Annotated in this window: 51 protein-coding genes and 1 riboswitch (1 of these 52 only partly in view); of the genes, 31 read left to right on the top strand and 20 right to left on the bottom strand. The window is 69.2% G+C overall.

Going from position 1 to position 55,803, the window contains the following annotated elements:
* Positions 1-106 precede the first annotated feature (106 nt).
* A complete protein-coding gene (locus tag ACIBL3_RS35615; RefSeq protein ID WP_396358282.1) occupies positions 107-595 on the bottom strand; it encodes an Lrp/AsnC family transcriptional regulator in 489 nt (162 codons plus the stop codon).
* 116 nt (positions 596-711) lie between these two features.
* Here ACIBL3_RS35615 and ACIBL3_RS35620 point away from each other — a divergent pair, with 116 nt between their 5' ends.
* Genes ACIBL3_RS35620 through ACIBL3_RS35630 form a run of 3 tightly spaced genes read left to right on the top strand, consistent with a single transcriptional unit; the run spans position 712 to position 4,082 of the window.
* Positions 712-1,800: a thiamine pyrophosphate-dependent enzyme gene (locus ACIBL3_RS35620; protein ID WP_396358283.1), complete on the top strand. Its 1,089-nt coding sequence runs from the start codon at positions 712-714 to the stop codon at positions 1,798-1,800.
* Between the two features lie 3 nt (positions 1,801-1,803).
* Positions 1,804-2,790 (top strand): alpha-ketoacid dehydrogenase subunit beta, encoded by a 987-nt coding sequence (locus tag ACIBL3_RS35625; RefSeq protein ID WP_396358284.1) that lies wholly within the window; start codon positions 1,804-1,806, stop codon positions 2,788-2,790.
* The gene (locus tag ACIBL3_RS35630) at positions 2,787-4,082 is read left to right on the top strand and encodes a dihydrolipoamide acetyltransferase family protein (protein ID WP_396358285.1); all 1,296 of its coding nucleotides are present in this window, start codon (positions 2,787-2,789) and stop codon (positions 4,080-4,082) included. The genes ACIBL3_RS35625 and ACIBL3_RS35630 overlap by 4 nt, the downstream gene beginning before the upstream one ends.
* On the opposite strand, the gene ACIBL3_RS35635 is transcribed toward ACIBL3_RS35630, so the two are convergent.
* Positions 4,079-4,786 (bottom strand): TetR/AcrR family transcriptional regulator C-terminal domain-containing protein, encoded by a 708-nt coding sequence (locus ACIBL3_RS35635; protein WP_396358286.1) that lies wholly within the window; start codon positions 4,784-4,786, stop codon positions 4,079-4,081. The two genes, ACIBL3_RS35630 and ACIBL3_RS35635, sit on opposite strands and share 4 nt — an antisense overlap.
* Before the next feature lie 361 nt (positions 4,787-5,147).
* Here ACIBL3_RS35635 and ACIBL3_RS35640 point away from each other — a divergent pair, with 361 nt between their 5' ends.
* Complete coding sequence (locus tag ACIBL3_RS35640; protein ID WP_396358287.1) at positions 5,148-6,122, top strand: hypothetical protein; 975 nt, start codon at positions 5,148-5,150, stop codon at positions 6,120-6,122.
* A 1-nt stretch (position 6,123) separates the two neighbouring features.
* The gene (locus ACIBL3_RS35645) at positions 6,124-6,861 is read left to right on the top strand and encodes a class F sortase (RefSeq protein WP_396358288.1); all 738 of its coding nucleotides are present in this window, start codon (positions 6,124-6,126) and stop codon (positions 6,859-6,861) included.
* Between the two features lie 10 nt (positions 6,862-6,871).
* On the opposite strand, the gene ACIBL3_RS35650 is transcribed toward ACIBL3_RS35645, so the two are convergent.
* Both ACIBL3_RS35650 and ACIBL3_RS35655 read right to left on the bottom strand, forming a co-directional pair.
* Entirely contained in the window at positions 6,872-7,687 is an 816-nt protein-coding gene (locus ACIBL3_RS35650) for an aldo/keto reductase (RefSeq protein WP_396358289.1), read from the bottom strand.
* A gap of 13 nt (positions 7,688-7,700) precedes the next feature.
* Positions 7,701-8,885 (bottom strand): MFS transporter, encoded by a 1,185-nt coding sequence (locus tag ACIBL3_RS35655; RefSeq protein WP_396358290.1) that lies wholly within the window; start codon positions 8,883-8,885, stop codon positions 7,701-7,703.
* Positions 8,886-9,008: 123 nt separating this feature from the next.
* Between ACIBL3_RS35655 and ACIBL3_RS35660 the strand changes: the two genes are divergently transcribed.
* Together ACIBL3_RS35660 and ACIBL3_RS35665 are read left to right on the top strand one after the other, a co-directional pair.
* Positions 9,009-9,458 carry a MarR family transcriptional regulator gene (locus ACIBL3_RS35660; RefSeq protein ID WP_360517970.1) on the top strand — a complete coding sequence of 150 codons (450 nt, stop codon included), beginning with the start codon at positions 9,009-9,011 and terminating at the stop codon, positions 9,456-9,458.
* A gap of 1 nt (position 9,459) precedes the next feature.
* Positions 9,460-9,642, top strand: coding sequence for a DUF3099 domain-containing protein (locus ACIBL3_RS35665; RefSeq protein WP_132210089.1), 183 nt, complete (start codon positions 9,460-9,462; stop codon positions 9,640-9,642).
* Here ACIBL3_RS35665 and ACIBL3_RS35670 read toward each other — a convergent pair.
* A complete protein-coding gene (locus ACIBL3_RS35670) occupies positions 9,633-10,493 on the bottom strand; it encodes a LysR family transcriptional regulator (protein WP_396358291.1) in 861 nt (286 codons plus the stop codon). The genes ACIBL3_RS35665 and ACIBL3_RS35670 overlap by 10 nt on opposite strands.
* A gap of 71 nt (positions 10,494-10,564) precedes the next feature.
* Between ACIBL3_RS35670 and ACIBL3_RS35675 the strand changes: the two genes are divergently transcribed.
* The 7 genes from ACIBL3_RS35675 (at position 10,565) to ACIBL3_RS35705 (ending at position 17,559) form a co-directional block, all read left to right on the top strand.
* The gene (locus ACIBL3_RS35675) at positions 10,565-11,614 is read left to right on the top strand and encodes an SDR family oxidoreductase (RefSeq protein WP_396358292.1); all 1,050 of its coding nucleotides are present in this window, start codon (positions 10,565-10,567) and stop codon (positions 11,612-11,614) included.
* Between the two features lie 35 nt (positions 11,615-11,649).
* A complete protein-coding gene (locus ACIBL3_RS35680) occupies positions 11,650-12,234 on the top strand; it encodes a helix-turn-helix domain-containing protein (protein ID WP_396358449.1) in 585 nt (194 codons plus the stop codon).
* Between the two features lie 64 nt (positions 12,235-12,298).
* On the top strand, positions 12,299-13,459 hold the full coding sequence (locus ACIBL3_RS35685) for an NAD(P)/FAD-dependent oxidoreductase (protein ID WP_396358293.1): 1,161 nt from the start codon (positions 12,299-12,301) through the stop codon (positions 13,457-13,459).
* Entirely contained in the window at positions 13,456-15,267 is a 1,812-nt protein-coding gene (locus tag ACIBL3_RS35690; RefSeq protein ID WP_396358294.1) for an FAD-dependent oxidoreductase, read from the top strand. Before ACIBL3_RS35685 ends, ACIBL3_RS35690 begins: the two co-directional genes overlap by 4 nt.
* On the top strand, positions 15,264-16,166 hold the full coding sequence (locus ACIBL3_RS35695; protein WP_396358295.1) for a dihydrodipicolinate synthase family protein: 903 nt from the start codon (positions 15,264-15,266) through the stop codon (positions 16,164-16,166). The genes ACIBL3_RS35690 and ACIBL3_RS35695 overlap by 4 nt, the downstream gene beginning before the upstream one ends.
* Entirely contained in the window at positions 16,163-17,164 is a 1,002-nt protein-coding gene (locus ACIBL3_RS35700) for a proline racemase family protein (protein WP_396358296.1), read from the top strand. Before ACIBL3_RS35695 ends, ACIBL3_RS35700 begins: the two co-directional genes overlap by 4 nt.
* A gap of 50 nt (positions 17,165-17,214) precedes the next feature.
* Positions 17,215-17,559, top strand: coding sequence for a UBP-type zinc finger domain-containing protein (locus ACIBL3_RS35705; RefSeq protein ID WP_396358297.1), 345 nt, complete (start codon positions 17,215-17,217; stop codon positions 17,557-17,559).
* 14 nt (positions 17,560-17,573) lie between these two features.
* Here the strand turns inward: ACIBL3_RS35705 and ACIBL3_RS35710 are convergent, their stop codons facing one another.
* Complete coding sequence (locus ACIBL3_RS35710; protein WP_396358298.1) at positions 17,574-18,212, bottom strand: HD domain-containing protein; 639 nt, start codon at positions 18,210-18,212, stop codon at positions 17,574-17,576.
* A 56-nt stretch (positions 18,213-18,268) separates the two neighbouring features.
* Between ACIBL3_RS35710 and ACIBL3_RS35715 the strand changes: the two genes are divergently transcribed.
* Positions 18,269-19,246: a GlxA family transcriptional regulator gene (locus ACIBL3_RS35715; protein ID WP_396358299.1), complete on the top strand. Its 978-nt coding sequence runs from the start codon at positions 18,269-18,271 to the stop codon at positions 19,244-19,246.
* Position 19,247: 1 nt separating this feature from the next.
* Here the strand turns inward: ACIBL3_RS35715 and ACIBL3_RS35720 are convergent, their stop codons facing one another.
* From ACIBL3_RS35720 to ACIBL3_RS35730, 3 genes are read right to left on the bottom strand one after another with little or no spacing between them, the layout of a single operon-like run.
* On the bottom strand, positions 19,248-20,258 hold the full coding sequence (locus tag ACIBL3_RS35720; RefSeq protein WP_396358300.1) for a hypothetical protein: 1,011 nt from the start codon (positions 20,256-20,258) through the stop codon (positions 19,248-19,250).
* On the bottom strand, positions 20,255-21,289 hold the full coding sequence (locus tag ACIBL3_RS35725; protein WP_396358301.1) for a tetratricopeptide repeat protein: 1,035 nt from the start codon (positions 21,287-21,289) through the stop codon (positions 20,255-20,257). Before ACIBL3_RS35725 ends, ACIBL3_RS35720 begins: the two co-directional genes overlap by 4 nt.
* Before the next feature lie 16 nt (positions 21,290-21,305).
* Entirely contained in the window at positions 21,306-21,734 is a 429-nt protein-coding gene (locus ACIBL3_RS35730) for a hypothetical protein (protein ID WP_396358302.1), read from the bottom strand.
* Positions 21,735-21,904: 170 nt separating this feature from the next.
* On the opposite strand from ACIBL3_RS35730, the gene ACIBL3_RS35735 reads away from it, so the two are divergent.
* Positions 21,905-22,264 carry a hypothetical protein gene (locus ACIBL3_RS35735; protein WP_396358303.1) on the top strand — a complete coding sequence of 120 codons (360 nt, stop codon included), beginning with the start codon at positions 21,905-21,907 and terminating at the stop codon, positions 22,262-22,264.
* An 88-nt stretch (positions 22,265-22,352) separates the two neighbouring features.
* On the opposite strand, the gene ACIBL3_RS35740 is transcribed toward ACIBL3_RS35735, so the two are convergent.
* A complete protein-coding gene (locus ACIBL3_RS35740) occupies positions 22,353-22,757 on the bottom strand; it encodes a hypothetical protein (RefSeq protein WP_396358304.1) in 405 nt (134 codons plus the stop codon).
* Positions 22,758-22,949: 192 nt separating this feature from the next.
* Here ACIBL3_RS35740 and ACIBL3_RS35745 point away from each other — a divergent pair, with 192 nt between their 5' ends.
* Entirely contained in the window at positions 22,950-23,327 is a 378-nt protein-coding gene (locus tag ACIBL3_RS35745) for a VOC family protein (RefSeq protein ID WP_396358305.1), read from the top strand.
* Here ACIBL3_RS35745 and ACIBL3_RS35750 read toward each other — a convergent pair whose 3' ends face one another.
* The gene (locus ACIBL3_RS35750; protein ID WP_396358306.1) at positions 23,328-26,918 is read right to left on the bottom strand and encodes a hydantoinase B/oxoprolinase family protein; all 3,591 of its coding nucleotides are present in this window, start codon (positions 26,916-26,918) and stop codon (positions 23,328-23,330) included.
* Between the two features lie 127 nt (positions 26,919-27,045).
* On the opposite strand from ACIBL3_RS35750, the gene ACIBL3_RS35755 reads away from it, so the two are divergent.
* The 3 genes from ACIBL3_RS35755 (at position 27,046) to ACIBL3_RS35765 (ending at position 29,877) form a co-directional block, all read left to right on the top strand.
* Entirely contained in the window at positions 27,046-27,774 is a 729-nt protein-coding gene (locus tag ACIBL3_RS35755) for a GntR family transcriptional regulator (RefSeq protein WP_396358307.1), read from the top strand.
* An 87-nt stretch (positions 27,775-27,861) separates the two neighbouring features.
* Entirely contained in the window at positions 27,862-29,292 is a 1,431-nt protein-coding gene (locus ACIBL3_RS35760) for an aminopeptidase P family protein (protein WP_396358309.1), read from the top strand.
* Between the two features lie 357 nt (positions 29,293-29,649).
* Positions 29,650-29,877 carry a hypothetical protein gene (locus ACIBL3_RS35765; RefSeq protein ID WP_396358310.1) on the top strand — a complete coding sequence of 76 codons (228 nt, stop codon included), beginning with the start codon at positions 29,650-29,652 and terminating at the stop codon, positions 29,875-29,877.
* Between the two features lie 49 nt (positions 29,878-29,926).
* On the opposite strand, the gene ACIBL3_RS35770 is transcribed toward ACIBL3_RS35765, so the two are convergent.
* Positions 29,927-31,402 (bottom strand): alpha/beta hydrolase, encoded by a 1,476-nt coding sequence (locus ACIBL3_RS35770; RefSeq protein WP_396358311.1) that lies wholly within the window; start codon positions 31,400-31,402, stop codon positions 29,927-29,929.
* 124 nt (positions 31,403-31,526) lie between these two features.
* Between ACIBL3_RS35770 and ACIBL3_RS35775 the strand changes: the two genes are divergently transcribed.
* Both ACIBL3_RS35775 and ACIBL3_RS35780 read left to right on the top strand, forming a co-directional pair.
* The gene (locus ACIBL3_RS35775; RefSeq protein WP_396358312.1) at positions 31,527-31,880 is read left to right on the top strand and encodes a DUF3817 domain-containing protein; all 354 of its coding nucleotides are present in this window, start codon (positions 31,527-31,529) and stop codon (positions 31,878-31,880) included.
* Positions 31,878-31,970, top strand: a riboswitch (glycine riboswitch). It overlaps the preceding gene by 3 nt.
* A 78-nt stretch (positions 31,971-32,048) precedes the next feature.
* The gene (locus tag ACIBL3_RS35780) at positions 32,049-33,422 is read left to right on the top strand and encodes an L-serine ammonia-lyase (RefSeq protein WP_396358313.1); all 1,374 of its coding nucleotides are present in this window, start codon (positions 32,049-32,051) and stop codon (positions 33,420-33,422) included.
* Here ACIBL3_RS35780 and ACIBL3_RS35785 read toward each other — a convergent pair.
* A complete protein-coding gene (locus ACIBL3_RS35785; RefSeq protein WP_396358314.1) occupies positions 33,409-34,083 on the bottom strand; it encodes an alpha/beta fold hydrolase in 675 nt (224 codons plus the stop codon). The genes ACIBL3_RS35780 and ACIBL3_RS35785 overlap by 14 nt on opposite strands.
* A 178-nt stretch (positions 34,084-34,261) precedes the next feature.
* Between ACIBL3_RS35785 and ACIBL3_RS35790 the strand changes: the two genes are divergently transcribed.
* From ACIBL3_RS35790 to ACIBL3_RS35800, 3 genes are read left to right on the top strand one after another with little or no spacing between them, the layout of a single operon-like run.
* Positions 34,262-34,888, top strand: a complete 627-nt coding sequence (locus ACIBL3_RS35790) for a hypothetical protein (protein WP_396358315.1) — start codon at positions 34,262-34,264, stop codon at positions 34,886-34,888.
* A 30-nt stretch (positions 34,889-34,918) separates the two neighbouring features.
* A complete protein-coding gene (locus ACIBL3_RS35795; protein WP_396358316.1) occupies positions 34,919-35,155 on the top strand; it encodes a CopG family transcriptional regulator in 237 nt (78 codons plus the stop codon).
* Entirely contained in the window at positions 35,152-35,586 is a 435-nt protein-coding gene (locus tag ACIBL3_RS35800; RefSeq protein WP_396358317.1) for a PIN domain-containing protein, read from the top strand. Before ACIBL3_RS35795 ends, ACIBL3_RS35800 begins: the two co-directional genes overlap by 4 nt.
* A 3-nt stretch (positions 35,587-35,589) precedes the next feature.
* Here ACIBL3_RS35800 and ACIBL3_RS35805 read toward each other — a convergent pair whose 3' ends face one another.
* Entirely contained in the window at positions 35,590-36,504 is a 915-nt protein-coding gene (locus ACIBL3_RS35805) for a hypothetical protein (RefSeq protein WP_396358318.1), read from the bottom strand.
* A 96-nt stretch (positions 36,505-36,600) separates the two neighbouring features.
* Complete coding sequence (locus ACIBL3_RS35810; RefSeq protein WP_396358319.1) at positions 36,601-37,410, bottom strand: PaaX family transcriptional regulator C-terminal domain-containing protein; 810 nt, start codon at positions 37,408-37,410, stop codon at positions 36,601-36,603.
* Between the two features lie 147 nt (positions 37,411-37,557).
* Between ACIBL3_RS35810 and ACIBL3_RS35815 the strand changes: the two genes are divergently transcribed.
* From ACIBL3_RS35815 to ACIBL3_RS35830, 4 genes are read left to right on the top strand one after another with little or no spacing between them, the layout of a single operon-like run.
* Positions 37,558-38,883, top strand: coding sequence for an MFS transporter (locus ACIBL3_RS35815; protein WP_396358320.1), 1,326 nt, complete (start codon positions 37,558-37,560; stop codon positions 38,881-38,883).
* A 12-nt stretch (positions 38,884-38,895) separates the two neighbouring features.
* Positions 38,896-40,428: an FAD-dependent monooxygenase gene (locus ACIBL3_RS35820; RefSeq protein ID WP_396358321.1), complete on the top strand. Its 1,533-nt coding sequence runs from the start codon at positions 38,896-38,898 to the stop codon at positions 40,426-40,428.
* Positions 40,425-42,428, top strand: coding sequence for an acetate--CoA ligase family protein (locus ACIBL3_RS35825; RefSeq protein ID WP_396358322.1), 2,004 nt, complete (start codon positions 40,425-40,427; stop codon positions 42,426-42,428). Before ACIBL3_RS35820 ends, ACIBL3_RS35825 begins: the two co-directional genes overlap by 4 nt.
* Positions 42,428-44,080 (top strand): (2,3-dihydroxybenzoyl)adenylate synthase, encoded by a 1,653-nt coding sequence (locus tag ACIBL3_RS35830; RefSeq protein ID WP_396358323.1) that lies wholly within the window; start codon positions 42,428-42,430, stop codon positions 44,078-44,080. Before ACIBL3_RS35825 ends, ACIBL3_RS35830 begins: the two co-directional genes overlap by 1 nt.
* Here the strand turns inward: ACIBL3_RS35830 and lysX are convergent.
* Positions 44,077-47,436: a bifunctional lysylphosphatidylglycerol synthetase/lysine--tRNA ligase LysX gene (gene lysX / locus ACIBL3_RS35835; RefSeq protein ID WP_396358324.1), complete on the bottom strand. Its 3,360-nt coding sequence runs from the start codon at positions 47,434-47,436 to the stop codon at positions 44,077-44,079. The genes ACIBL3_RS35830 and lysX overlap by 4 nt on opposite strands.
* A 109-nt stretch (positions 47,437-47,545) precedes the next feature.
* On the opposite strand from lysX, the gene ACIBL3_RS35840 reads away from it, so the two are divergent.
* A complete protein-coding gene (locus ACIBL3_RS35840) occupies positions 47,546-48,220 on the top strand; it encodes a DUF998 domain-containing protein (RefSeq protein WP_396358325.1) in 675 nt (224 codons plus the stop codon).
* Positions 48,217-48,966 (top strand): alpha/beta fold hydrolase, encoded by a 750-nt coding sequence (locus ACIBL3_RS35845; RefSeq protein WP_396358326.1) that lies wholly within the window; start codon positions 48,217-48,219, stop codon positions 48,964-48,966. Before ACIBL3_RS35840 ends, ACIBL3_RS35845 begins: the two co-directional genes overlap by 4 nt.
* A gap of 3 nt (positions 48,967-48,969) precedes the next feature.
* On the opposite strand, the gene ACIBL3_RS35850 is transcribed toward ACIBL3_RS35845, so the two are convergent.
* The 4 genes from ACIBL3_RS35850 to ACIBL3_RS35865 all read right to left on the bottom strand — a co-directional run.
* Positions 48,970-50,199, bottom strand: coding sequence for an ROK family protein (locus ACIBL3_RS35850; RefSeq protein WP_396358327.1), 1,230 nt, complete (start codon positions 50,197-50,199; stop codon positions 48,970-48,972).
* A gap of 180 nt (positions 50,200-50,379) precedes the next feature.
* The gene (locus tag ACIBL3_RS35855; RefSeq protein ID WP_396358328.1) at positions 50,380-53,304 is read right to left on the bottom strand and encodes an AAA family ATPase; all 2,925 of its coding nucleotides are present in this window, start codon (positions 53,302-53,304) and stop codon (positions 50,380-50,382) included.
* A gap of 113 nt (positions 53,305-53,417) precedes the next feature.
* On the bottom strand, positions 53,418-53,633 hold the full coding sequence (locus ACIBL3_RS35860; RefSeq protein ID WP_396358329.1) for a hypothetical protein: 216 nt from the start codon (positions 53,631-53,633) through the stop codon (positions 53,418-53,420).
* A 23-nt stretch (positions 53,634-53,656) separates the two neighbouring features.
* Positions 53,657-55,803 carry the 3' portion of a type 2 lanthipeptide synthetase LanM family protein gene (locus ACIBL3_RS35865; RefSeq protein ID WP_396358330.1) on the bottom strand. It continues 799 nt past the right edge of the window, so the window shows 2,147 of its 2,946 coding nt (coding positions 800-2,946); its start codon lies off the right edge, out of view; the stop codon is at positions 53,657-53,659.

Consider the following 55,803-nt stretch of genomic DNA (forward strand, 5'->3'; position numbering starts at 1 on the left):
CGTGTCCCCCCGCGGGCGTCTGTGGGCGTTGGTGGGGGGGGGGGGCCCCGGGCGGCGCCCCCCCCCCCCCCCCCCCCCCCCCCCCCCCCCCCCCCCCCCCCGCCCCCTAGAGCGTGCCGACGTCCTCGAAGATGAGGGCGGTGCGGGTGGCGAGCACCTCGGGGATGGCTTGCAGCTTCTCGAGGACGACCCGGCGGAGGTGCTCGTTGTCGGCGGCGCGGACCAGCAGGATCGCGTCGAAGTCGCCGCCGACCAGGGCCATGTGCCTGACCTCGGGGATCGCCTGCAGTTGCTCGCGCAGCGTCCGCCAGGAGCTCTGCCGGAGACTGAGCGTGACGTACGCCGACGTCGCGAGACCGAGCTTGAGCGGGTCGACGGTGGCCGTGAAGCCGGTGATCACCCCGGTCGTGGTGAGCCGTTCGACCCGGGCGTAGGCGTTCGCGCGGGAGATGTGCACCTGGTCGGCCAGCGCCCGGATCGAGAGCCGGCCGTCCCGCCCGAGCGCCTCGACGATCTGCCGGTCGATCTCGTCGAGTGCCGGGGCGACGACCATCTGTCCAGGCGCCGGCGGGCTGATCATCAGGTCGTCAGACATTCTGCTCCTAAGGCTGCGTTGAGTCGGCCAAGTGTCTCGCGATTTTTCCAGGTCTGGATCAGATTGACCAGAAGTACGACGATGAGGCCACCGTCCGTCTCTGCGTTGGAGGGTCCATGACCACCGTCGAGGAGCGTTTGCTCCCCTCCGCGGAACCTGTCCGGTTGATCGACCAGGACGGGCTTTCGCACGACCATCCGTCGTATCGGCTGCCCACCAAGGAAGCCCTGGTCGACGGCTACGTTCAGTTGATCAAGGGCCGCCGGATCAACGACCAGGCCAGCGCGCTGGTCCGGCAGGGCCGGCTCGCCGTCTACCCGTCGTCGCACGGCCAGGAGGCCTGCCAGGTCGCGGCCTCGATGGTGCTGCGTGAGGGGGACTGGCTGTTCCCGACGTACCGCGACACGGTGTCGATCGTCAGCCGGGGCGTCGACCCGATCGAGACGCTCACCCTGCTCCGCGGTGACTGGCACTCGGGCTACGACCCGTACGCCCGCAACGTCGCGCCGCAGGCGACGCCGCTCGCGACCCAGCTCACGCACGCGGTCGGTGTCGCGCACGCGGCCCGGCTCAAGGGCGAGGACACCGTGGTGATGGCGCTCTGCGGTGACGGTGCGACCAGCGAGGGCGACTTCCACGAGGCGCTGAACTTCGCCGCCGTCTTCCATGCGCCGGTGGTCTTCTTCATCCAGAACAACGAGTACGCGATCTCCGTCCCGCTCGCCCGGCAGACCGTCGCGCCGTCCCTGGCGCACAAGGGCATCGGGTACGGCGTCCCCGGAGAACGGGCCGATGGCAACGATCTGGCCGGGCTGCTCGCCGTACTCGGACAGGCTGTGGACAAGACGCGCGCCGGTGAAGGCCCGCAACTCGTCGAGGCGCACACCTATCGCGTACAGGCGCACACCAACGCGGACGACGCCTCTCGCTACCGGCCGGACGACGAGGTCACACCCTGGCTGGATCGCGATCCGATCAAGCGGCTCGAGACCTACCTCTCTCAGCAGGGCTTGCTGGACGACGATGTACGGCGACGTGCCGAGACCGTCGCGGACGAGGTCGCGACGCAGTTGCGTGACGGCCTGATGCCGGAGCCCGAGGTGGATCCGGAGGACCTGTTCGTGCACCTGTACACGGCGCAGACCCGGCAGTTGCGGGAACAGGCCGCGTTCCTCCGTGACGAGCTGGCGCGAGAGGAGGCCTGAGCGATGACGCACGTGAAGATCACGATGGCGCAGGCGCTGAACCAGGCGCTGCGGGACGCGATGAAGGCTGATGACACCGTGCTGATGTTCGGCGAGGACGTCGGTGCTTTGGGCGGCGTTTTCCGGATCACCGACGGGCTGACCGCGGAGTTCGGCGAGGAGCGGTGCTTCGACACCCCGCTGGCCGAGTCCGGGATCGTCGGGATGGCGGTCGGGCTGGCGATGAACGGGATGCGGCCGGTGGTCGAGATGCAGTTCGACGCGTTCGGCTACCCCGCGTTCGAGCAGATCGTCTCGCACGTCGCCAAGATGCGGAACCGCACCCGCGGCCGGGTCACGCTGCCGATGGTGATCCGGATGCCGTACGCCGGCGGGATCGGCGGCGTCGAGCACCACTGCGACTCGTCCGAGAGCTACTACGCGCACACCCCTGGGCTCACCGTGGTCGCGCCGGCCACCGTCGCGGACGCGTACACCTTGTTGCGTAGGGCAATCGAGTTCCCGGACCCGGTGGTGTTCATGGAGCCGAAGAAGCTCTACTGGGCCAAGGAGGAAGTCGACCTCACCGAGGACCAGCCGGGGATCGGGACGGCCGTCGTACGGCGGGAAGGCGCCGACGCGACGTTGATCGCGTACGGCCCGACGGTGCCGATCGCGCTCGAGGCGGCTCAGGTTGCCGCGGCCGAGGGGCGGCAGCTGACGGTGGTGGATCTGCGGTCGATCGTGCCGTTCGACGACGAGACGGTGGCTGATGCGGTACGTCGTACCGGCCGGGCGGTCGTGGTCGCGGAGGCCAGTGGGTTTGCCAGTGTGTCGTCGGAGATCGTTGCCCGGATCACCGAGCAGTGCTTCCACTCGCTGGCCGCGCCGATCCGGCGGGTGACCGGGTTCGACATCCCGTACCCGCCGCCGAAGCTGGAGAAGTACCAGCTGCCCGGCGTGGACCGGATCCTGGACGCCGTCGACGACCTGCAGTGGGAGGACTCGTGAACACCTTCCTGCTTCCGGACCTCGGCGAAGGCCTTACCGAGGCCGAGATCGTCCGCTGGCTGGTCAAGGTCGGCGACATCATCACCGTCGACACCCCCGTCGCCGAGGTCGAAACCGCCAAGTCCGTAGTCGAACTCCCCGCTCCGTACGCCGGCACCGTCGAAGAACTCCACGGAGACCCAGGCACCGTCGTCCCGGTCGGCAAACCCCTCATCACCATCGCCGCAGCCGCCGCGGGCACGCCCCGCGAGGCGAAGGCGGGCTCGGCCGGCGATGCATACCGCCAGGAAGAACGCGCCGGCTCCGGCAACGTGCTGATCGGCTACGGGACCGGTGACGGTGCCGCGGTGGGACGGCGTCGCCGGCCGCGCGGGCCGGTGGTTTCCGGAAGTTCAGTGCCGCCCAGTGGCAACAACCCTCCGAAGAACCCGTTGGTGGTTTCGCCGTTGGTGCGGCGGATGGCTCGGGACGCGGGGGTGGATCTCAAGGGTCTGGTGGGCTCGGGCGAAGGCGGTCTGATCGTGCGGCGGGATGTGGAGGAGGTCATCGCGCGGCGGTTCGAAACCCAGCCGGCCGGGCAGGACTCTCGGACTGGGCTGGGGGAGTTGCGGCGGGAGCCCATGAGTGGGTTCCGGAAGGCAGTGGCGGCGACGTTGAGTCGGAGCCGGGCGGAGATTCCGGAGGCGACGACCTGGGTGGACGTGGATGCGACCGCGCTGGTCGAGTTGCGGGAGTCGTTGCGGTCGGCAAAGGATTCCGGGCCCGGCCTGCTGGCGTTGATGGCGCGGTTCGTGGTGGCCGGGCTGCAGAGGTACCCGGAGCTCAACGGTTTCGTCGACACCGAGCGCGAGGAACTGGTCCAGTACGACGGGATCAACCTCGGCCTGGCCGCGCAGACCGACCGCGGTCTCGTCGTACCCGCCGTCCAGAACGCGCACCGGCTGACCACCCGCGCCCTGGACGCCGAGATCAAGCGGCTGACGGAGTCGGCCCGGTCCGGCCGGCTGACGCCGTACGAACTCTCCTGTGGGACGTTCACGCTGAACAACTACGGCAGCTTCGGCGTGGACGGCAGCGCGGCGATCATCAACCACCCGCAGGTCGCGATCCTCGGCGTCGGCCGGATCATCGACCGCCCGTGGGTGGTGAACGGTGAGCTCGCGATCCGCAAGCTCACCCAGTTGTCGCTCGTCTTCGACCACCGCGTCTGCGACGGCGGCACCGCGGCCGCGTTTCTCCGCTTCGTCGCCGACGCCTTCGAGAACCCGGCGTCCGTCTTCGCCGACCTCTAGGACAGCTGCCGCGGTCGCAACCCGACCAGGACGGCCCGGAGCCCGCTGGTGAAGCGGGCCTCCGGGCCGGCCAGGTTCTCCCGGCTCAGGTACGCCGCCAGACTCGCAGCCCCCACCCCGAGCTGATCGCCCGCGGCCGATGCCCACTCGCGCTCGGTCAGGCCGCTTCGCCGTACGGTCGCCGTCCACGCCGCATCGGTCACAGCCGCGCCGATCAGGTAGTGGAAGATCGCCGACATCGCCGCGTCCAGGTGCACGCCTTTGAACCCGGCCGAGATCAGCACGTTCAGGACCCGCTCGGCCAGCGTCTGATAGTTCGGGCCTAGCCCGGCATGCGACGCCAGCAGCTGCGGCGCCCACGGATGCGCCCACAAGGCTTCGTACGCCGCCGTCGCGAGAGCGGTCACCTGGTCGCGCCAGTCACCACGCTCAGCAGGTACCAATGCCTCGCCCAGCACCTCGTCGACGGCGAGCTCGAGCAGGTCGTTCTTGTTCGCGACTCGCCAGTACAGCGCCGATGTCGCGGCCGTCCCGAGCTCGGCCGCCATCCGCCGCATCGAGAACGACTCCAGCCCGTCCCGGTCCAGCACCTTGACCGCCGTACGCACGATGTCGTCGCGGCTCAACGGCGCCCGCGTCGCCTCCGGATCGGCTCGCAACCACACCGATCCGAGCGCCGTCTTCCGGTCCGCCTCGCGTGCCATCCGGCAGAGCATAGCGAATACGACGTTTCACGAACTAAAACGGTGTATTAGTGGCGAAAGGCAACTACTCAGGGCAACCATTGGAAACGGTTTGGTTGCGGTTTCGGGGGGCGTACGGCGAGTCGGGCCCTGATTACTTGCGCGTCACCTCGCCGGGGCCCCAGAATGCCGTGGGTCGAAGTCCCGCGGGGGTGGGTCGGAGCACACGGAACACGTGCCTGCTCGGGGGAATCGGCGCACCGGTTTCAGACCGGTTCTCGACGGATGGGCAACAACCGCCTGGTCCGGCTGGGGGAATGCCTCAGTGGGCCACCCGACGACCGTGCCGGTCGGACGACCGGCCTCAGACATGGGGAAGATTGTGAACGAAACATCGGTGGACGCACAGGGGCGTTCGAAGCGGTCCCGCGCAGTCGCGTTGCTCGGCAGCGCCGGCGCGCTGGCACTCGTCCTCGGCGGCGTCACGCTCGCGATGGCTCCGTCCGCCTCGGCGAGCGGTGAGATCATCGACGGCAACCCGAAATGCGAGGACGTGATCCCGGGCTCGACCGAGATCAAGTTCGACCCGCCGAACCCGGGCTCGGCCAGCGCGGGCGGCGTGACCGTCACCTGGTCCACGACCACGCTGGCGGCCGACGACCCTGACCACCCCGGTGACCAGACCGGTGGCCAGCAGGTCAGCTTCACCGCCACCGGCGGCGTCGTGCTCGGCGCGCTGATGAAGGGTGGCCCGGCGGCCAACTTCTACAACTACCAGCCGGCCGGTACGACCGCGGGCTCCGGACTGCACACCCCGGTGAACTCGAACAACGGGAAGTACTACGGCATCAGCCACGTGACCTTCTGCGTCAAGCAGGTCACCACCACGCCGACGCCGACCCCGACGCCGACGGACTCGCCGACGGACTCGCCGACGCCGACCCCGACCGACACGCCGACGGACTCGCCGACGCCGACGCCGACGGACACGCCGTCCGACTCGCCGACGCCGACCCCGACGGACACGCCGAGCGACTCGCCGACGCCGACGCCGACCGACACGCCGAGCGACTCGCCGACGCCGACCCCGACCGACACGCCGAGCGACTCGCCGACGCCGACGACGAGCCCGACGGACACGGCGACGCCGACGACGAGCCCGACCGACACGACCAGCACTCCGACGGTCGCGATCCCGACCGAGGTCGACGCGGGTCAGTCCGGTGGGCTGCAGAGCGTGTCCGCGATCGCCGGCAGCCAGAGCGCGTGGGGTATCGCCCTGCTCATGCTCGGTGGCGTGCTGGTCTTCGCCGGCGTCCTGAAGTCCCGGCAGACGCGCGGTCAGCACTCTGCCTGACATGTCCGCAAAGCGTCGCCGCCCGGGCCGCGCTCGTTCGTCGTGGTGGACGATCGGGGCCCTGGCGGCCGGCGCTGCTCTACTCGCCACCGGCGGGTACATCCAGCTGAAGGGTGACAGCGACCGGCCGCAGACCGCGGCCGGTTCGCCGTCTCCGACGACCTCGGTCGCTGGTACGACGTCCGTCGTACCGCCGGCGCCGTCGTCGGTACGGCCGTCAGCGACGGGATCGTCGTCGAAGCGCACGAGCCCGAGCAAGTCGCCGCCGCCACCGGAGACCAGGAGTACGACGCCTGCCCGGCCGGGCAACCCGGTCAGGGTGTCGGTGCCGAGCCTGGGGATCTCCGCCCGGGTGCTGAGCATCCGGGCCAACGGCGGCACCCTCATCCCGCCGGCCAACCCACGCCTCGTCGGCTGGTGGTCCGACGGCGCCGCGCCCGGCGCGTCCAGGGGCTCGGCCATCATCACCGGGCACACCGTCCACGACGGTGGCGGCGCGTTCGACGATCTCGACGAGCTCGCCGCCGGTGACGCGGTCGCGGTGACCACCGGCCGCGGCACGCTCAACTACGTGGTCTCGTCGGTCACGACGTACCGCAAGAAGACGTTGGCAAAGCAGGCCGCCCAACTCTTCAGCCAAAGCGTCCCCGGCCGCCTCGTCCTGGTCACCTGCGAGGACTGGGACGGTACGGCCTACCTCAGCAACGCCGTCGTCATCGCCGTACCCAAGAAGAGCTGAGGATCGCCCGTCAGACGGCGTTGAAGTTGTCGGGGTTGGGGCCGGTGCGCTCGTTGCGGTCGAGAGTCGCCAGGGAGTCGAGGTCTTCAGGGGTGAGGCTGAAGTCGAAGACGTTCAGGTTTTCGGCGATGCGGGCGGGGGCGACGGACTTGGGGATGACGATGGTGCCGAGTTGGAGGTGCCAGCGGAGGACGATCTGCGCGGGGGTGCGGTCGTGCTCCTTGGCCAGCGCCTCGATCACCGGCTCGGCCAGCAGTGAACCGCCCTTCGCCAGCGGACTCCACGCCTCGGTCCGGATGCCGAAGTCGTCGTGGTACGCGCGTACGTCGGCCTGCTGCAGGTAGGGATGCAGTTCGACCTGGTTCACCGCCGGTGCGATGTCGGCGGACTTCGCCAGCCGGTCCAGGTGCTCCGGCTGGAAGTTGGAGACACCGATCGCGCGCACCCGGCCCTCGTCGTACAGCTTCTCCATCGCCCGCCAGGAGTCGACGTACAGGTCCCGCGCCGGGGTCGGCCAGTGGATCAGGTAGAGGTCGAGGTAGTCCAGCCCGAGCAGTGACAGGCTCCGGTCGAAGGCGCGCAGCGTGCGCTCGTAACCCTGGTCCGCGTTCCAGAGCTTGGTGGTGACGAAGAGCTCGCTCCGCTCGATGCCAGAAGCAACCAGTGCCTGGCCGACGCCGGCCTCGTTCTGGTACGCCGCGGCCGTGTCGATGCTGCGGTAGCCGGCTTGGAGTGCGGTGGTCACGGCGGTCGCCGTCTCGTCGTCGGGGATCTGGAAGACGCCGTACCCGAGCTGGGGCATCTCCACGCCGTTGTTGAGCTTCATGAGTCTTCTTCTTTCAGACGGTGGTGAGAACGGGCCGGTCGACGGCAGCGGTACGGCGGCGGCGGTCCAGCAGCCCGGAGACGAGCGCGACGGCCAGGCCGGAGGCGGCGAGTGCGGCGCCGACCCAGTTGGGCGCGGTGTAGCCGAGACCGTGCTCGATGGTCAGCCCACCGAGGTACGCACCGATCGCGTTCCCCAGGTTGAACGCGGCGATGTTGGCGGCCGACGCCAGCGCCGGCGCACCCGCGGCCTTGTCCATCACCCGCTTCTGCAGCGGCGCCACGGTGGCGAACCCGGCGGCCCCGAACACCGCGATCGTCACCGCTGAGGTCACGTGCCCATGCGCGGTGAACACAAACGCGACCAGTACGGCGGCCAGCAGCGCGAGGATCCCGTACAGACTGGGCATCAGCGACCGGTCGGCCGCCTTGCCGCCGAGCAGGTTGCCGACCACCAGGCCGCCGCCGAACAGCACCAGCAGCCAGGTCACCGCGCCGGACGAGAAGCCCGCGACCTCGGTCATCATCGGCGCGATGTAGGTGAACGACGCGAACACGCCGGCGAACCCGAGTGCGGTCATCGCCAGCGCCAGCCACACCTGCAGGTTCTTGAACACGGCCAACTCACTGCGCAGGCCAGGTCCTTCGGAGGTGCTCTGCCGCGGGACGAGGAAGACGATGCCGAGCAGCCCGATCACGCCGAGCGCAGTGACAGCCCAGAAGGTCGATCGCCAGCCGAGCTGCTGGCCGAGCGCCGTACCTCCTGGTACGCCGAAGACGTTGGCGACTGTCAGCCCGGTGAACATCAGCGCGATCGCGCTGGCCTCGCGAGCCTTCGGGACCAGCGAGGCCGCGACGACCGAGCCGACGCCGAAGAACGCGCCGTGGGCCAGCGCGGCCACGATCCGCCCGGTCATCAGGACGCCGTACGTCGGTGCGACCGCCGAGAGCAGGTTGCCGGCGATGAACACGCCCATCAGCGCGACCAGGACGGTCTTGCGGGACACCTTCGACCCGATCGCGGTGAGCAGCGGGGCGCCGACCACGACGCCGAGGGCGTAGCCGGAGATCAGCAGGCCGGCGGACGGGATGCTGACGCCGAAGTCGGTCGCGACCTCGGGCAGCAATCCCATGATGACGAACTCGGTCGTCCCGATCCCGAACGCGCCGATGGCGAGCGCCAGCAGAGCTGCAGGCATGACGGGTTGTCTCCTCGAATGTAGTCTGGTGACTGTTACCGGCGTGTGCGATAGTTGCAGACGCGGGCTATTGCATAAGCGTTATGATCGCGCATGCAATCGTAAAGTTCAAGTGGAGGCGTGATGGGACTGCCCGACGACGCTGCGGAGGCGCGCGCTCAGGGATGGCGAACCCTGGCGGCTCTGCATGCCCGGATCGAGGACGAGCTGGAGCGCGCGCTGCAGAAGCAGCATGGGCTGTCGGTGAGCGAGTACAGCGTGCTCGACGTGCTCGCCCGGCAGGACGACTACCACCTGCGGATGAACCAGCTGTCGAACGCGGTCGTGCTCAGCCAGTCCGCGACGACCCGCCTGGTGAACCGGCTGGAGGACCGCAAGCTGCTGCAGCGGTACCTGTGCCCTACGGACCGGCGTGGCATCTACACCGAGGTCACCGAGGCCGGCCGCGACCTGCTCGACCAGGCTCAGCCCACGCACGACGCCGTACTGACGGCCGCCCTGGACAAGGCCGCCGACCTCCCCGAGTTGGCCCCGCTGGTCGACGCCCTGGGCAAGTTGTCGCTGAAGGTCTGAGATGGCTCGGCGGTACGACAACCGCAAGCTCTACTACTGGCTGATGGGCAGCTGTCTGGTCCTGATCGGCCTGGCCTGGTTCGTCGTCCGCCTGTTCTCGGTACCAGTCGCCATCGGCATGAGCGCCGTCGCCGCCGTCCTACCTCCGATCGCCGTAATCGTCGCCAACTGGGGTCAGGACTGAAGGACCTTGATGAACGCGGCCGCCAGGGGGTCGGGTTCGCCGCGGGTGTAGGCGGTGAGGGTGCGGTGCAGCGGGGGATCGAGGTGCAGGACGTGACCGTCGAAGTCGGTCGGCAGGATGTTGTCGGGGACCAACGCGGGACCGAGACCGGCCGCTGCGAGGCCTGGTGCGGCTGCGGTCTGTTCCGTGCGTACGGCGACGTGCGGGTCGAACCCGGCTTGTGCACAAGCAAGATCGAGTACGTCGGCCAGGCCGTGACCCGGTGTGTAATGCACCCAGGCGCGGTCGGCCAGCTCCTTCAGAGCGACGGTCGAGCCGTGCGCCGCGGGGTCGTCGGCGGCGACCGCGACGACGAGCTCCTCGGTGCCGAGGGCGAAGGTGTTGCCTGTCCAGCCCGCCGGCTCCGGACCGACGGCGAGGTCCGCTTGGCCGGCGTACATCGCCTCGATCAGCTCGTCGGTGTGGCGGTGCTCGAACAGTCGGATGCCAACGTCGGGATGGCTCTGTCGCCACCGGCGCAGGGCAGTGGGCAGGACGCCGAGAGTGACCGAGTAGAGCGTCGCGATCTGCAGCTCTCCAACCTCGAGCCCGGCGGCCTGGCGCGCTGCGCAGCGGGCGCGTTCGGCATCGGCCAGCGCGGCCCTGGCGTGCGGCATCATCGCGCGGCCGGTCGGGGTCAGCCGGACGGCGCGCGGCAACCGCTCGAGCAGCGGACTGCCGGCGGATCGCTCCAGCGTGCGGATCTGGTGGGACAACGCCGGCTGCGTCACGTGCAGAAGCTCGGCAGCCCTTGTGAACGACCCCTGGTCCACCACGGTCACCAGGTACTCGAGCTGCCGGAGAGTCGTCATGATCTCAGCTTATGGCTTCGGTGAAAACTATGCCTTGGACTAATCATCCCAGGTCAGCAAGGCTGTGGATCATGGACAAGGTTGCTTTGGTGGTCGGTGCGCGCGGGGTGATCGGGACGAACCTGGTCGAGCACCTGGCGTCGCTCGGTGATTGGCGGGTGATCGGCCTGTCGCGCCGCGGCGGCGTGGACGGGCCTCGGGTCCGGCACGTGGCCGTCGACCTGCTCGACCCGGACGACACCCGCGACAAGCTAGCCGGTCTCACCGACGTGACGCACGTGTTCTACGTCGCCTACCAGGACCGCCCGACCTGGGCCGAGCTCGTGCCGCCGAACCTCGCCATGCTGGTCAACGTCGTCGAGGCGATCGAGCCGGTCGCTCGCGGGCTGCAGCACGTCAGCCTGATGCAGGGGTACAAGGTGTACGGCGCGCACCTCGGGCCGTTCAAGACACCGGCTCGCGAGGACGACCCGCCGCACCTGCCGCCGGAGTTCAACGTGGACCAGCAGCAGTTCCTGGAGCAGCGGCAGCAGGGCAAGTCCTGGACCTGGTCGGCGTTGCGCCCGTCCGTCGTCGGCGGTGTCGCGCTCGGCAACCCGATGAACCTGGCCGTCGCCATCGCCGTCTACGCGTCGATGTCGAAGGAGCTCGGCGTACCGCTGCGGTTCCCGGGCAGGCCGGGGGCGTACGACGCCCTGCTCGAGCTGACCGATGCCGGGTTGTTGGCCAAGGCAACGGTGTGGGCGGCGACCGCGCCGGCGGCGGCGAACCAGGCGTTCAACATCACGAACGGCGACCTGTTCCGCTGGAACGAGCTGTGGCCGAAGCTGGCCGGCTGGTTCGGGCTCGAGGTCGCGCCGCCGCTGCAGATGTCCCTGCAGGACGTGATGGCCGACAAGGAGCCGATGTGGAAGGAGCTGCAGTCGGCGCACGGTTTGGCGGCGACGTCGTACGCGGAGGTCTCCTCGTGGCCGTTCGCGGACTTCGTGTTCGGCTGGGACTACGACTTCTTCGCCGACTCCTCCAAGTCCCGCCGGGCCGGTTTCCACGAGTACGTCGCCACCGACGAGATGTTCTACGGGATCTTCGCGGAGCTGCGACGACGGCGGATCATCCCCTGATCCGGCCGGTATGGCATCCTCCGGGTGTGGCGGCGATGGGTGCGGGACGGTTGCTCGGGGCGAATCTGCGGGCGCGGCGGGACGAGCAGGGGATCTCGCTGTCCGAGCTGGCCCGGCGGTCCGGGATCGCGAAGGGGACGCTGTCGCAGCTGGAGTCCGGGGCGGGCAACCCGACGATCGAGACGGTGTTCAGTCTGTCGAACGCTCTCGGCGTACCGGTGTCGGCGTTGCTGAGTGAGGCGCCGAGCGCGGACCTCGTGCTGGTGCGGTCCGCGGACATCGACGTGCTGTCCGGTGAGGCGATCGACCTGCGGATGCTGCGCCGGCTGGAGCACCCGGGTGGACTGCTCGAGATCTACAACCAGGAGGTCCGAGCCGGCGCCGTCCAGCATTCGGCCGGGCATCCCGGGACCGAGCACCACATTGTGCTCAGCGGTCGTTTGCGAGTCACTTCGCGGGGGCGGACCGAGGAGCTGGGCGAGGGCGATTACCTGGCGTTCCGGGCCGGTGGACCGCATGAGTACGAGGCGCTGGACGGGCCGGTGCGGTCGGTCCTGCTGCTCGAGTACCCGCCTGACGCTCACCCGGTCACGCCTGGCAGCCCGCATCTGCCCGAGTGACCGTTGACCGCAGTGGGCCTCCCGCCGTATCGTTCATTTTACTGAACGGCGAGGAGATGCTGCGATGCCTGGAACTACGACGGCCGACGTGGCTGTCGTGGGCGCTGGAATCGTCGGCGCGGCCTGCGCGGAGGCGCTGACCGCGGCCGGCGTGAAGGTCGTCGTGGTCGACCGCGACGCCGTGGCCGCCGGTACGACGGCGTCCGGCGAGGGCAACGTGCTCGTGTCGGACAAGGAGCCCGGACCCGAGCTCGAGTTGGCGGTCGCGTCGCGCTCCGAGTGGGGCGCCGTACTCGCTCGGTTGCCGGAGCGGGTCGCGGACGTGGAGTGGGAGTCCAAGGGTGGGGTCGTCGTGGCGACGACCGATCCGGGGCCGCTGAAGGAGTTCGCGGCCAAGCAGCAGGCGGCCGGTGTCGACGCGCGGGTGATCACTCCGGCGGAGGTGCTCGAGCTCGAGCCGCTGCTGACGCGCAACGTGACGATCGGGGTGCACTATCCCGATGACGCGCAGCTCCAGCCGGTGCTTGCGGCGACTGCCTTGCTGACCGCCGTACGGGATCGCGGCAGTTCGGTGCGGTCAGGGGTGGATGCGCTGGGGGTGCGGACGGCTGCGGGGCGAGTTGTTGGTCTCTCGACGTCTGACGGTGAGATCGCTTGTGGTGCGGTGCTGAACGCGTGCGGGCCTTGGGCGGGCGCCTTTGCTGCCGCTGCCGGTGCGCCGATTCAGGTGCTGCCTCGGCGCGGAATGATCCTCGTGACCGCGCCGCTGCCGGAGTGCGTGCGGCACAAGGTGTACGACGCGGACTACGTCGGCGCGGTCGGCAGCGGGGACGCCGACCTGCAGACGTCGACGGTGGTGGAGTCGACGCGCGCCGGGACCGTGCTGATCGGGTCGAGCCGGGAGCGGATCGGGTTCGACGATTCCGTCCGGGTGCAGGTGCTGCGGGAGCTGGCGCGGAAGGCGGTCGGGCTGTTCCCGTTCCTGGGGGATGTGCCGGTGATGCGGACGTACGGCGGTTTCCGGCCGTACGCACCTGATCACCTGCCGATCATCGGGGCCGACCCGCGGATCGCCGGGCTCTGGCACGCAACCGGCCACGAGGGCGCCGGCATCGGCCTGGCCGCCTCCACCGGTCGCCTCATCACCGAGCTCTTCCTCGGCCTCACTCCACACCTCACCGCGGATCCGTTCCGCGTCGACCGCCCGGCGGTGCTCACCTCATGAAGATCACCGTGAACGGCCGCCCCGTCGAGGCGTCGCCCGGCCAGACGGTGGCCGCCGTACTCCTCACCAACGGCCAAACCTCCTGGCGCACCACCCGCCACCACGCCCGCCCCCGAGGCGTCTTCTGCGGCATCGGCGCCTGCCACGACTGCCTGGTAGTAGTCAACGGCACCCCCGACGTCCGAGCCTGCCAAAGAGTCATCCGCGACGGCGACGAAGTCAGCACCCAACAGGGCGCGGTACTACCTCGGCCCTCCGGGCAGAAGGAGCAGGCCGGCCGGCCTACTCCGGCCGCCGCCGAGCAACCCGGCCCTGCGGTGCAGCGCATCACCACCACCCCACCGAAGGTGGTTGATGTTGCCGTGGTCGGGGGTGGGCCGGCTGGGATTGCTGCCGCTTTGGCTGCTGCTGATGCGGGGGTGGAGGTCCTGCTGGTTGATAGTGCGCCAGGTGTGGGTGGCCAGTTCAATCGGCAGGTGGGGGTTGCGGGGGAGCGGCCCGAGCTGTTTCAGCATGGGTGGAAGGCGTTTGTGGCCAAGCGGGATCGGTTGGCGGCGCATCCCCGGATTACGCATTTGGCTGAGACCTCGGTCTGGGCGCTCGAGCAGGGGAAGAAGCTGTGGGTGCAGCGAGGTCCGGCCGACGGCGTCGGCCGGGAGGTGTTCGCGATCGAGGCCAAGGCGATCGTCCTCGCGACCGGCGCCTACGACCGCGTACTTCCCTTCCCCGGTTGGGATCTCCCCGGCGTCTACAGCGCCGGGGCGGCCCAGGCGCTCGCGAAGGGCCAACGCGTCGCCGTCGGGAAGCGCGTCCTGGTCGCCGGCATCGGACCATTCCTTCTCCCAGTGGCCGAGTCGCTGGTCGGCGTCGGCGCCGAGGTCGTCACCCTGCTCGAGGCCAACAGCATCCGCACCGTCCGCAAGGGCTGGGCAACTGACCCATTGGTTGCTACCAGCAAGCTTCGGGAGGCGGTCGGGTACGGCGCCATGCTGGCTCGCCACCGCATCCCGCTGAAGCACGGCTGGACGGTCACCGCCGCACACGGAGGCGACCGCGTCGAGGCGGTCACGATCGCGCGGGTGAACGACGACTGGAGTCCGATCTCCGGGACCGAGCGCCGGATAACTGTCGACGCGGTCTGCCTCGGCTTCGGCTTCACGGCGCAGCTGGAGCTGGCGGTGTCCGCCCGCTGCGAGCTGACCACCGGACCGGACGGCGGACCAGCCGTCGTCGTAGACGCGGACCAGCAGACCACCACCCGAGGCGTCTTCGCCGCCGGGGAGCTGACCGGCATCGGCGGCGCCGACCTGGCCGCAGCCGAAGGCCAGGTCGCCGGGACTGCCGCCGCACTCGCCGCCGCCCAGGCTGGCACAACCCCACTTTGTGCACCGTTTCCGCAGAAAACAGCGCCCGAGGTGCGGATCTCGTGCACAAAGTCGGCGGACGCACGGAAGCAGGTGGGCCGGGGCCGGCGGTTCGCGGCTGCGCTGGCGAAGGCGTATCCGGTGCGGGACGGCTGGCGGGAGTGGAGTGGACCGGAGACCGTGGTCTGCCGGTGTGAAGAAGTGACGCGGGGCGACATCGAAGGGGCTGTCGTCGAGCGGGGTGTGGCCGACGGGCGGGCGTTGAAGCTGACCAGCCGCGCCGGCCTGGGGCTGTGCCAGGGGCGGGTCTGTTCCCGGACCGTCGCCGAGCTGGCCGGGCCGAACGACGTACCCCATCCATCAATGAAACGACCGATCGCCGTGCCCGTCCGGCTACGCGATCTGGCCGAGGCCCAGGTCGGGCCGACCGAGGAGGAGCTGTGACCGAGAAGCTGGACGGCGTCATCGTCGCCACCGCACTGCCGTACGCCGAGGACGCGAACGCGCCCGCCGGGTTGCGGCCGGACCTGGACAAGTTCGCCGAGCACTGCCGCTGGTTGGTGGACAACGGCTGCCGCGGCGTCGGCCCGAACGGCTCGCTGGGGGAGTACTCGTCGCTGACCGACGACGAGCGCCGGGCCGTCGCCAGGACCGCGATCGAGGCCGTCGGCGACGACGGTGTGGTGGTCGTCGGCGTACACGGCGTCGGCGCGCACCAGGCCCGCGCGTGGGCCGAGAAGGCGGCCGAGGACGGCGCGGACGGCGTACTGTGCCTGCCGCCGACGATGTACCGGGCGAACCGCGGCGAGGTGATCTATCACTTCAGCGAGGTCGCCAAGGCCGGGCTGCCAGTGATGGTCTACAACAACCCGATCGACACCAAGGTCGACCTGACCCCGGACCTGCTGGCCGAGATCGCGCAGCTCGACAACATCGTCGCGGTGAAGGAGTTCTCCGGCGACGTCCGCCGGATCCTGGAGATCCGCGAGTTGGCCCCGGACCTGGCCGTCATCGCCGGCGCCGACGACCTCACCCTGGAGGCGCTGCTGATGGGCGCGACCGGCTGGTTCGCCGGGTTCCCGAACGTGTTCCCGAAGGAGTCGGTCCGTTTGTACGACCTCGCCGTACAGGGCAAGCTGGAGGAGGCGCGGGCGCTCTACGAGCCGCTCGTGGCCGCGTTCCGGTGGGACTCGCGGGTCGAGTTCGTCCAGGCGATCAAGTACGGCATGGACTACGTCGGCCGGTACGGCGGCCCGTGCCGCCCGCCGCGGGGACCGCTGGTGCCCGAGCACGTCGCCCAGTTGGAGCAGGACATGAAGAAGGCAGTGGAGAGTTTGCGATGAGGTCCGTCCGGACGATCACCGCGATCGACTCGCACACCGAGGGGATGCCGACCCGCGTCGTCACCGGCGGCGTCGGCGTCATCCCCGGTACGACAATGGCCGAGCGGCGCGAGTACTTCGTCAAGCATATGGACGACCTGCGGCTGTTCCTGATGAACGAGCCGCGCGGTCACTCGGCGATGAGCGGCGCCATCCTGCAGCCGCCGACCCGCTCCGACGCGGACTGGGGTGTGCTCTACATCGAGGTGTCCGGGTGCCTGCCGATGTGCGGCCACGGCACCATCGGCGTCGCCACGGTCCTGGTCGAGTCGGGCATGGTCGAGGTGACGGAGCCGGTGACCAAGGTCCGGCTGGACACTCCGGCCGGGCTGGTCGTGGTGGACGTTGCCGTGAGCAACGGCCGGGCGGAGCACGTGACGTTGCAGAACGTCCCGGCGTACAGTCATGCCCTCGACGCATCGGTGGACGTTCCCGGCTTCGGCACGGTCACGTATGACCTGGCGTACGGCGGGAACTTCTACGCGATCCTGCCGCTGGAGCAGCTCGGCATCCCGTTCGACCGGGCCGAGAAGGACCGGATCCTGAAGGCCGGGCTGGACATCATGGCCGCGATCAACGCCACCGACCGGCCGGTGCATCCGCTGGACCCGGGGATTCACAGTTGCAAGCACGTCCAGTTCACCGCGCCGGGGCAGAACGGGAGCCACTCGCGTAACGCGATGGCGATCCATCCGGGGTGGTTCGACCGGTCTCCGTGTGGGACGGGGACGTGCGCGCGGATGGCTCAGTTGCACGCGCGTGGTGAGCTCGAGTTGGGGGTGGACTTCGTCAACGAGTCCTTCATCGGGACGTCGTTCACCGGCCGTTTGTTGGAGGCAACCACGGTCGGCGATCGGCCTGGCGTCGTACCGACCGTTCGTGGCCGGGCCTGGATCACCGGGATGGGGCAGTACCTGCTGGATCCCGACGACCCCTTCCCCGCCGGCTTCGTGCTCTGACCCGGCGGGCGGTGCTTGTCCGCGGGTGGGAAGCAGGTAAGGATGACGGCATGACGCAGACACCGGGGATCGACAGCACTGTGCCGCCCAGTGGGACCGGATGCGGGGATTGCCTGGAGATCGGCGGCTGGTGGTTCCACCTTCGCCGGTGCGCGCAGTGCGGGCACGTGGCCTGCTGTGACTCGTCGCCCGCCCAGCACGCGTCCGCGCACGCCCGGGAGAGCGGCCACCAGATCGTCCAGAGCTTCGAGCCGGGCGAGGACTGGTTCTGGCACTACGGCGAGTCCCAGTACTACGACGGCCCGGCCCTCGCTCCGCCCGACTCCCGCCCCGAAAACCAGCCAGTCCCCGGCGGCAACGTCCCCACCGACTGGAAAACCAAACTAAACCGCTGACGACCCGCGGGGGGCTACTCGGGCCAGCTCGAGTTCTTGATTACCTCGACGAAGTCTGTGGGCTGGAAGCCTGGGAGGTAGTGGGCGAGGACGTCGGACTTTACGTTGCCGAAAGTTGTGGATGGGCGGTCTTGGGTGCCGGTGGTGAAGGCGGCCAGGATGCGGTTCTTGAAGTCTGGGCGGGGGTGCGCGGCGACGATCTCTGCGCGTTGCTCGGCGGTGACGGCGTCGTACCCGATGCCGAGGACGTCCAGTTCGACTCCGCGGGTGACCAGCGCGATCTCGGGCGCCATGTGCAGCGGGATCTCGGGTGTCGTGTGCAGGGCGATCGCGGTCCACACCCGGTCGGCCAGCATCCCGGTCACCCCGTGCGCATGCAGGAACTTCCGGGCCTCGTCGGCACCGTCGATCTCGAACCGTTGGTCGGTACGGCGGAATGGCTCGGTCAACCCGAGGTCGTGGAACATCGCGCCGACGTACAGCAACTCCGGGTCGAACGCGAGCCCCTGCTGCTGGCCGCGCAACGCGCCGAACAGGAACACCCGCCGCGAGTGGTCGAACAGCAGCGGTGAAGCCGCGTCGCGCACCAACTCGGTCGCTTCCTTGACCAGAACGCTGTCCGGGATCTCGACCCCGGCGATCTCCTCGCTCATTGTGCTTCCTCTCTCGTGGTTGCCCCAAGCCTCGCGGGCGCGGTTACGCTGGTGCCATGTCCATCACGCCACATGAACCACAGATCCGGACACGCCGGATCGCCCTGGTGGCGTTCGACGACGTGACGTTGCTCGACGTCAGTGGTCCGCTCGAGGTCCTGCACCAGGCGAATCGGGGCGGTCGGCGCTACGACCCGGTCCTGGTGTCACCTCGCGGTGGAGGCGTTCCGACCTCGTCGGGCGTCACGTTGGCCGGCACGATCGCGGCGGCCGAAGCTGGGCCGTTCGACACCGTGCTCATCGCCGGTGCCGATCACCTGGTCGACCGCGTCCCCGACGAACTCCTGATGGCAGTCGGCGCCCTCGCGGACCGCGCCGACCGGGTCGCTTCGGTCTGTACCGGCGCATTCGTGCTGGCGGCGCTCGGCCTGCTCGACGGATGTCGGGCGACCACCCACTGGCGGCACGCCCAGGCGCTCGCGCGACGCTATCCCGCCGTACAGGTTGAGCCCGACGCGTTGCACATCGCGTCCGGGAAGTACGTGACCTCGGCGGGGATCAGTGCCGGGATCGACCTGACGCTCGCGTTGGTCGAGGCCGACCACGGCGCCGAGGTGGCGCGCGAGATCGCGCGGGAGTTGGTCGTCTTCATGCAGCGGCCGGGTGGTCAGTCGCAGTTCTCCGCGGCCCTCGCGACACCACCGGTGCGCAGCGATCCACTCCGCGCGGTGACCGCCACCGTTGTCGCCGATCCGGCTGCTGACCACAGCCTGTCCGCGATGGCCGCGTCAGCGGCGCTCAGCCCGCGGCATCTGACCCGCCTCTTCCAGAGCGAGTTGCAGACGACCCCGGGCCGCTGGGTCGAACGCGTACGCCTCGACCGCGCTCAACAACTCCTCCTCGACGGTCACAGCATCACAGCAGCCGCCCGCCTCAGCGGACTGGGCAGCGACGAAACCCTCCGCCGCGCCTTCGCCCGCCATCTCAACACCACCCCGAGCACCTACCTCCGCCGCTTCCGCGCCACCGGCTGAATCAGGCTGGCCGGAGCAGGCGCCGCGCAGTGGCGATGATCTCGGGCTCCAGCCCGGACAGCCAACTGACGCAGGCGTCGGCGATCTGGAGCACCTTCGGCCCTTCGTGGTCGACGAAGAAGCCACGCAGTACGGCGGCGCGCTGGTCGGACGGTGGATGGGTACGACGCAGCAGCGCCGGCGGAAGGTCGAACACCTCACGCTGCACCCGCCGAACCAGGTGATCGACGGCGAGGAAGAGGAACGGGCCGGCGGCCGTGATGGCCTTGGTCAGGAACGGCGTCGCCGGGGCGAACTCGCGCAGCAGAAGCAGGGTGGCCAACTCGTCGGCCTCGTGCTCGCGGCTGACACCGGCACCCGGCGGTGCGTGCAGGTGACCGGCCAGCAGGTGACCGAATTCGTGGCCGACGGTGAACTTCTCGGCCGACCGCATGATCAGGAAACCGAAAGCCTGCCGCTCGGTGATGGGCAGCCGGATCCGGGCCGGGGCGTCGACGGCTCCGCCCGAAATGTACGAGACCACCGACTCCGCGAGCATGACCCGGGCCCGTTCGTGCAGCCGATTCTGCTCGACCGTCGGTTGCTCCGTCCGCCGGCTGTCGTCCGGGTCGACGGTGAGGAGCGATGCGCTCAGCACGACCGCGACGCGATCGAGCAGCGTCCGCAGCCCGGTGTTGAGCAGGATCAAGGTGCCGTTGCGCGCCCGCCGTGCCTGCGCGTTGTACGCATGATGCGGATACTCGCCGACGTACACGGCGTCCGGTACCTGGAGGCCGCTCGCGCGCAAGGTGTTCCGGAGTTGCTCGTGCAGGGCGTCGTACGGATTCTCGTACTGCGCGACGTAGTCGTCCGCGAGGTATTCGTCGACGAGCTCGCGCAGGAACTCCCGTTCGGCCGTCGACAGCTGCTCGACGAACTGCCGAACGTCCGCACGACTTGGTGGTTCGAGCAGTTGACCGAAACCCTCGCGCAGCAGGAGGTCGCGGTACTCCTGCTCGATCGCGGTCGTCATCTGCTCGCTCTGACGATCGCCGCCGCCCGAGCGGCCAGTCCGCTGTCGGCTCCCCGCGCGGCGATCTCGTAGTACTTGCGGGCCTTCGACCGTCTGCCGCGTTGCTCCCAGTACCGCGCCAGGTTGAAGGCTGCCGTCTGCTTGACGTGCTCCTCGTTGGATTTGTAGGCGTACTCCGCGAACTTGCGGGCAGCGTCCCAGTTGCCGTCCTCGTCTTCGAGCGCGCCCAGAGCCAGCGCGGCTTCGGCCGATCCAGGTGCCTCGAGACCGACCGCGACGCCGTACGCGGCCTTCGCCTCCGAGCGTCGGCCGAGGTCTGCGAGGACCTGACCGATCCGGTGGGCGGCGAGGCCGTGAGCCGTGGTCGGGCCGCAGGCGACGGCTGATCGGAAGGCGGCGAGCGCGTCTTCCCACTGGCTGGTTCGGTGCAGGGCGATGCCCAGATAGAGGAAGCCGACCGCCCGAATCTCGGGTTCGTCCGACTCCGCCGTACGCCGGTACCACCTGAGCGCGTCCGTGCTCCGGCCGTCCTCGGTGGCCAGGTCGCCGAGCCGGAAGGCCGCGCGGTGCGCTTCCGGCTTGCCGGTGCCGGCGCAGATGGTGAACGCCGTGATCGCCTTCGCCCGGTCGCCTGCTTCCAGTGCCTCCTCGCCGCCGCGGAACGCGAACTCGGCCCGGTAGAGATCGCCGATCTTCTCGAGCATTGCCAGTCGTTGACGTTCCGCGGCTCCGGACACCTGCGCGCGGAGGATCTTCGCGGCTGCCGACGACTGCCCGGCCGCTGCCGGACTCGGCGTACCGAATCGCTCGAATCCCACTCCGGCTGGGTCGGACGCCGGGAGGTTGCCCGACCTGATCGCGTTGACGTCGGCGGAGTCCATCACGAGCCAGAAGCTCTGCGTCCGCACCCGGCAGAACGGGCACACGGAGCCTTTGACGCTCTTCATGAAGTCGCCGAGCTCATCCCGGCTCGCCATGTCCCGGTAGGCGACGCAGTGATAGCAGTCCTCGGACATCGCTCCGACCAGCACAGGCTTCTCCTCGTCGTCAGTCTCCGTCGATCTGCCAGCGGCCGGCCTGCGCGTCCCAGTAGACCCGGAGCTTCTTCGGCCGGCCATGCGTCGCCGCACTCAGATCCAGCTCCGCCAACGCCCGGATCGCGGCGTCGTCCATGTCGGGCTGGGCGTAGAGGTTCACGTCGAGGCCGGGGTCGTCGTTCTTCACCACCAGCAGTGGCCGCACCGGACCGGCCGGCTCCGTGCTCGCCACGCGCGCCTCGCGGAACCGACGGCGGAGCAGACTGCGGACCGCGTCGTACGAATCCTCTGCCGCCTTCTGTACAAGGGTTTGCACGAACGGCACCACGGCCGCCGTCACCACCGCGGTGATGATGACGGTCTCGAGCGCGTCGGCCGTCTCCTCGTCGTACCGGCCAGGCGGCTCCTGATCAGCCCTGGATCGCTGTGCCTCGCTCATTCGCCCCCGATCTCTCTTCGTACCCCGAACGCTACCGGCAGCCACCGACAATTTTCGGCCGCGGGCGCGTTGCGCTGTCAGGCAAGAGGTGTGCACGCTGCGGCAACGACAGGGCGGGGACGCGTGCCGAGACTGCTGGGGTCAGTCAAGACCATCGTCTCGGGAGAGTCATGAAGAAGATCCGCCACCTGGCCGTCGGCGCCGCCGCTCTGGTCGCCACCGGCTCGTTGCTCATGGCAACGGCTCCGATCGCTGCGGCGCACTACAACTACGCGTACCAAGGGAGAGACCTGATCACGGTGAGCGAGACGCACGGCAGCGGTAGCGTCTGCGACCGTGAGGTCGACGGCAACGCGGTCTACGGGATCTGGACCCAGGGACCGAACCGCGATCCGGTCGTCGAGTGGGACGGCGGCGACAGCGGCTGCGACACCGCCCACTTTCCGGTCGGCGCCATCTACATGAAGCTGTGCGAGAACACCAACCACGGCACCGGCCCCGACGCCTGTACCGACTGGATCCGCGTCTGACGCCTGCTGCCGTCGACCACCCCGATTCCTTCGCGGTGGTCGACGGCAGGTAGCAGGCGGGTCATGACGACGGCGGATCGGGAAGCCGTCAGGCGGCGTCGAGGGCTTCGGTGATCTTGCGGGTCATCTCGGTCAGAGCCGGGCCGGGACCGCCGCGCTCGGCGCGGGCGCCGGCCTCGACGGCGGTGAGGACGGTACTGCGGAAGTTGCCGGCCTCGGCCGGGTCCTGCTGCTCGAGCAGGGTCATGGAGGCGGTCAGGGCCGGCAGCACGGTGTCGGCGATGTCGGCGGTCGACTTGCCGTTGAGCTTCAGGCCCTTCTGCTTCTCGGCGAGCGCGTGCCCGACCGGACCGGTCGCGGCGGCGAGCGCGAGGGATCCGGCGGTGGCGATCTTGCCGGCCGACTTGATGCCGGCGGCGGCGATCAGGGCGACGGCGCCGTGCGCGGCGGTGGCGAGGGTGGTCTTGTCCTGGTCGTTCAGGGTGATGGACATGGTGTGTGCTCCTTGGGTTGTTGTCGTGATGGAGCAACCATCCAGGTCCGGACTGACACCACCCTGACACCGCACAGACACGCTGCGGGCAGGTATGTAGGCCCGTGTGGGCGGCGATGAATTCAGTCGCTCGTGCTCGGTTCGTCGGCTACGGTCGCGGGTGGCTTTCCGGACTGAGAGCAGGTGTTGTGCATGGCATGTCGTATCGGTGAGCTCGTTCTCGGTTGCCGCGATCCCGAGGTGCTGGCGCAGTTCTGGTGCGAGGTGCTGGACTTCGTCGTACTCGATCGCGAGGAAGGCATGGTGGAGATCGGGCCGCGCGAAGGGTTCGGCGGTCCGCAGCCGACGGTCATCCTCAGCTACCGCGACGAGCCGGAGCCGGGGAAGACCAGGCTGCACATCGACGTCAACCCCACCGACCGCGACCAGGACGCCGAGCTCGAACGCCTCCTCGCCCTGGGCGCCCGCCCCGCCGATATCGGCCAAACCGGCGAAGAACACTGGCACGTCCTCCAAGACCCCGAAGGCAACGAGTTCTGCCTCCTCAGAGCCCGCATCGTCCCACTCTGATCAGCGAGGCAAGCCGTAGCCACCACCGCCGGGGGTCTCGAGGACGAGTACGTCTCCGGCGGCCACGGGGAGGGAGTCGTTGCCGGCCATCGCTGTGACGGAGCCGTCCGCGCGCTCGATCCACTGGCGGCCGAGGTCACCGGGCAGGCCACCAGCCATGCCGTACGGCGGCACGCGGCGGTGGCTGGCCAGTGTGCTCACGGTCATCGGCTCCAGGAATCGTATCCGCCGGCGGGCACCGTTGCCGCCCCGCCAGCGGCCCGCACCGCCGCTGCCTTCGCGAATCTCGAAGCTGTCGAGCTGAACCGGATAACGCCACTCGAGCACTTCCGGATCTGTCAGCCGCGAGTTCGTCATGTGGGTCTGCACGACATCGGCGCCCGCGAAGCCTTCACCCGCGCCGGCGCCGCTCGCGACGGTCTCGTAGTACTGGTGCCGGTCGTTCCCGAACGTCACATTGTTCATCGTTCCCGAGCCCTCCGCTTGGACTCCGAGGGCGGCGTACAGGGCGCCGGTGACTGCCTGCGAGACCTCGACGTTGCCGGCAGCAACCGCTGCGGGGTACTCCGGTGACAGCATCGTTCCCGGCGGGATGATCACCCGCAACGGCTCCAGACAGCCCGAGTTCAGCGTGATCTCGTCATCCACGAGTGTGCGGAAGACGTACAGCACAGCCGCCATCACCACCGACGACGGTGCATTGCCGTTGCCGGCCTGTTGCGCGGAGGTGCCGGTGAAGTCGATCTCCGCCGTCCGGGCGGCGGCGTCCACGCGGACCGCGACCTCGATCCGTGCGCCCGAGTCGAGCTCGTAGCTGTAGCTTCCGTCACGGAGTGTCGGAATGACCCGTTGCACTGCCTCGGCCGCGTTGCGCCGTACGTGTTCCATGTACGCCGAGACGACGTCGAGACCGAAGTGGTCGACCATCGCCAGCAGCTCCTCGACTCCCTTCTCGTTGGCGGCAACCTGAGCACGCAGATCGGCGATGTTCGTGTCGGGGTTGCGGGAGGGATGCAGCGCGGACCGGAGCAGGTCGACCGTTTCACGCTCCCGCAGCTCGCCGCCGGAGACCAGTAGCCAGTTGTCGATCAGCACCCCTTCTTCCTCGATCCTGGTGCTGTTCGCCGGCATCGAACCGGGGGTGATGCCGCCGATCTCCGCGTGGTGACCGCGAGACGCGACATAGAACAAGATGTCCTTCCCGGTCCGGTCGAAGACAGGGGTCACCACGGTGATGTCGGGCAGGTGGGTGCCACCGCGATAGGGGTTGTTCAGGACGTACGTATCGCCCGGCGCCATCCGGCCGGGGTTCCCGGCGATCACCATCTTGATGCTCTCGCCCATCGAGCCGAGGTGGACCGGGATGTGCGGCGCGTTCGCGATCAGGTGGCCTTCGGCATCGAACAGCGCGCAGGAGAAGTCCAGCCGCTCCTTGATGTTCACCGACTGCGAGGTGCTTTGCAGTCGCACGCCCATCTGCTCGGCGATCGACATGAACAGGTTGTTGAAGATCTCCAGCATCACGGGGTCGACTTCGGTCCCGATGTCCTGCTGAGCCGGCCGTGCCGCGACCCTGCTGAGCAGCAGGTGACCGAGTTCGTGCACCTCGGCCCGCCAGCCGGCTTCGACAACAGTCGTCGCGTTGGCCTCGGCGACGATCGCCGGTCCGTCCACCCGGTCGCCGGGGACGACGTCATCGCGTTGGTAGAGGTCGACGTCGACCCACGCACCGGCTGAGAACATCGGCACCCTCGCCATAGCTCGGAGCTCGTCGCCGCGACGGTCCTGGCGGATCCAGTTGTCCTCGCCGGATCCGGCGGCGCCCAGCAGTTCGAGTGACACGGCTTCGACGACGATCGGCCGGCCCGGCATGAGGAAGGAGAACCGCCGCCGATAGCTGGCCTCGAACTCCGCCACCATCTCGTCCACGTCGCCGACCGACACCGCGACCGCGGTGTCGGTGCCGTCGTAGCGCAGCAGCGCCCGGCGGATCGCCCTGATTCGATCGGCCGGGATGCCTTCGCCCTCGAGCTCGTGCCCTGCATCGTCGGTGAGTTCGTCGAGGATCCGCGCGAGTTCGGGGAGCACTTCGTAGCTCAGCGTCGCCTCGACCGCCCGCTCGCGCAGGGCGGCGACATCGGCGACACCCATGCCGTACGCCGAGAGTACGCCGGCGAGTGGGTGGATCAGCACCTGTGTCATGCCCAGCGCGTCGGCGACCGCGCAGGCATGCTGGCCACCCGCCCCGCCGAAGGTCGCCAGCACGTACCGGGTGACGTCGTACCCGCGTTGCACCGAGATCTTCTTGATCGCGTTCGCCATGTTCGCGACGGCGATGCCGGCGAAGCCTTCCGCGACCTCCTCCGGGGTCCGTCCGTCCCCGATCGCCTCGGCCAGCTCCCCGAACATCAGCCGGACGACTCCCGCGTCGAGTCGCTCGTCGCCGTTCTCGCCGAAGACCGCTGGGAAGAAGTCCGGCTGCACCCGGCCGAGCATCACATTCGCGTCGGTGACCGTGAGCGGACCTCCCCGGCGGTACGACGCGGGACCCGGATCTGCGCCGGCAGAGCCTGGACCGACCCGGTAACGGCTCCCGTCGTAGTGCAGGATCGAGCCGCCGCCGGCCGCCACTGTGTGGATGCTCATCATCGGCGCGCGCATCCGCACTCCGGCGACCAGCGTCTCGAGCTCCCGCTCGAACTCGCCGGCGAAGTGCGACACATCGGTGGACGTGCCGCCCATGTCGAAGCCGATCACCCGGTTGAAGCCGACGGCGGTGGTGGTCCGGGCCATCCCCACCACGCCGCCTGCCGGGCCGGAGAGGATCGCGTCCTTCCCCCGGAACGCATGTGCCTCCGCGAGCCCGCCGCTGGACTGCATGAACATCAGCCTGACACCGTCCAGTTCGGCCGCGACCTGATCGACGTACCGGCGCAGGATCGGGGAGAGGTAGGCGTCGACCACGGTCGTGTCGCCCCTCGAGACCACCTTCATCAGCGGACTGCATTCGTGCGACAGCGAGATCTGGGTGAAGCCGATCCGGCGGGCGATGTCGCCGACCACGGCCTCGTGCCGCGGGTAGCGATAGCCGTGCAGAGATACCACGGCGACGGATCGCAGGCCGTCGTGGTAGGCCCGCTGCAGGTCATCGGCAACGGCCCTCTCATCGAGCGGGACGAGGACCTTGCCGTCGGCAGCCAGCCGCTCATCAGCCTCGATCACGGTCGAGTAGACCAGCTCAGGCAGCACGATCTCGCGGGCGAAGATCCGCGGGCGGTTCTGATAGGCGATTCGCAGCGCGTCGCGGAAGCCTTTGGTGATGACGAGCACGGTGGATTCACCCTTGCGCTCGAGCAGCGCGTTGGTGGCCACCGTGGTGCCCATCTTGACGACGTCGATCCGCTCGGCCGGGATCCGCTCGCCGGCCGGTACCTCGAGCAGCCGGCGGATGCCCTCGACGGCGGCGTCCTGGTATCGCCCGGGATTCTCGGACAGCAGTTTGTACGTCACCAGGGACCCGTCCGGCCGTCGGGCAACGACGTCGGTGAAGGTGCCACCGCGGTCGATCCAGAACTCCCACTTCCGCGCCATTCGCTCCCGCCTTCCCGGACCGCCGCAACGCTGGACGTTCTCTGAGGCTAGATATTGTTCAACAATCCTGCAAGGGGGTGATCCGACCAAACTTTCCCCGGGTGTCTCCGTGCGCGATGATGCGAAGGTGAGCACGGGTCTGCGCGACGATGACGAGGGCCGGCAGGCGTGGCTGCAGGGAGTCGCGGCTGATGTCGCGCGGCTGGATCGCAGCAGTTCCGCCGAGCGGGCCGCCGACATCCTGCGCCGCAGCATCACCGAGGGGGCGTTGCCGCCGGGGGCGCAGCTGTCCGAGGTCGAGCTGACCGAGGTGCTGGAGGTCAGCCGGAACACGTTGCGTGAGGCCTTCCGGCTGCTCACCCACGAAGGGCTGCTCGTCTACAAGCTGCACCGTGGGGTGTTCGTTCCGGAGCTGGACGAGCATGACGTGGTGGACCTGTATCGGCTGCGCCGAGTGCTCGAAGTGGACGTCGTGCGTGGGTTGGCCGAGCGCGACCCGGAACTGCCGGCCGGTCGGCTCGAGCCGCTGCAGGATGATGTCGAGGCGGCCGAGGCGGCCGCGCTCGCCGACCGCTGGCAGGCTGTGGCTACGGCGAACATGCGCTTTCACGAAGACCTCGTTGGGCTCGCCGACAGCGCCCGGCTGGACGCCATCGCCGGCCGGTTGCTTGCCGAGTTGCGGCTGATGTTCCACGTGATCGCGAAGCCGCGCGACCTGCATGCGTCGTACGTCGCGCGCAACCGGGGGCTGCTCGAGCTGCTCGAGGCGCGCAAGTACGGGCAGGCCGCGGCCGACCTCCACCAGTACCTGCTGGACTCCGAACAGGGCCTGCTGGACGCCTTCCGCGCCCGCTGATCCACGACTTCGGATAAGGGCTTGCGCGGCCCCGCTCCAACCTGAGTTGATGGCTGTAACCGTCAGTTGCAAAGGGGAGCTCAGCACATGACCGAAGACGACCGGACCGACGACACGCCGAAGTCCTACCGCCCGATCGACGCCTCCGGGTTCAGGGAGTTCATCTCGCGTGGCTGGGGACCGGTGGACCGATCGGTGACCGTGCCCGAGGGGCTCGCGGAGGCGGCTGCCGAGCACCGCGAGAAGCTGGCGGCGGCGCTGCCGGGACGGCGGATCGCGGTCGCGGCAGGCCGGGCGCCGGTCCGGTCGAACGACACCGACTACGCGTTCCGGGCGGACAGCGACTTCGTCTGGCTGACCGGCTGCCAGGCCGAGGGCGCCGTACTGGTGATCTCGGCAGACGGCGACTCGACGCTGTACCTGCGGGAGACGGCTGGGCCGGACGAGGCCGACTTCTTCGCCAACGCGCGCGACGGCGAGCTGTGGGTCGGCCCGGTGCCGGGGCTGAAGGACTGGTCGGACGCGTTGCAGATCGCCTGCCGCCCGATCGAGGAACTGCCGACCGCGGTGCGCGGCGCCGTGCCGTTCATGCTGTCGACGCCGGGGGTCGAGCCGCTGCTGGACGCGCTGGTCCGGACCTCGCCGACGGACGGGAACTCGCTGCGCCAGACGCTGGCCGAGCTGCGCCGGATCAAGGACGACTGGGAGCTGGACCAGCTGCGCGAGGCCGTCGCGGCCAGCGTGCTCGCGTTCGGCGACGTCGCGAAGGAGCTGCCGGAGGCCATCCGCGGCGGCGGTGAGCGGTGGCTGCAGGGCACCTTCGACCGGCGCGCGCGGACCGCCGGCAACGGCGTCGGGTACGCCTCGATCGTTGCTGCTGGCAAGCATGCGCCGGTGCTGCACTGGGTCCGCAACGACGGCCCGGTGAACGAGGGCGACGTGATCCTGCTCGACGCCGGTGTCGAAACCCGGACGCTCTACACCGCCGACGTGACCCGGACCTTCCCGGCGACGGGCGAGTTCACCGACGCCCAGCGCCAGGTGTACGACCTCGTGCACAAGGCGCAACTGGCGTCACTTGAGGCCGTCAAGGTCGGAGCGCCGTACCGGGCCTTCCAGTACGCTGCACTGCGCACGCTGGCCGAAGGGCTGCGGGATTGGGGCCTCCTGGACGTGTCCCTGGACGAGTTGCTCGGCCCGGACGGCCAGCAGCACCGCCGGTACATCGTCTGCGGCACCGGGCACTACATCGGCCTGGACGTGCACGACTGTGACGCGTCCCGGCCGGAGGCCTACTTCGCCGGCGAGATCGAGGCCGGGATGGCGCTGGCGGTCGAGCCGGGGCTGTACTTCCACCCGCACGACGAGACCGTGCCGCCGGAGCTGCGCGGGATCGGGATCCGGATCGAGGACAACGTGGTGGTGCACTCCGACCGCCTCGAGATCCTCACCGCCGACCTCCCGATCACCGCCGACGGGCTCGAAAACTGGACCCAGTCGCACCTAGGCCGTGTCTGACGGTCCAGCGCCTACTGCGCGGCACTCGGCACGGCATCTCGCCGCACTGGAGCAAAGGCCACGATGAAACCACATCGAGGCCTTCACTCCAGCACGCCGAGCTACCGCACCGAGCACCTGCTCGCGACGGCGCTGGACCGTCAGACACGACCTGAACGCGCGGTAGCCGCGGAATCACCCAAAATTATTCGTCACAAGCAGTAACACCGAGGCCGTCGGCAACGATGTAGCGAGCGGGGGAGGGTCGAACTCGGCCCGGCGCGTGGCAGTGGGGGGCCGCGACCACGCGCCGGGGCCGAGCCGGCCAACTGGAGCCCGGGGGGACTCCGGATTTCCTGGGGACACGGGGGTAGTGACATGAACCTGCGCGTGCGCGTGGTGCACTGCGGCGACCGGCATTGGTACGCCGACATCGACGACGCCGACGATCCGCAGCCCGACGACCCGTTCTGGTACGTCGACAACTGCCGATCCCAGCCGCAGGCACTCGAGACCGCCTGCGCCGAGCTCCGCTTGCTGTCGGGCCGGATGGTCCGCGGCGACCACCTCGACCGCGTGCTCGAGGTGACCGGAGTACCGGTCTGACGACTCCCGGGCAGGCGTCTGGTTGGGAGATGCCTGCCCGGGGCAGTACCTACGCCGGCGGTACGGCGGGGCAGCTGGTCCCGCGCTTCGGGGCGTCGAGCGTGAGCAGGTAGGCGTCGACGGTGTCCTGCATGCACGGGCTGCTGTTGTAGCTGCCGTGCCCCCAGCCCTCGTAGGTGAGCAGAACGCCGTACCGGCCGAGCTGGCGTTCCACGCTGCGCGCCCAGTTGTAGCCCGTGGCCGGGTCGTGGCGCGCGTTGATCAGCAGGATCGGGTCGGCCAGGTCGCGGACCTTCAGCCGGTGCTGCGGGTTGTCCGCCGCCGGCAGGCCGAGGCACCTCGAGACGGCCATCAGCTGGCCGGGGTACCGCATGTCCGGGTTGTCCCGGGCCAGTCGTGCGAGCAGACCGGCGTACTCCTGGTAGTTGCGGACCGGCAGGTTCCAGTCCTGGCAGAACACCGCGAGCGTGTTCGAGGCCAGGCCGGTCGGGACCGGCGGCTGCCCGGTCGGCGGCGCGCTGGCGTCGAGCGTCTTCAGCATGGTCGCCAGGTCGGTCCACCGCGGTCCGTAGAGCGCGCGGAACACGTTGAAGCTCAGCCAGTACGGCGTGATCGGCAGCGTCGGCCTTTGCGGATCGGGCACCTCGCCGCGATCGGCCCGAGCCAGCAGATCCACCCACAACGCGTGGACGTCCCGACCGTGCAGCGCGCAGGTCGTTGCACCCTGGCACCACTTCACGAACTCGTCGAACGAGTCCTGAGCCGCCCATGCCTGCGAGTCGAGGAACGACTTCGCGGAGTCGGCACTGTGGTCGACCACGCTCTCCACGACCATCGCCCGGACCCGCTTCGGGTACGTCTCGGCGTACTGCGCCCCGAGCAGCGTCCCGTACGAGCTGCCGTGGAAGGAGATCGCCGACTCACCCAGCGCGGCGCGAAGCGCGTCCACGTCCCGAAGCGTCTGCCAGGTGTCGAGGTGGTCGAAGACCGGCCCGGTGTTGGACCGGCAGTCAGCGGCCAGATCGCGGTTGTAGCGGATCGTCGCGGCGAACTCGGCCTGGTTCTTGATGATCGGCGACGGCTGCTTGGCCAGCAGGGCGGCCGAGCACTTCACCGGGTTGCTCCGGGAGATGCCGCGCGGATCGAAGCTGACGACGTCGAACCGGTCCTGCACCCGCTGACTGAACCGGCTCATCCCGGTCTTGACCCGGTCGACACCGGAGTCACCGGGACCTCCTGGGCCCCACATCAGCACGCCGACGCGGTCGCTCGGGTTCTTCGCCGTACGGCGGGCGACCGCGAGACCGAACGTGGGTCCGTCCGGGTCCCGCCAGTCGACCGGGACCTGGAGGGTTGCGCACTGCGAGCCCTTCACCACCTCCGGTTTGTCGTTGCCTTCCGGCTTGCAGTCGGTCCACTGCAACTGGGTCTTCGCCTCGGTTGCCGACACCGGAAGCGTCACGAGTCCGGCGGTCGCGACACCCAACGCCACTGCGGACGCAAGGGCGCGTTGTCTCAATCTCATACGGGAGATCTCCTGCCTGCGGAAACTCCCTCGATCCTCGGCAACCGCTTGCTCGACCACATCGGGGACGACCCCTCGGCCGACCCCGGGCGCGCCTTGGGGGACTTGTTAGGGTCGGTCGCTGATGAGTACAAAGCACGCGGTGTGGTTCCGGTGGGTCGCGATCGCGGAAGCGGTCTCCTGGACCGGACTGCTGATCGGGATGTTGTTCAAGTACGTGCTGTCCGACAACGAGCTCGGGGTGAAGATCTTCGGCCCGATCCACGGCGGCATCTTCATCGTCTACGTGCTCACCGTGCTGGTCGTGCGTGGCCCGCTGCGCTGGTCCTGGCCGGTCACCCTGGCCGCGCTGGCAGCGAGCGTTCCCCCACTGTTCACCTGGTTCTTCGAGATCTGGGCGGTCCGCACGGGCCGGATTGACGTCGGCGGTGAGGCCGCCGTACCGTCACGGACGTCAGTCAACTCAACAGCCGCATGAACCCGTGCGGGAGAGTCCCAAGCACGACTTGGGCGCCGTAGGAGCAACTCTCCCCAAGAATCTCTCAGGCACCTTCACCGCACGGGCGAGGCACCTCTGGAAGGCATCGGCCCAACAGAGCGGGGAGGACACCAACGGTCAACGGCGACCGGAAGGAACCTCCACACGATGGCGATCAGCGTCTTCGATCTGTTCAGTATCGGGATCGGCCCGTCGAGCTCCCACACGGTGGGTCCGATGCGCGCCGCCCGTACCTTCGCACTCGGCCTCGCCGACGACGGGCTGCTGGCCCGGACGGCGAGAGTCGAGGCCCAGCTCTTCGGCTCACTCGGCGCGACCGGCCACGGCCACGGCAGCAACAAGGCCGTGCTGCTCGGACTCGAGGGCGCGGACCCCGAGACTGTGATCACGCACTCCGTCGACGCCCGGGTCGAGACGATCCGCGAGCGCGGCAGGCTGCTGCTCGCCGGCGTGCACGAGATCGGTTTCGACGAGAACACCGACCTGACCATGCACCGGCGCAAGGCGCTGCCGTACCACCCCAACGGGATGATGTTCACGGCCCGTACGGCGGACGGCGACGTACTGCGGGAACGGACGTACTACTCGGTCGGCGGCGGCTTCGTGGTCGACGAGAACGCGGCCGCCGGGGACCGGATCGTGGCGGACACCACGTCGCTGAAGTACCACTTCACCACCGGCGCCGAACTGCTCGACCGCTGCCGTGAGTCGCAGCTGTCGATCAGCGAGGTGATGCTCGCGAACGAGTTGGCCTGGCGGACCGAGGGCGAGATCCACGACGGCCTGCTGCGGATCTGGCAGGTGATGCAGGACTGTGTCCGCGAGGGCTGCGAGACCGAGGGGATCCTGCCCGGTGGCCTGAAGGTGCCGCGGCGGGCGCACGCGCTGCACCAGAAGCTGTCCCGGGATCCGTGGTCCGTGGATCCGCTCAAGGTGATGGACTGGGTCAACCTGTTCGCACTCGCGGTGAACGAGCAGAACGCGTCCGGCGGCCGGATCGTCACCGCGCCGACGAACGGTGCTGCCGGCATCATCCCCGCCGTTCTGCACTATTACCGGCGGTTCGTGCCGGGGGCGACCGACGACGGCGCCGTCCGGTTCCTGCTGACTGCCGGCGCGATCGGGGTGCTGTACAAGGAGAACGCCTCGATCTCCGGCGCCGAGGTCGGTTGCCAGGGCGAGGTCGGCTCGGCCTGCTCGATGGCCGCGGCCGGCTTGTGCGAGGTGCTCGGCGGCACGCCGCTCCAGGTCGAGAACGCGGCTGAGATCGCCATGGAGCACAACCTCGGCCTGACCTGCGACCCGGTCGGCGGGCTGGTGCAGATCCCGTGTATCGAGCGCAACGCGATGGCCTCGGTGAAGGCGATCAACGCGGCCCGGATGGCCATGCACGGCGACGGGGTGCACGTCGTCACCCTGGACAAGGTGATCAAGACGATGCGCGAGACCGGCGCCGACATGAAGATCAAGTACAAGGAGACGTCCCGCGGCGGCCTGGCCGTCAACGTCATCGAGTGCTGAGCAGATCCGCGTCCTCGACGTGGGCGTTGTGCCCGAGTCCCGGGTAGACGACGACCTGGTCGTGCAGGGCGCGGAGCTGGTCGTCGGTGTTCATCGGGTCGTGCTCGCCGCGGGCCAGCACGAGGTCGGCCTTGCAGTCCGCGATGAGTTTCGGCATGTCCGGGGCGCCGACGCCGAACGTGCCGGGGTCCATGGCCAGTCGCCAGCGTCCATCGACCTCGGCCAGGCCGTGCTCGACCACCGGGTCGCTCGGGTCGGCCAGTCCCTGCAGCCCGGAGACCTTGAGGAACCGCGCGGCCGCGTCCTCCCGGGTGTCGAACCACGCGATCGGCTTCTGCGCCAGCGCGGCCGCCCGGCCCAGATCGTCGTCGGACCAGGCGACCTTCACGCCGACCGCGACGACCCGATCGACGTCGATGCCGTACCGGCCGCTCGCCAGTTCGAGGGCGATCACGCCGCCGAGTGAGTGGCCGACGATGACGACGCCACGCCGTACCGGGAGGGTCTCGGCGACCGCGGCGGCCATCGAGCCGAAGGTGTACGACGGCAGCGCGGCGGCCGAGCCGTGTCCGGGCAGGTCGGGGGCGAACCGCGGTTGCGGCCAGGCGTCCCAGACCCGGCCGTTGGCTCCGAGGCCGTGCAGCAGCACCAGTGCAGACATGAGAGCAGGCTTCCACACGAGATGCCGGGCTGTCCGGTCGATTGGCGCGTCATCAGCTAACTCACTGCAATTCTACGAATGCGTAACGGAACGGAAATGCCCAATCATTGCGATCTAGCGTGGAATTTCTTCCAAGGGCTGTTTCAAGCGCTGGATCAGCCGATAACCTGCGGGACTTGTGAGACCGACTTCTGCCGCGATCGCCCGTCCGCCCTGGCAGAACCGTCAGCGGCTGCGCCAGGCCCGGTTCGCGGCAGGCGGGCTACTGCTCCTGTATGCCGTCCTGGTGCTGATCGCCCTGCTCGGCGGTCCCCGGATCGGCGCCGCCTTCCTGCCCCTCCCAGGCGGCGGCCCGGAACCGGCCAACCCGGTCGCCGGCCTCGAGCCGACCCGGATCCCGACCAGCGGCCCGACCGTCCCGCGCGGCTCCGAGACACCGGTCCCGACGCAGCCGCCGACTCCCGGCGAGACCCCGCCGTTGCCCTCGACAACGACAACGGCGCCGGTCGGCGTCCCGACCGACGGTCAGCAACCTGCCACTCCAGGCCTGACGCCGAAGCCGACTCCGGAACTGGTTGACCACCAGGAGTCGACCCAACCGCCGGCCACCAAGCTGCCGCCGAAGCCCACCACCACCACGACGACCGGCAACCCCACGACGCAGCCCACCCAGCCGCCGACCACGAACGACCCGCCGCCCACAACCCCCACGGACCCACCGACCACGCCGAACGACCCCGAGGACCCGGACCCGCCGACGCTAGGCGGAGTCCTCACCGCAATCCTCGACAAGCTCGGGCTCTGATCGGGCATGTGCATGTGTTAGGGTTGGTACATGTCGATGAAGCGCACGAACGTCTACGCGGATCCTGAGGATCTGGCGCTGATCAAGGACGCTGCGCGGCGACGCGGGATCCCGGAAGCCGAGATCATTCGCGAGGGAATCCATCTGGCCGCAATGGCGAACCGGGTGTGGGACGAGCCGCTCGACTGGCCGACCTTCGAGGGCAGCGGTGATCCGGTGACCAAGGACGAGATCCGGTCTGAGGTCGTACGGCGTACCAATCGGTGATTCTCGTCGCCGACACTTCAGGCATCATCGCGGCGTTCGACCGCAACGCCCCCGAAGGGCCGACCTGCCGTACCCTGCTCCAGGAGGCCGGGACCGTGGTTCTGTCGCCGCTGGTGCTTGCAGAAGTGGACCATCTCGCCAGGGCCCGGTTGGGCAGTGCGGCGAGAAAGACGATTCTCGACCTGTTGCTGACGCAGGTCAGGAGGATGCGCTTCCAGGTCCCCGACATCGGCGCCGAGACACTATCCACGGCAACAGCCGTGATCAACCGATACGCCGACCTCGACCTCGACTTGGCCGACGCGGTCGCTGTCGCACTTGCGGCTGACTACCGGACGGATTCCGTGCTCACACTGGACCGCCGTGACTTCCGGGCCGTCAAGCCGCTGACACCACATGCTGCTTTCCGGCTGTTGCCCGACGATCTCTGATAGTCAGTACGCCTCGACTTCTGTTGTGGGGGCGTTGCCGGTGATGGTGGGTTTCAGGTCGACCTGCCAGGACTGGTTGCGGCCGAAGGAGCGCTCGAACTTCTGGAACGAGCAGTCCGCGCTGAACTGGCGCCGCTTCGCGCTCCAGTCGGCGCCGCTCTTGAAGTAGAGCGAGTAGGCGCCGCCGATCCGGCTGATGGTGGCGGTCTTGCCGGCCTCGACGTACATCATCACGTGCGGCTTGCTCGGCGGCTGGCCGGTGCCGACGATCGAGATCGCGACGTCGTTGGCCGTACCGTTCATGACCCGCAGGCGCCCGGACCCGGCAGGACCCCGGCGGACCAGGGTGTCGCCGTTGGCCGGAACCTCCGCTTCCGGCTCGGGACCGGGGTCGGGCAGGGTGTTGCCGAAGCGGAGGTCGAGCTTGCGGAGCGAGGCGATAGCGCTGCTCAGGTCCGCCCTCAGTCGGCGCTGGACCTTCTGCGACGTGTAGGCGACACCACCGCAGCGAGCGTCCAGTTCGGTCCGGTCCGAGGTGGACAGTGCGTCGGCGGCAGCCTCGAGTCCGCCGGACACGACCTTGTGGACGTTGGTCAGCCGGCGCGTCACCGTGAGCTCGGCCAAGTCCTCAGCCGCAGCGTTCAGGGAAGCGGCGAGGCTGTCCATCGTCTGCGTCAGCGCCTCGGCGGTGCGTACCCGGGTCAGCGCGCGGAGGTCACCCGCCAGCCCCTGCTCGATCTTCGTCAGCTCGCCCTGGTACGCCGCCGTGCCGAGCGGACCCCTTGGTGTCGAGACCTCCGGCGCCTCGACCGGCGTCGTACTGATCGAGGGCGTGGCTGTCGTGCTGTCGACGACGGGTGGTTCGCTGCATCCGGACAGCAGGACCAAACCCGCGCACAGCACTGCAAAGCGATTCATGAACTTCCCCCCAGACCACCCCAACCCCCTGTGCCGCAAAGGGTATGCGGGCACCGGGGGGCCGGGCGAGGGGTCAGTCGAAGTTGTGATCCGCGCTCAGGCGACTCGGTCGGTGGTGGTGAGGGCTTGGAAGAAGTGGGTGGCTGGGGCCTTCAGGGCTTCGTGGGCCTGGAGGAAGAGGTCGTGGGCTTCGCGGCCGTGCCAGCCGGCGGGGAGGAGTTCTTCGGGGAGGTCGGGGTCGCGGAAGGGGAACATCCGGTAGTCGTGCACGAGTTCCATCCGCTCGACGAGCGCCTGGCGGGGTGACACGCTGCCGCCGCGGTACGCCTTCATCCGGGGCCGGTACGTGCGCAGCAGCTCGGCGTAGTCCGCGTCGAGCGACTCCAGATCCCAGCACCGCGCAGCCATCTCCCGATCCCGCGACAACCCGGACGACGTGCACTGCAGTAGATCAAGGCGTACGGCGGGTTGGTCCGCGAAATGCTCCTGGACCTCGGTCAGCCGGTTGTGCGGGCAAACCCACGTCGACGACGCCAGCGGCCCGAACCCCAGCCAGGCAAGCTCCTTCCGCAACTCCTCACGCAGACCGCGCTCGCTCTCCGGGACCGAGTAGATGACCATCGACCACTGCCGATCCCACGGCTCCCGGGACCTCTCGAAGATCCGCGTCCGGCCCTCGTCCAGCAGTCGCCAGCTCTTGTCGTTGAGCGCGTACACCGTCTCGCGCCCGTCCCGCCTGGTGTCGAACCAGCCCTCACGCCGCAGTCGCGCCATCACCACGCGGACCGTGCTCTCGCCGACGTCGAAGCACTCCAGCAGTGCGGTGAGCGTCCGCAGCCGCACCTCGCCGCCGTGGTAGCGGATGTAGTCGCCGAACAGGTCGAAGACGATCGACCGTGGCTTCATGGCGTCTCCTCGGAGCCGTTCCCAGTGGTTCGCTGCGCTCATCTTGTCATGGTGCCATCAAAAGCGTGTCAAAGTCTTGACGATCGTCTGTGAATCGTCCTACGTTCGAGAACATCCCCCGTCAGCCCGGCCGGAATGAGGGCAGCAATGACCAGTCCCACCGCCACCACCGCCCGGTCCCGCGCCGGTCTCTGGGTGGTCGCCATCTGCTTCGTCACGATCGTCTTCGACGGTTACGACCTGATCGTGTACGGCGCCGTCGTACCGTCCCTGCTGAAGAATCCCGACTGGCAGTTGACCGCCGCCCAAGCCGGCGCGATCGGCAGCTACGCGCTGACCGGCATGGTGATCGGGACGCTCTGCGTGGGCGCCCTGACCGACATCGTCGGCCGGCGCCGGATCATGTTCGCCAGCATCGTCTGGTTCTCGCTGGCGATGGGGGCGACCGCCCTGGCGCCCAACCCCGAGGTGTTCGGCATCCTGCGGTTCGTCACCGGTCTCGGCCTCGGCGGCGTGGTCCCGACCGCGATCGCGCTGACCGTCGAGTACGCGCCGCCGCACCGGCGGAACTTCAACAACGCGCTGATGTTCTCCGGGTTCTCGCTCGGTGGCGTGCTGGCCGCCGTCCTCGCGATCAACCTCGTTCCCACGCAGGGCTTCCGGATCATGTTCTGGATCGGGATGGCTCCGCTCGTCCTGGTGCTGCCGCTGGCCTGGAAGTTCCTGCCCGAGTCGGTGAGCTTCCTGCAAGCGCGCGGCCGCCACGACGAGGCGGCTGCGCTGGCGGCCAAGTACGGCGTACAAGCCGAGCCCGTCGCGGTCGACACCAGCAGCAAGTGGAGTGCACTCGCCGTACTGTTCGGCCGGAAGCACCTCGCTGCGACCATCCTGTTCGGACTGGCCAGCTTCTTCGGGCTGTTGCTCGTCTACGGCCTGAACACCTGGCTCCCGCAGATCATGCGGCAGTCCGGCTACCCGCTCGGCTCATCGCTGCGGTTCCTCCTGGTGATGAACCTCGGCGCGATCGTCGGTGCGCTGGCGGCGTCGACGCTCGCCGACCGGTTCGGCTCGAAGGTCGTCACCACGGTCGCGTTCGCGTTGGCCGCCTTCTCGATCTACACGCTGAGCGTGAACCCGGCCGCGGCCGCGCTGTACCTCCTGATCGCGATCGCCGGCCTGGGCACGGTCGGCACCCAGATCCTCGTCAACGGGTACGTCGCCACGCACTACCCGGCCGGGAGCCGGGCGACTGCGCTCGGCTGGTCCCTCGGCGTCGGCCGCCTCGGCGCGATCGTGGGCCCGTTGTTCGGTGGCTGGGTGCTCGACTCCGGGCTTAGCCTCGACTGGAACTTCTACGGTTTCGCCGTCCCGGCCGTCCTCGGTGCGCTGGTGATCGCCGCCGTACCGCGGACCGGCCGGGAGCGACGGCCGGAACCGGCGCTCGGCCCGACTCCCCAGACGACCCAGGCCTGAGAGGAAGCAGCAATGCGGATCGCATGTGTCGGCGGCGGGCCGGGCGGGTTGTTCCTCGCCACCCTGGTGAAGGCGAGTGACCCGTCGGCCGAGGTGACCGTGTTCGAGCGCAACCGCGCGGACGACACGTTCGGCTTCGGGGTGGTGTTCTCCGACGCCACGCTGGCCGCCATCCACGCCGCTGACCCGGTGGTCCGCGACGCGCTCACGCAGTACGGCGTGCACTGGGACGCGATCGAGGTCCGCCTGAAGGGCGAGCGCTTCCGGTGTGGCGGGATGGGCATGGCGGCGATCGCCCGCAAGACGCTGCTCGCCGTACTGCAGCAGCGGGCTATCGATGTCGGGGTGACGCTGCGGTTCGAGACCGAGGTGGATCTGGACGACCTGACCGGCTACGACCTGGTGGTCGCGGCGGACGGCGCCAACTCACGGATCCGGGAGCGGCTCGCGGGCGTTCTCGAGCCGATGGTGGAGACGGCGGCAGCGAAGTTCATCTGGTTCGGTACGACGTACCACTTCGACGGACTCACCTTCGTCCACGAGCGCGGCGACGACGGTGTGTTCGCCGTACACGGGTATCCGATCAGCCCGGACGTGAGCACGTTCATCGTCGAGACGGATCGGGACTCCTGGCTGCGGGCCGGGCTGGACGAGTTCGACGTTTCGCAGCCGCCGGGGCCGAGCGATCTGAAGACCAAGGTGTACCTGGAGAAGTTGTTCGCCGAGCAGATCGACGGTCATCCGCTGCTGGTGAACAACTCGCGCTGGGGCAGCTTCCGGACCCGGCGGACCGGGCGCTGGTCGCACGGCAACGTCGTACTGCTCGGCGATGCCGCGCACACCGCGCACTTCTCGGTCGGCTCGGGGACCAAGATGGCGATGGAGGACGCGGTCGCGCTGGCTGCGGCTCTGACCTCGTATGACGACATCCCGGCTGCGCTGGCGGCGTACGAGGAAGCGGCGCGGCCGTCGGTGGAGAAGATCCAGGGGTCGGCGCGGCCGAGCCTGTCCTGGTGGGAGCACTTCGGGCGCTACCACGACACGCTCGAGCCGTGGCAGTTCGCCTTCCACTTCCTCACCCGCAGCATCAGCGGCGGGAAGCTGGCACGGCGCGATCCGGCCTTCGTCGCGGCGACGCGTACGGCGTGGCATGCGGAGAACGGTCCGGCTCCGCTGGACACGCCGTTCCGCTCGGGTGCGCTGTCGTTGCCCGGTCGGTGGGTGGACGTCGCGGACGTCGGTGACCGGGCCTTGTGGGTCGAGGCTCCGCCCGATGAGCAGGACCTGCCGGCTGCCCTGGCTTCGCTGCACTCCGGCGTACTGGCTGGGCCTGCGGTCGTGGCGGTGCACGGTGGCTCGCGGTTGACGCGGACTCTGCTGGCAGAGGAGTCACGGCTGGTGGCCGGGACGCCTGCGCTGGTGGTCGATGACGAGCTGACCCCGGACGAGGTGGAGACCCTCCTCCTCTCCGGGCGCGCCGATCTGGTGGGCCGGACCAGCGGCGGCGTCACCGGGGTCAGCCGCAACGTGGGAGGGAGTGCATGAGCGGGCTGGACGGGTTGTTCAGCCCTCGCGGGGTCGCAGTGATCGGCGCCTCGCGCAACCCGGCGAAGCTCGGCGCAGTGATGGCGCGCTCTCTCTCCACGTACGACGGACCGCTCGCGCTGGTGAACTCCCGGGACTCGCAGCTGCACGGCTCCGTCGCGGAAGCGGTCGACGTACTGGGCGCTCCGATCGACCTCGCTGTGGTCTGCGTCCCGGCACCGGCCAGTGCAGACGCCGTTGCGGAAGCAGCCAAGGCAGGCGCGAGCGCGGCCCTGGTGTGTGCCGGTGGGTTCGCCGAGGCTGGGCACCCCGAGTACCAGGATGCGTTGGCTGAGGTTGTCGACCGCTACGGCATCCGGCTGCTCGGGCCCAACACGTCCGGCTTCCTGGTGCCGTCGCGCAAGCTGACCGCCAGCTTCGTGCCGAGCGCTGCAATGGTGCCGTCCGGCGGAGTGGGCGTTGTCGCGGCGAGCGGTGGCGTCAACCACGCGCTGTCGTTCCTGTTGGCCGAAGCCGGGTACGGCGTCAGCGTGGCCGTCGGCCTGGGGAACGCGGTGGACGTCGACATGGTCGACGTACTCGAGTATCTGCTCGACGACCCGGCGACGACTGCTGTTGCCCTGCACATCGAGTCGGTGGCTCACGGGTCGCGACTCGCCAACGCCGTGGCGCGGCTGTCGGCGGTGAAGCCCGTGGTCGCGCTGGTTGTCGGGCGCAACGACGTGGGGGAGTTCGCGCAGTCGCACACGGGTGCGCTGGCCACCTCCTGGTGTACGACACGGGGCGTACTCCGGCAAGCCGGCGCGGTCCTGGTCGACGACGAACGCCAGCTGGTCGACGCGGTGGGTGCGTTGTCGCTGACCCGGCTGGCTCCGGCCGCTGACCCCGGCGTCGGCATCGTGACTGCCCAGGCAGGTCCCGGCCTGTTGTTGCTGGACGGGTTGCGGGAGTCCGGGATCCAGGTGCCTGTGCTGTCGGGCGCTGTGCGGGCGAGGCTTAGTGAACTGCTTCCACCGATGACCTACCAGGCGAACCCGGTCGACACGGGCCGACCTGCGCCGGGCTTCGGTGAGATCGTGTCGGTGGTCAGCGACGATCCTGCGGTCGAGCTGGTCGCTGTGTACGCGCTGTCGGAGCCGGACAGCCTGGACCTCGTGTGCGAGCTCTCCCAGTCACGTCCATCCGCCCCTACTGTGGTCGGCGTGGGCGGTTCCACCGCGGACGTCAGCGCAGTCCGGTCGGGCCTGAGCAGCCGTGGCTACCCAGCAGCCACCAGCCCGACCGCCCTCACGCATGCGATCCGAGCCCTGGTGGAAGACGCCAGGCTGGCGCACCGTCGCTGTGTGCCGGAACCCGTTGGTCGGGTTGCGGTACCACCTGGGCTGCTGGACGAGCACCAGGCCAAGTCCGTCCTGGACACGCTGGGCATTCGCACGCCTGCCCGCGTCGCGTGTGACTCCGCTGACGACGCGTACGCCGCCCTGGACCGCCTCGGTGGCCCGGTGGCGGTGAAGATCCTGGACGCGACGGTGCTGCACAAGACAGAGGTCGGCGGAGTCCACCTGGGGATCCGCAGCCACGCGGATCTCGCGGATGCACTGGACAAGCTTGGCGACCGGCGGCTGCTCGTCGAGGCGATGGCACCGGCTGGTGTCGACCTGATCGTCGGCGCCCGTCGGGACCCGGTGTTCGGGCCTGTCGTGCTGGTGGGGCTCGGCGGCACCACGGCGGAGGCTCTGGCCGATGTCGCCGTACGTGTGGCACCGCTGTCTGTCGCGGAAGCGTCGGCGATGCCAGACGAGCTGCTGGGACGTGCGTTGGTGGACGGCTGGCGTGGTGGACCGGTGCTGGACCGCTTGGAACTCGCACGGGTGGTGCGTGCGCTCGGTGCGGTCCTGCTGGCTGCACCGGAGGTCGACGAGATCGAGATCAATCCCCTCCGGCTGACCCGCGACGGTCTCGTCGCGTTGGACGCCGTGATCATGAGCAAGGAGCAGTGATGGTCAGTCCGATCGCCGATGGTGTCGTGACGTGGCCTGCTGAGGACGCGGCACGGTATGTCGCGGCCGGTTACTGGGAAGGGCGCAGTCTGCCGTTCCACCTCTGGCAGCAGGCGGACCGTACGCCGGACAAGGTCGCGCTGGTGGACGGTTCGGTCAGACTGACGTACGCCGAGCTGGTCGGTCGTGCCGATGGCGCTGCCATCAGGCTGCGGGAGTTGGGACTGCGTGCGGACGACCGGATCGTCGTACAGCTTCCGAACGGGTGGGAGTTCGTCGTCCTCACGCTGGCGTGTCTGCGGGCCGGCCTCGTACCGGTGATGGCGTTGCCTGGTCACCGGTATCACGAGCTGTCCTACCTGGCTGCGCACGCAGAGGCTGCGGCAATCGCCGTACCCGATGTACTGCGGGACTTCGACCACCAGGAGTTGGGGCACCGGCTCGTGGACGAGGTGCAGTCGCTGCAGCACGTGCTGGTCGCTGGTGACGACCTGCGCGGCGACAGTGTGGACCTGCGGTCGCTCTGCTCGGGTGTCGGCGTCTGGGACGGGTCAGAGCCGGACAGCCGGAGCGTGGCGGTGTTTCTGCTGTCCGGTGGTACGACGGGACTGCCGAAGCTGATCGCACGCACGCATGACGACTACACGTACAACGCCAAGCGCAGCGGTGAGGTGTCCGGTATGGATGCCTCGACGGTCTACCTGGTTTCGCTGCCGGCTGGGCACAACTTCCCACTCGCATGCCCCGGTCTACTGGGCGCACTGCTCGTCGGTGGGACTGTGGTGATGCTGCCGAGTCCGGAACCGCGCCGGGCCTTTGCCACGATCGCTGCCGAGGGTGTCACGCACACTGCGGTGGTGCCGGCGGTCGCGCAGCGGTGGCTGGACGACTACGCGGGTGAGGACCTGTCGTCTCTGCGGGTGCTGCAGGTCGGCGGAGCGCGGCTGGCCGACGAGGTGGCCCGGAAGATCAAGCCCGTACTCGGCTGCACGCTGCAGCAGGTGTTCGGCATGGCAGAAGGCCTGCTCAACTACACCAGGCTCGACGACCCCGAAGACATCATCTGCACCACCCAGGGCCGCCCGATGTGCCCCGACGACGAGGTACAGGTAGTCGACCCCTTCGACAACCCCGTCCCGCCCGGCGAACCAGGCTCCCTGCTGACCCGCGGCCCCTACACTCCTCGTGGCTACTACAAGGCCGAGCAGCAGAACGCCCGCGCCTTCACCCCCGACGGCTGGTACCGCAGCGGTGACATCTGCCGTATCGTTGCTAGCGGCAACCTGATCGTCGAGGGCCGCGACAAGGACATGATCAACCGAGCCGGCGAGAAAATCTCCGCCGAAGAGGTCGAGAACCTCACCTACGCCCTCCCCCAGGTCCAACAAGTAGCAGCCATCGCCATGCCCGACCCCCGCCTGGGCGAACGCGTCTGCGTCTACGTAGTCCCCCGCCCCAACACCACCCTCACCCTTACCGACGTCCGCGAGTCCATGGAAAATCTAGGCGTAGCCGCCTACAAACTCCCGGAACGCTTGGTCCTGGCGACGGAACTACCCACCACCAAGGTCGGAAAGATCGACAAGGCCGCCTTGCGGGCAGACATCGCGAGCCGCCTGGACGCTGAGCGCCAGATCACCGCCCCGAACTAGTCGCGCGCGGCGGGCCGGACGAACGGGAAGGCCAGGGTCGCGCGGATGTTCTGGCCGGTCAGCATCATCATGACGCGGTCCACGCCGATGCCGAGGCCGCCTGTCGGGGGCATCGCGTACTCCAGCGCAGACAGGAAGTCCTCGTCCAACGACATGGCTTCGGGGTCGCCGGCGGCGGCCTTCAGGGACTGGTCGGTGAGGCGGCGGCGTTGTTCGATCGGGTCGACGAGCTCGGAGTACGCCGTACCGATCTCGGCGCCGAAGGCGACCAGATCCCAGCGTTCGGCCAGCCGCGGTTCGGAGCGGTGGGTCCGGGTCAGCGGTGACGTCTCGAGCGGGAAGTCGGTGTAGAAGGTCGGCAGGGTCGTGGTCGGCTCGACGAGCTCGTCGTACAGCTCGAGGACCAGCTCCCCGGCGGTCAGCTCGAAGGTCGTGTGTACGCCGTGCGTCGCACACAACTCCCGCAGCTCCTCGACGGTGGTGTCCGCCGAGATCGACGTACCGGTGGCTCGCCCGACCGCGTCGTGGACGGTGATGACCGGCCACTCGCCGGAGATGTCGATCTCGCTGTCGGGCCGCTGCACCACCGGCTTGCCGAATACCGCGGTCGCGGTCTCGATCAGTAGCTCCCGGGTGAGCTCGCGCATCACGTGGTAGTCGGCGTACGGCTGGTACGCCTCGACCGAGGTGAACTCCGGGTTGTGGGTCGCGTCCGCACCCTCGTTGCGGAAGTTCCGGTTCAGCTCGAACACCCTGCCGAGCCCGCCGACGCTTAGCCGCTTGAGGAACAGCTCCGGCGCGATCCGCAGGAACAGCTCGGTGTCGTAGGCGTTGATGTGGGTCGCGAACGGCCGCGCGTTCGCCCCGCCGTGCACCGCCTGCAGCATCGGCGTCTCCACCTCGATGAACCCGCGCGCCTCGAAACCGTTGCGCAGGGCCCGTACGGCGGTACTGCGGTGCTGCATCATCCGCAACGAGTCCGGGTTCATCACCAGGTCGAGATGCCGTTGCCGGACCCGCGCCTCCGGGTCGGTGAACCCCATCCGCTTGTCCGGCAAGGGATGCAGGCACTTGGCCGCCATCAGCCAGCTCGTCACCGCGATCGACAGCTCGCCGCGACGACTCGTCACGACCTCACCGGTGATGCTGACGTGATCACCGATGTCCACCAGCCGTCCCCAGTGGTCGAGCGGAACGTCGCCGCACTCGTCCACGGCCAGCATCACCTGCAACTGCGAGAGCCCGTCCTGCAGTTGTGCGAACGACAGCCCGCCGTGGTTCCGCATCCGCGTCACCCGCCCGGTGACGGACACGGTCAGACCGGTGCGATGGTCGGCCGGCAGGTTCGGGTAAAGCGACCGGATCCGCTCCAGCGTCTCGGTGCGCGGCACGGTCACCGGATACGGATCGATGCCAGCAGCAACAAGCTCGGCGAGCTTCGTACGGCGGATCTGCTCTTGTTCTGTCAGCCTCCGGTCCGGCAACGCCGGCCGCAGCAACTCCTCCTCCTGCCCCCGTACGGCGACCGCGAAAGCGTCACCGTCCGCCGCCATGATCGCGTGCCGATCGACCGTCTCCACACTGTCGACCCGGGTCCACGGCCGAGGTGCCGGCAGGAACCCTTCAGCAGTCCCGGCCGCAAGCAGCACCTGGGCCAGTGACGCGCCGCGTGAGTAGCAGACCAGTCGCGGCGACCAGCGCGGCAGATACTTCTCGTTCGACTGGTACAGACTCTCGAGCTGCCAGAACCGGGATGCCGCCGTCAGCAACGCGTTGGTCAGCCGCAGCACCGGCCCGGCGCCGATCCGGTCGGCGTCGCTGAAGATCTCCCGGAACATCGCGAAGTTCAGCGAGATCCGGTGTACGCCGAGATCCCCGCACGCATCCACCAGCGACGTGACCATGAACTCCATCAGGCCGTTGACCGACTCGGGATCCCGCCGCATCAGGTCGAGCGAGACACCCCGCACCCCCCAAGGCACGAACGACAGCAGTCCGCGAACCGATCCGTCCGCGTCGCGCGCGATCACCATCACGCACCGCGCGTCGGCCGGATCGCCCAGCCGTCCGAGCGCCATCGAGAACCCACGCTCGGTCTGCGCTCCACGCCATTTCTCGGCGAGGCCGACGTACTCCGACAGCGCCTCCGGGGACAGGTCGCCGTGCCGGACCACCTCAGCGTGGTACCCCTCCCGCTGGACCCGCGTCACCGCCTGCCGGACCGGCCGCATCGTTCGGCCTTCGAGCGTGAAGTCGGCGACGTCGATGATCGCCTCGTCACCCATCGACAGCGCGCGCAATCCCGCGTCGACGTACGCGTGCGCCGCCTCCTCGCTCGCAGACAGTACGGCGGGGGACCAGCCGTACGTGCGTGCTTCGGCCAGCCACACCTTGATCGCGCCGGGCCAGTCGGCCGGATCGCCGAGTGGGTCGCCGCTGGCCAGGCTGACTCCGTTGACCACGCGATACGCGATCGCGGCGTCCTTGCTGGGGGAGAAGATGACGGCCTTGTCCCGGCGGGTGGCGAAGTACCCGAGTGAATCGCGTTCACCGTGCAGCAGAAGCAGCCGCCGTACGTCGAGCTCCTCGGGCTGGCTGAGATAGCGGACCCGGCGGACCGAGCGCAGGAAGATGGCGAACGCGATCACGAGCGAGGCGGCCGAGATGGCGCCGACGGTCAGGCCGATCCAGCCGTGGCCCTCGTGACCGCCCATCCGGCTGCGGGACTGGCCGAGGGCCGCGATGATCGCCCAGCCGACCTTCTCCCGCTGGCCCGTCAGGTCCTTCGGGAAGATCTGGGTCAGCGTGATGCTGACCGCGGCCGAGATCAGCAGGCCGATCAGCAGCGCGCCGATCGCCAGCCGCCGGGTACCAGGCGCCAGCCGGGCCGGGAATGCGCCGCGGATCTTCCACAGCAGCACGATGATCGCGACCACCACGACCAGTTGGGCGATGCCCCACTCCAGGTCCTGGACGGTGGCGGGTCCGAACTCCCGGAGCAGCTCGGCGTCGTTCGGGTTGGCCAGCCGGACGCTGGTGAAGGCGACCGCCGCGGTCTGCTCGATCAGCCAGAGGGCCTGGAACACCCACAGCACCCACAGCAGCGCGGCGCGTTTGCCGCGCAGCAAGGCGCTGCCGATGACAGCCAGGTAGACCGCGGAGAAGAACGTGTGTCCGGCCGGAATGCCGAAGAAGTCGAAGGCTTGGTCTACGCGCCGGACGTACGCCGGCGCGAACAGGTGCAGCGGGATCGCGATGAACGACCAGACCGAGGCGGCGACCACGACGCGGCCCACCCAGACGGCAGCACGATGCTGCCACTGCGGGACCACCACCTCTGCTTGAACCGGGCGCACCCAGCGATCATGCCACTAGTTTCAGGAACGGTCGGTGGACCTGGCACTACCGAGACGGTATAGCTGAGGCGACAGTCAACGCCTTGCTCGGTATGCGACGCTGGCGGGCATGGTGGCCGTCCCGTATCGCTTGATGCGCAACGTGATGATCGTCGCCGGCGTGCTCTACTGCAGCCTGTTGCTGGAGGCGATCGCCGGTTACCCGCTCGACGTCCGCACCTCGTTCCTGAGCGAGCTCGGCGCCCGCGACCAGCCGACCAGCCCGTACGCACGGGCGCTCGACCTCGGCGCCGGCGTACTCCTGCTGATCGCCGCCATCCTCGGCCGTCCGGCGGCGCGGATGCACCGCGACGTGGCGGGATTGCTGATCAGCGCGGCGGTTTTCGGCGCCGGCACGCTGTTCGACTCGTTCTCGCCGATGGACTGCGCACCGTCGCTGAGCGAGGCCTGCCGCGCCGCGGAGGCGAACGGTCAGGCCGGTACGGCGCTGCTGCTGCACGAGATGACGTCGACCATGGCCGGGATCGGCAGCGTTGCCATGGGCATCTTCGCTGTCCTGGTGCTGCGCCGCTCAGGCTGGGGTGGTGGGTGGGGCAGGCTGGTCGCCGTACTGGCCGCCGGTGTCGCGGTCACCCAGGCGTGGCTCGGCATCGAGACCGGCCTCGAGGTGCTGACCGGGAGTGATCTCCATCCGCCCGGCATCCTGCAGCGGGTCTCGGTGCTGCTGGTCTGCCTAATGATGGCGACATTGCTACCAGGGTTGAGGCAAGCTTTCTTGCGATGACAACAACCTGGGTCGTGCTGCCCGGCCTGGCCGAGACTCCGGAGGAGTTCGCCCGGGTCGTGGAGCTGTTGCCGGGGGAGGACCTCCGGGTGCTCGATCCATGGCGGACGCCGATCACGTCGAGTATCGACGAGCTGCGGACGGTGGCCGGCGTACCGGTTGACGCGGAGATCGGGCTGATCGGGCACTCCATCGGCGGACTCGCCGTACTGCGCTGGGCGCTGAGCCGGCCGCTCGAGGTGAGCCGGCTCGTGCTCGTCGACACCAGTCTGACCTCGGAGACCGGGCTGCGCTGGCTGTATCCGGGGACGCGGGGCGACCGGGTGGTGCGGGCGTTCCTGCGGTTGCTCGGGCGGGTCGGCGTACCGCAGCTGCTCGGTCCCGCGCTCCGGCGGCTGATCGTCCGGATCGGGAGTGCGTCGAACCGGGATCTGTTGTCCAAGGCAACCGCGCGGAAGCGGTACGGCGACGCGCTGTCCTGGCTGCTGTTCTGGGACGAGCTGGCGAACAGCTGGCAGCTCGCGGCCGACGTCGGCAAGCTGGTCGCCGGCCCGCTCGGCGAGATCGTGCCGACCACGCTCCTGGTCGCCACCGGCGGCAGCTCCCGCTTCACCGCAAACCGCTGGCTGGCCGCCCAGCAACGCCTCGCCAACACCCTCCACGCCACCGTCGAGGTCCTCCCCGACTCAGCCCACCTGGTGCACCTGGACCGCCCCGACGCCATCGCCGACGCCGTCCGCCGGTAACTCCTAGGCCGTGCTCGTGAGGGCAGGCGTGGGGAGTTTGCGTTGCCAGACTTCGTCGAGGGCCATGCGCATGGCGCCGGTGACTACTGCGTCTTCGGCTAGGGCGGAGAGCTCCAGCTTGGGGTGGTTCAGAGTGAGGACGCGTAGCTGGTCGGAGATGGCGTCGAGGAGTACGGCGCCTGCGCGGGCTACACCGCCACCGATGACCACAGCGGTCGGGTCCAGCACGAGTACGGCGGGGGCCAACGCGCGGGCGAAGTCCCGGGCGACCTGCTGTACGACGGCCTGCGCCACCGGGTCACGCTCTGCTGCAGCTGCGAACACGTCGGCAGTGTCCAGCTGCTCACCGCCCAGCTCGGCCAGTCGCGAGTCGGGGTTGTCCAGCGCAGCCTGACGCCCCAGTGCAGCGATCGCCTCCGAGCCGACTGCACGCTCCAGCGGTCCGCGGCTGTCCTCGGGGTTGATCACGTCGTCCGGCGCGGTGGCGATGAACCCGATCTCACCCGCAGCGCCGGTGCCCCGGTGCAGCCGTCCGTCGATCACGATGCCGGCGCCGAGCCGCTCGCCCCACTGCACGGCGAGTAGCGTGCCCGTGCCACCGCGAGCGGCAGCAATGGCCAGCGCGGCCAGGTTGGCGTCGTTGTCGAGCATCACCGGGCAGTCGAGCAGACTGCGCACGTGCTTGGTCAGGTCGACGGCGGACCAGCCCGGCACACTCGGGACCAGCTGAACCCGGCCGGTGTGCTCGTCCACGATGCCGGGGCTCGCAGCCACAGCGGCAGCGATGTCCTCGGCCGGCACCTCGGCCTCCGCGAGCGCCTCGGTGATGACTTCGCTGATGACCCCGAGCAGCTCCTGCGCAGTCCACCCAGGACCGGACCGGCGGACCAGCGCGAGCTTGCGGCCCGCCAGATCGGAGACACCCACAGTCACCCGGTGCGGACCGACATCCAGGCCGAGCACCGGCGCGGCGCGACCACGCAGTGAGACGCGGATGGCCGGGCGGCCGAGTGAGCGGTCCGCCGAGTCCGGCCCGTGCTGCTGCAGCCACCCGGCGTCCAGCAGCTCGTCGACGGCCTGGGCCACGGTCGGTCTGGCCAGACCGGTCCGCTCGACCAGTTCGGCGACGCGCAGCGGTGCGGGCGCGGAGCGGCGTACCGCGTCCAGTACTGCCGCGACGTTGATTCGTCGCAGCATCGTCGTACCGCCGCCGCCGACCGTTCCCTTGCTCATGTCCGACCCCTTGCCTGCCACTCGCCCATCCTATATAGAAAGCGAGCGTTCATAAATTACCGTGCCGTGCTGTCCCGTGCCGCGCCGACGGGCGGTCGCCGAATGCGTGAGTCGACAAGTATCACTCTCCGGCCTTCCCCGTCTCCCAGCACACGCACCAGAACCGGAATCGGACACGTCCTAGTCCTGGACAACCGTCCGGGCGAAACTGCTCAGTGCCTCCCGGTCCGGTTGCTGGGTCTTGGTCATCAGGCTGGCGACATGCTTCTCCACGGTCCGGGGCGAGATGTGCAGCCGGGACGCGATCGACTTGTTCCCGATCCGGTCCACCAGCAGCCGGCAGACCTCGTACTCACGGCCGGTGATGCCGAGCTGACGCAGATGCGCCGGCACCTGCTCGATCCCGCTCCGGCGCTGTGACACCGTCGCCCCGAGCTGGCGCAGCAGGCTGCGGCACGAGCTCGCCACCGCCGGGATCTCCGCGTTGTGGAAGTAGTCCTCGGCCTGTCGCAGCCATGCGACCGGATCGCCCCAGCCGTCGGCATGGGCCGGTTCGGCGACCAGCCGCAGACCCAGGTGCCGCGCCATCGGGTAGATCGACGCGGTCTCCAGGGCCTCTGCCACCTTGGCGTTCGCCGCGTCGAACTGACCGTCCCGACCGAGCAGTATGGCGTGCGCCCACTGGACGAACTGCTTGTTCCACCGCATGCCACTGGCCGCCGCGGCTGTGATCGCCTCGAAGTGCGCCCAGCTGTTGCGTCCAGACAGTACGCCGAGCAGCAGCCCCAGCCCGTACTTGCCCGAGGTATGCAGGGTGGTCGGGTTCTGCGCGTCGTACGCGAGGGCCTGGGCCATCTCGGAGTCGGCCAGCTCCCGGTTCTCCTCCAGCAGCGCGCAGAAGGTGCGCGCCAGCCCGTAGGAGTACGGCAGCTCGTACGACGCCCGCTCGCCACCCCAGTTGGCGGCCTCGGCCAGCGTCTCCTCCATCGCCGTACGGCGGCCGCGGTGGGCCTCCAGGATGGCTTTGGTGGACAGGAAGTACGTCGCCGAGCGGCCGAGCCGGAGTCGCCGGGTGACCTCCAGGCACTCGTCGATGATGACCTGGGCCTTGTCGTACTCGGACCGCAGGATCGCCTGCTGGCCGAGGATCCCGTCCACCTCGTACGCGAGCGGGATGGCGCCGATCCGCAGTGCCTGCTGCCGGGCCCGTTCGAGCTCGACGATGCTGCCGCCGGCCAGGCAGATCGTGCCGGCCTGGAAGATGTGCGAGCAGATCCGCTGGAAGGTCATGTTGTGCTCTTCGGCCACCAGCCGGGCGCGGTGGAAGTAGTCGATCGACCGGTCGAGGTCGTGTTCGCGGGACAGGATGCCGAGCAGTTGCAGCGCGTCGCAGGCGACCGCGGGCAGCTGGGCGCGTTCGGCTGCCGCGGCGGCGCGGGTGGCCAGCTCGCTCGCGGCCTTCAGCCGGCCGGGACTCGGCCGGGCCAGCTCGAGATGGGCGGCGATCGCGTCGACCGGCGCGAGGTCGGCGTCGCCGGCGTCGATGCCGAGCAGCGACCGTGCGGTCGCCACCTGGGTCAGTGCGGCCGACCAGCGGCCGGCCATGTGCTCGAGGTTCGCCAGTTGCACGTGCAGGGCGGCGACCTTGCGGCTGTCCAGGTTGCGGTCGGCCATCTCCTCGATCGTCGCCCCGTGCTCCGTGCTGTTCTCGAACTGGCCGGTCTCACTCAGTGCGATCAGCAACGACCCGAGCACGTCGGCCCGGTAGCTGATGTCGGAATCCCCGGCCAGCAAGGCGATCGCGCGCTCCAGCAGCTTCACCGCCGACCCCATCGACCCCTCGTCGAACGAGCGGCGCCCGGCCATGGCGAACAGCCGGCCGGCCCGTGCCAGGTCGCCACCGGTCTCGGCCAGCTCGGCGACCATCTGGCACCACTCACCCGGCAGCCCAGGGTGCAGTGCCTCGATCGCGTCCGCACACCGTCGGGCGAGCGTTGACCGTTCGGTCGGAGTGAGACCGGCCAGCAACGCGTCTGCGGTCAGTGGATGCCGGAACGCGTACCAGTCCGGCACCGGCTCGTCCGGTCCGACCAGCTGCGCCGCAAGCCCCGCCCGCAAAGTGGCCAGCAGCAACCGCTCGTCAGTCCCGGTTGCTTTGCGTACGACGCTCAACGGGAACCGGTGACCGATGACAGCCGCCAGGACCAGCAGGTCGCGCGACTGTGGTCCGAGCTGGTCGGTCCGGCTACTGATGCTGCGGACAACCGCTGCTGGAACGTTCGACTGCAGGCCGTCGACGACCTGCACGCTGCCGTCGGCCCTGGACAGCAACTGTCCGGACCTGCTCGCTTCCTGCAGCAGTTCCTCGACGATGAAGGGGATGCCGGCACTGTCCCGCCACAGTTGGTCGATCAGTGCATCGGGTACGCCGCTCGGCGGGACCTCCAGGCAGTCGGAGGCCAACTCACCTACTTCTGCCCGGTCCAGCGGCTGCAGCTCGATCAGGCTGGCCGAGCCGCGTTGGGCGGACAGTCTGGCGAGCTCGTACGCCGGACAGGTCTCGGGGCGCAGTGTGGCGACCAGTGTGATCGGCTGGTCCTCCAGGTTGTCCAGCAGGTACTCGACCACTGCGAGTGTCTCCGGGTCGGACCCGTGCAGGTCCTCCAGGACGAGCAGGCAACCACGGTCCTTGCCGACCAGTGCGAGCAGTCTCAGGACAGCTTCACCTAGGACGACGGTCGACGTTGCGGTGTCGTGCGCCGTACCGTCGTCCCAGTCCGGCACGAGGCGGCCGAGCACCTGCCGGTACGGACCGAGCCCGTCGGCGTCGGGCATCTCGCCGCGGCGGATGAGTGACAGCAGTGCCTCGGTGAACGGGCGGAACGCCACCATCGTGCCGATGGCTCCGACCCGCCCGCGCAACGTCGCCATGCCGGTGTCGAGTGCGTGCGCCGTACCCACTCCGGCCAGCCGGCTCTTGCCGATCCCGGGCTCGCCGACCAGGAAGATCGCACCCCCGTGACCGGTGCGGGTCTCGGCCAGCCGACGGTGGAGCTGATCGATCTCCCGGTCTCTGCCGACCACTCTGGGTGCGCGGGTCTGCATGCTTGCCAACTCTAACGACGTATTGCTGCCACCGCAGCGAATCGGCAGCGCCGACCGGCCACCCCCCAGGGGACCGGTCGGCGCTGTCCGATAATCGCTTGGTCGGTCAGCGGCTAGATCGTCGGCCAGGTGCTGTCGACCACGTTCGCTGCGGCTGCGGCTGCGAACGCGCTCAGGCCGACGGTGCCCACCAGGGCCATCGCCCGGGCGCCGACCTTGGAGCGCTTCGGCAACATGATCGGACCGAGCGGGTCGGTGCCGTCCTGGACCGGCTGCTGGACGTCTGGCTGCTCTGCGTGGTTCTTCGGAGTGTGGTGCTGGGCGGTCATGCTGTATCCCCTCGACTGATGGGTCAGCGCTGTGATGGATGCGTCGACCCGGCGGTTGGTTCGAGCAGCAGGACGGACGGAACGCGTTCTGCGAACGCCAGCCGGAGCAGTCCGTAGCCGATTCCCGCCAGACCGGTCAGCAGGCCTGGAGACGGAACCGACCGCGGTGTCCCGCACTGTGGTCCGTACTGCTGTACTGCCGCGAGCACCAGCCCGGTCCGGCGGCGCCGGACTACCTCAACGGCTGCGTGGTCGCGTTCGGCGAGCCACACGAGTGGCTCCACCGCGCCGAGCTCGCCGTGACACAAACTCAGGTCGGCGAGCACCGGACGTTCGGCTGCGGTCCTCAGGTAGCCGTCGAGGTCCGCGGGTACTCCGGCGGACAGCCGGGACAGCGCGGTCCCGGCGTCCCCCGAGCACCAGCCATGGCCACCAGGGCGCTCTCGCCGGTCCAGATCGGCCGCCGCGCGCGCGACGTCCGTGTACCTGTCTCCAGGTACGCCGTACCGGCCGAGAGCCCATGCGATGCCCTGGTAGCCCCGAGCAAAGCCGTGGTCCGCTGCTACTCGGCCACGGCGGAGCCCGAGCTCCACTGTGTCGACGAGTTCCTCGGCGTAGTGCTTGGCCAGCCGGGTGGCCGCCGGGAACCCTTGGATCGCCTGCATGGCGGCGAGTCCGCCGGCCGCACCCTCGGCGTACGAGGGGAACTCGTCGGGCTGCAGCTTCTCGCTGAGCTCGAGCGATGCGGTCAGCCAGGATGTGATGTCGGAGTCGTCGAGCAGGTCGCGCAGGCGGGCGAGGCCGTAGCTGATGCCGCCCAGCCCGTGCAGGCCCGGACCGACCAGTTGCGCGGACTCCGGGTCCGCTGCGAGGGCCTCGAGCAGCGCGGGGATCGGGCGGATCGCGTCGCGGGCGAGCTCGCAGTACTTGCCGGCTCCGGTGAGCACGCCGACCTGGGCGAGGAAGAGCGCCGTACCGGTGTAGCCGTTGGAAAGCCCTGCTCCCATTGGCCTGACGGCCCAGTGGTGGTCGTCGAGGAGCTCGAGGCCGAGCCAGTTGGCCGCACCGCCCGAATCGCTGTGGGCCTGCGCCATGATCTCGTCGGCGATGTCCGTTGCGGCGGCGAGCAGGTGGTCCGGGTCCGCCTCAGTGGCGTCAACGCCTGGTAGCGCGGCGGTGCTCGAGTGCACGATCGGCTCGGGCCTGGTCGCGAGCGTTGCGGAGATCACCCACTTCTGCCGGTGCTCGTCGATGTCGCCGAGACCGGCGATCTTCGCCTCGACCGCGGCGAGGCCCTCGGTGGCCAGCACGTTCGGGACACGGGTGCCGTCCGACGCCCAGACGTCACGGCTGTCCGGGCGCGCAGTGAACAGCGGTACGTCGCCCGCCCACAGGTCGGCCAGTTCGTACGGCACCACGACGTGCAGGCCCTCGTCGGCGTCCCACAACAGGTCGAGCAGTTGGCTGCGACCGGCGGCGTTCCGGAGTGCGTCCGGATGCGTCGCCTCGTCCAGGAGTCCGGTGTAGAGGCTGGTGCTGCGCGGCACGAAGCGGATCTGGTCCGACGCACAACGCGCCAGGAACCCGTCTGCTCCGATCAGCTCCTCACGGTGCCGGGAAATCGCCTCGTACGCGGCCTGGAACCCTGTGAGTACAGCGACTTCGTGGTCTCGCGGCTCGATGTCGGCGCCGTCCAGCCGTGGCCGGTTCCGCGCGCCGTGGGTCGTCCCGGGGCGCCTGACGAGGTGCATCGAGTCCGTGCCTGCGTCGGCCCAGTCGACGACGCTCGTTGGTGCGGTCGCGCCGGCGTCGCCGCCCAGTCCCGACATGTCCGCCACACCGTGCTCACCACTGACCAACAGCGGCAGCAACGCAGTGCGGTAGACCGAGCTCAGCAGTGCGCGGTACGCCGGGTCGCGGCTGAGTGCGCCTGTCGGTGCGTGGCTCGGGTGGAACAGGGTCTCGACGTCGACGAGAGCCGGCTGCTCGCCGACGGCGATCAGGTTCTCGTAGTGCATGTCCGTGCCGTCCAGCACGTACAGCAAGGCAAGCAACGCGCCTTGCCGGTGGTAGAAGCGACGTACGTCGGCCAGGTCGCGACAAGGCTGGTGTACGACGTACTCCGACCATCCGAAGCCGTCGCGGGGGAGCAAGGAGACCGTGTGGATGT

The organism is Kribbella sp. NPDC050124, from assembly GCF_044460355.1.
In the GTDB taxonomy this organism is placed as follows: Bacteria; Actinomycetota; Actinomycetes; order Propionibacteriales; family Kribbellaceae; genus Kribbella.

Excerpts from the sequence above, each read along its gene's own strand:
- ACIBL3_RS35615 (WP_396358282.1), bottom strand. The coding sequence starts at position 595 with ATGTCTGACGACCTGATGATCAGCCCGCCGGCGCCTGGACAGATGGTC.
- ACIBL3_RS35620 (WP_396358283.1), top strand. The coding sequence starts at position 712 with ATGACCACCGTCGAGGAGCGTTTGCTCCCCTCCGCGGAACCTGTCCGG.
- ACIBL3_RS35625 (WP_396358284.1), top strand. The coding sequence starts at position 1,804 with ATGACGCACGTGAAGATCACGATGGCGCAGGCGCTGAACCAGGCGCTG.
- ACIBL3_RS35635 (WP_396358286.1), bottom strand. The coding sequence starts at position 4,786 with ATGGCACGCGAGGCGGACCGGAAGACGGCGCTCGGATCGGTGTGGTTG.
- ACIBL3_RS35645 (WP_396358288.1), top strand. The coding sequence starts at position 6,124 with ATGTCCGCAAAGCGTCGCCGCCCGGGCCGCGCTCGTTCGTCGTGGTGG.
- ACIBL3_RS35650 (WP_396358289.1), bottom strand. The coding sequence starts at position 7,687 with ATGAAGCTCAACAACGGCGTGGAGATGCCCCAGCTCGGGTACGGCGTC.
- ACIBL3_RS35655 (WP_396358290.1), bottom strand. The coding sequence starts at position 8,885 with ATGCCTGCAGCTCTGCTGGCGCTCGCCATCGGCGCGTTCGGGATCGGG.
- ACIBL3_RS35660 (WP_360517970.1), top strand. The coding sequence starts at position 9,009 with ATGGGACTGCCCGACGACGCTGCGGAGGCGCGCGCTCAGGGATGGCGA.
- ACIBL3_RS35665 (WP_132210089.1), top strand. The coding sequence starts at position 9,460 with ATGGCTCGGCGGTACGACAACCGCAAGCTCTACTACTGGCTGATGGGC.
- ACIBL3_RS35670 (WP_396358291.1), bottom strand. The coding sequence starts at position 10,493 with ATGACGACTCTCCGGCAGCTCGAGTACCTGGTGACCGTGGTGGACCAG.
- ACIBL3_RS35675 (WP_396358292.1), top strand. The coding sequence starts at position 10,565 with ATGGACAAGGTTGCTTTGGTGGTCGGTGCGCGCGGGGTGATCGGGACG.
- ACIBL3_RS35680 (WP_396358449.1), top strand. The coding sequence starts at position 11,650 with ATGGGTGCGGGACGGTTGCTCGGGGCGAATCTGCGGGCGCGGCGGGAC.
- ACIBL3_RS35685 (WP_396358293.1), top strand. The coding sequence starts at position 12,299 with ATGCCTGGAACTACGACGGCCGACGTGGCTGTCGTGGGCGCTGGAATC.
- ACIBL3_RS35690 (WP_396358294.1), top strand. The coding sequence starts at position 13,456 with ATGAAGATCACCGTGAACGGCCGCCCCGTCGAGGCGTCGCCCGGCCAG.
- ACIBL3_RS35700 (WP_396358296.1), top strand. The coding sequence starts at position 16,163 with ATGAGGTCCGTCCGGACGATCACCGCGATCGACTCGCACACCGAGGGG.
- ACIBL3_RS35705 (WP_396358297.1), top strand. The coding sequence starts at position 17,215 with ATGACGCAGACACCGGGGATCGACAGCACTGTGCCGCCCAGTGGGACC.
- ACIBL3_RS35710 (WP_396358298.1), bottom strand. The coding sequence starts at position 18,212 with ATGAGCGAGGAGATCGCCGGGGTCGAGATCCCGGACAGCGTTCTGGTC.
- ACIBL3_RS35715 (WP_396358299.1), top strand. The coding sequence starts at position 18,269 with ATGTCCATCACGCCACATGAACCACAGATCCGGACACGCCGGATCGCC.
- ACIBL3_RS35720 (WP_396358300.1), bottom strand. The coding sequence starts at position 20,258 with ATGACGACCGCGATCGAGCAGGAGTACCGCGACCTCCTGCTGCGCGAG.
- ACIBL3_RS35730 (WP_396358302.1), bottom strand. The coding sequence starts at position 21,734 with ATGAGCGAGGCACAGCGATCCAGGGCTGATCAGGAGCCGCCTGGCCGG.
- ACIBL3_RS35735 (WP_396358303.1), top strand. The coding sequence starts at position 21,905 with ATGAAGAAGATCCGCCACCTGGCCGTCGGCGCCGCCGCTCTGGTCGCC.
- ACIBL3_RS35740 (WP_396358304.1), bottom strand. The coding sequence starts at position 22,757 with ATGTCCATCACCCTGAACGACCAGGACAAGACCACCCTCGCCACCGCC.
- ACIBL3_RS35745 (WP_396358305.1), top strand. The coding sequence starts at position 22,950 with ATGGCATGTCGTATCGGTGAGCTCGTTCTCGGTTGCCGCGATCCCGAG.
- ACIBL3_RS35750 (WP_396358306.1), bottom strand. The coding sequence starts at position 26,918 with ATGGCGCGGAAGTGGGAGTTCTGGATCGACCGCGGTGGCACCTTCACC.
- ACIBL3_RS35760 (WP_396358309.1), top strand. The coding sequence starts at position 27,862 with ATGACCGAAGACGACCGGACCGACGACACGCCGAAGTCCTACCGCCCG.
- ACIBL3_RS35765 (WP_396358310.1), top strand. The coding sequence starts at position 29,650 with ATGAACCTGCGCGTGCGCGTGGTGCACTGCGGCGACCGGCATTGGTAC.
- ACIBL3_RS35770 (WP_396358311.1), bottom strand. The coding sequence starts at position 31,402 with ATGAGATTGAGACAACGCGCCCTTGCGTCCGCAGTGGCGTTGGGTGTC.
- ACIBL3_RS35775 (WP_396358312.1), top strand. The coding sequence starts at position 31,527 with ATGAGTACAAAGCACGCGGTGTGGTTCCGGTGGGTCGCGATCGCGGAA.
- ACIBL3_RS35780 (WP_396358313.1), top strand. The coding sequence starts at position 32,049 with ATGGCGATCAGCGTCTTCGATCTGTTCAGTATCGGGATCGGCCCGTCG.
- ACIBL3_RS35785 (WP_396358314.1), bottom strand. The coding sequence starts at position 34,083 with ATGTCTGCACTGGTGCTGCTGCACGGCCTCGGAGCCAACGGCCGGGTC.
- ACIBL3_RS35795 (WP_396358316.1), top strand. The coding sequence starts at position 34,919 with ATGTCGATGAAGCGCACGAACGTCTACGCGGATCCTGAGGATCTGGCG.
- ACIBL3_RS35805 (WP_396358318.1), bottom strand. The coding sequence starts at position 36,504 with ATGAATCGCTTTGCAGTGCTGTGCGCGGGTTTGGTCCTGCTGTCCGGA.
- ACIBL3_RS35810 (WP_396358319.1), bottom strand. The coding sequence starts at position 37,410 with ATGAAGCCACGGTCGATCGTCTTCGACCTGTTCGGCGACTACATCCGC.
- ACIBL3_RS35815 (WP_396358320.1), top strand. The coding sequence starts at position 37,558 with ATGACCAGTCCCACCGCCACCACCGCCCGGTCCCGCGCCGGTCTCTGG.
- ACIBL3_RS35820 (WP_396358321.1), top strand. The coding sequence starts at position 38,896 with ATGCGGATCGCATGTGTCGGCGGCGGGCCGGGCGGGTTGTTCCTCGCC.
- ACIBL3_RS35825 (WP_396358322.1), top strand. The coding sequence starts at position 40,425 with ATGAGCGGGCTGGACGGGTTGTTCAGCCCTCGCGGGGTCGCAGTGATC.
- ACIBL3_RS35830 (WP_396358323.1), top strand. The coding sequence starts at position 42,428 with ATGGTCAGTCCGATCGCCGATGGTGTCGTGACGTGGCCTGCTGAGGAC.
- ACIBL3_RS35840 (WP_396358325.1), top strand. The coding sequence starts at position 47,546 with ATGGTGGCCGTCCCGTATCGCTTGATGCGCAACGTGATGATCGTCGCC.
- ACIBL3_RS35845 (WP_396358326.1), top strand. The coding sequence starts at position 48,217 with ATGACAACAACCTGGGTCGTGCTGCCCGGCCTGGCCGAGACTCCGGAG.
- ACIBL3_RS35850 (WP_396358327.1), bottom strand. The coding sequence starts at position 50,199 with ATGAGCAAGGGAACGGTCGGCGGCGGCGGTACGACGATGCTGCGACGA.
- ACIBL3_RS35855 (WP_396358328.1), bottom strand. The coding sequence starts at position 53,304 with ATGCAGACCCGCGCACCCAGAGTGGTCGGCAGAGACCGGGAGATCGAT.
- ACIBL3_RS35860 (WP_396358329.1), bottom strand. The coding sequence starts at position 53,633 with ATGACCGCCCAGCACCACACTCCGAAGAACCACGCAGAGCAGCCAGAC.